This window comes from Pseudomonas sp. Pse79 (genome assembly GCF_024519615.1).
Taxonomy (GTDB): domain Bacteria; phylum Pseudomonadota; class Gammaproteobacteria; order Pseudomonadales; family Pseudomonadaceae; genus Aquipseudomonas; species Aquipseudomonas veronii.
Map to the genome: position 1 here is coordinate 56,965 of NZ_JALJRR010000001.1, position 57,671 is coordinate 114,635.

At 62.2% G+C, this 57,671-nt stretch carries 51 protein-coding genes and 1 pseudogene (2 of these 52 only partly in view); 35 read left to right on the forward strand and 17 right to left on the reverse strand.

The annotated features are described in order from the left end of the window. Window positions 1–415 carry the final stretch of a Gfo/Idh/MocA family protein gene (locus NR164_RS00255; protein WP_256822051.1) on the forward strand. Its footprint begins 566 nt before the window's first position, so 415 of the gene's 981 nt are visible here — the last part of the coding sequence; its start codon lies off the left edge, out of view; it ends in the stop codon at window positions 413–415. A 90-nt stretch (window positions 416–505) separates the two neighbouring features. Beyond that, entirely contained in the window at window positions 506–1,147 is a 642-nt protein-coding gene (locus NR164_RS00260; RefSeq protein ID WP_046383691.1) for a ribonuclease T2, read from the forward strand. Here NR164_RS00260 and NR164_RS00265 read toward each other — a convergent pair. Continuing rightward, a complete protein-coding gene (locus tag NR164_RS00265; protein ID WP_128192573.1) occupies window positions 1,138–2,007 on the reverse strand; it encodes a helix-turn-helix domain-containing protein in 870 nt (289 codons plus the stop codon). The genes NR164_RS00260 and NR164_RS00265 overlap by 10 nt on opposite strands. Before the next feature lie 109 nt (window positions 2,008–2,116). On the opposite strand from NR164_RS00265, the gene NR164_RS00270 reads away from it, so the two are divergent. Both NR164_RS00270 and glsB read left to right on the forward strand, forming a co-directional pair. Beyond that, complete coding sequence (locus tag NR164_RS00270; protein WP_017846536.1) at window positions 2,117–2,527, forward strand: hypothetical protein; 411 nt, start codon at window positions 2,117–2,119, stop codon at window positions 2,525–2,527. 98 nt (window positions 2,528–2,625) lie between these two features. Then, complete coding sequence (gene glsB / locus NR164_RS00275) at window positions 2,626–3,534, forward strand: glutaminase B (RefSeq protein ID WP_017846535.1); 909 nt, start codon at window positions 2,626–2,628, stop codon at window positions 3,532–3,534. A gap of 153 nt (window positions 3,535–3,687) precedes the next feature. Here glsB and NR164_RS00280 read toward each other — a convergent pair whose 3' ends face one another. Together NR164_RS00280 and NR164_RS00285 are read right to left on the reverse strand one after the other, a co-directional pair. Then, window positions 3,688–4,932 carry a saccharopine dehydrogenase family protein gene (locus NR164_RS00280; RefSeq protein ID WP_017846534.1) on the reverse strand — a complete coding sequence of 415 codons (1,245 nt, stop codon included), beginning with the start codon at window positions 4,930–4,932 and terminating at the stop codon, window positions 3,688–3,690. Window positions 4,933–4,960: 28 nt separating this feature from the next. Beyond that, a complete protein-coding gene (locus NR164_RS00285) occupies window positions 4,961–6,058 on the reverse strand; it encodes a carboxynorspermidine decarboxylase (protein ID WP_079444044.1) in 1,098 nt (365 codons plus the stop codon). A 264-nt stretch (window positions 6,059–6,322) separates the two neighbouring features. On the opposite strand from NR164_RS00285, the gene NR164_RS00290 reads away from it, so the two are divergent. The 8 genes from NR164_RS00290 (at window position 6,323) to metE (ending at window position 15,815) form a co-directional block, all read left to right on the forward strand. Then, entirely contained in the window at window positions 6,323–7,342 is a 1,020-nt protein-coding gene (locus NR164_RS00290; RefSeq protein ID WP_046383687.1) for a LacI family DNA-binding transcriptional regulator, read from the forward strand. Then, window positions 7,326–8,330, forward strand: a complete 1,005-nt coding sequence (locus NR164_RS00295; RefSeq protein ID WP_046484480.1) for an ABC transporter substrate-binding protein — start codon at window positions 7,326–7,328, stop codon at window positions 8,328–8,330. The genes NR164_RS00290 and NR164_RS00295 overlap by 17 nt, the downstream gene beginning before the upstream one ends. Beyond that, window positions 8,331–9,149, forward strand: coding sequence for an iron ABC transporter permease (locus NR164_RS00300; RefSeq protein ID WP_017846530.1), 819 nt, complete (start codon window positions 8,331–8,333; stop codon window positions 9,147–9,149). Then, window positions 9,146–9,940: an ABC transporter permease gene (locus tag NR164_RS00305; protein WP_017846529.1), complete on the forward strand. Its 795-nt coding sequence runs from the start codon at window positions 9,146–9,148 to the stop codon at window positions 9,938–9,940. The genes NR164_RS00300 and NR164_RS00305 overlap by 4 nt, the downstream gene beginning before the upstream one ends. Further along, entirely contained in the window at window positions 9,937–10,968 is a 1,032-nt protein-coding gene (locus NR164_RS00310) for an ABC transporter ATP-binding protein (protein ID WP_017846528.1), read from the forward strand. Before NR164_RS00305 ends, NR164_RS00310 begins: the two co-directional genes overlap by 4 nt. Before the next feature lie 10 nt (window positions 10,969–10,978). Beyond that, window positions 10,979–11,812: a phosphodiesterase gene (locus NR164_RS00315; protein ID WP_079444043.1), complete on the forward strand. Its 834-nt coding sequence runs from the start codon at window positions 10,979–10,981 to the stop codon at window positions 11,810–11,812. Window positions 11,813–11,950: 138 nt separating this feature from the next. Beyond that, window positions 11,951–13,270 carry an OprD family porin gene (locus NR164_RS00320; protein ID WP_046383684.1) on the forward strand — a complete coding sequence of 440 codons (1,320 nt, stop codon included), beginning with the start codon at window positions 11,951–11,953 and terminating at the stop codon, window positions 13,268–13,270. Between the two features lie 256 nt (window positions 13,271–13,526). Further along, complete coding sequence (gene metE / locus NR164_RS00325; RefSeq protein WP_108526542.1) at window positions 13,527–15,815, forward strand: 5-methyltetrahydropteroyltriglutamate--homocysteine S-methyltransferase; 2,289 nt, start codon at window positions 13,527–13,529, stop codon at window positions 15,813–15,815. A 58-nt stretch (window positions 15,816–15,873) separates the two neighbouring features. On the opposite strand, the gene NR164_RS00330 is transcribed toward metE, so the two are convergent. Continuing rightward, complete coding sequence (locus NR164_RS00330) at window positions 15,874–17,028, reverse strand: DUF1624 domain-containing protein (protein WP_256822053.1); 1,155 nt, start codon at window positions 17,026–17,028, stop codon at window positions 15,874–15,876. 120 nt (window positions 17,029–17,148) lie between these two features. Between NR164_RS00330 and NR164_RS00335 the strand changes: the two genes are divergently transcribed. Then, window positions 17,149–17,700, forward strand: a complete 552-nt coding sequence (locus NR164_RS00335) for a DUF924 family protein (RefSeq protein ID WP_057004705.1) — start codon at window positions 17,149–17,151, stop codon at window positions 17,698–17,700. Between the two features lie 96 nt (window positions 17,701–17,796). Beyond that, window positions 17,797–18,429, forward strand: coding sequence for a glutathione transferase (gene yfcF, locus NR164_RS00340; protein ID WP_256822054.1), 633 nt, complete (start codon window positions 17,797–17,799; stop codon window positions 18,427–18,429). On the opposite strand, the gene NR164_RS00345 is transcribed toward yfcF, so the two are convergent. Beyond that, window positions 18,404–18,670, reverse strand: coding sequence for a hypothetical protein (locus tag NR164_RS00345; protein ID WP_017846521.1), 267 nt, complete (start codon window positions 18,668–18,670; stop codon window positions 18,404–18,406). The genes yfcF and NR164_RS00345 overlap by 26 nt on opposite strands. 132 nt (window positions 18,671–18,802) lie before the next feature. Here NR164_RS00345 and NR164_RS00350 point away from each other — a divergent pair, with 132 nt between their 5' ends. Both NR164_RS00350 and NR164_RS00355 read left to right on the forward strand, forming a co-directional pair. Further along, a complete protein-coding gene (locus NR164_RS00350) occupies window positions 18,803–19,447 on the forward strand; it encodes a hypothetical protein (protein WP_046383681.1) in 645 nt (214 codons plus the stop codon). Window positions 19,448–19,481: 34 nt separating this feature from the next. Continuing rightward, window positions 19,482–19,823, forward strand: a complete 342-nt coding sequence (locus tag NR164_RS00355) for a hypothetical protein (RefSeq protein WP_046383680.1) — start codon at window positions 19,482–19,484, stop codon at window positions 19,821–19,823. 39 nt (window positions 19,824–19,862) lie between these two features. Here NR164_RS00355 and NR164_RS00360 read toward each other — a convergent pair whose 3' ends face one another. Together NR164_RS00360 and NR164_RS00365 are read right to left on the reverse strand one after the other, a co-directional pair. Beyond that, window positions 19,863–20,609, reverse strand: a complete 747-nt coding sequence (locus NR164_RS00360; protein WP_256822055.1) for a creatininase family protein — start codon at window positions 20,607–20,609, stop codon at window positions 19,863–19,865. A 29-nt stretch (window positions 20,610–20,638) separates the two neighbouring features. Next, the gene (locus NR164_RS00365; protein WP_017846517.1) at window positions 20,639–21,352 is read right to left on the reverse strand and encodes a murein L,D-transpeptidase catalytic domain family protein; all 714 of its coding nucleotides are present in this window, start codon (window positions 21,350–21,352) and stop codon (window positions 20,639–20,641) included. A 39-nt stretch (window positions 21,353–21,391) separates the two neighbouring features. On the opposite strand from NR164_RS00365, the gene NR164_RS00370 reads away from it, so the two are divergent. Together NR164_RS00370 and dapF are read left to right on the forward strand one after the other, a co-directional pair. Beyond that, window positions 21,392–22,975: a murein L,D-transpeptidase gene (locus tag NR164_RS00370; protein WP_256822056.1), complete on the forward strand. Its 1,584-nt coding sequence runs from the start codon at window positions 21,392–21,394 to the stop codon at window positions 22,973–22,975. Window positions 22,976–23,000: 25 nt separating this feature from the next. Continuing rightward, on the forward strand, window positions 23,001–23,810 hold the full coding sequence (dapF, locus tag NR164_RS00375) for a diaminopimelate epimerase (RefSeq protein ID WP_256822057.1): 810 nt from the start codon (window positions 23,001–23,003) through the stop codon (window positions 23,808–23,810). Window positions 23,811–23,876: 66 nt separating this feature from the next. On the opposite strand, the gene NR164_RS00380 is transcribed toward dapF, so the two are convergent. Then, on the reverse strand, window positions 23,877–24,371 hold the full coding sequence (locus NR164_RS00380; protein ID WP_046383677.1) for a DUF1543 domain-containing protein: 495 nt from the start codon (window positions 24,369–24,371) through the stop codon (window positions 23,877–23,879). 105 nt (window positions 24,372–24,476) lie between these two features. On the opposite strand from NR164_RS00380, the gene NR164_RS00385 reads away from it, so the two are divergent. Continuing rightward, window positions 24,477–25,298: an aldo/keto reductase gene (locus tag NR164_RS00385; protein WP_046383676.1), complete on the forward strand. Its 822-nt coding sequence runs from the start codon at window positions 24,477–24,479 to the stop codon at window positions 25,296–25,298. A gap of 30 nt (window positions 25,299–25,328) precedes the next feature. Here NR164_RS00385 and NR164_RS00390 read toward each other — a convergent pair whose 3' ends face one another. The 5 genes from NR164_RS00390 to NR164_RS00410 form a co-directional block, all read right to left on the reverse strand. After that, window positions 25,329–25,658, reverse strand: a complete 330-nt coding sequence (locus NR164_RS00390; protein ID WP_046383675.1) for a DUF6388 family protein — start codon at window positions 25,656–25,658, stop codon at window positions 25,329–25,331. A gap of 22 nt (window positions 25,659–25,680) precedes the next feature. Next, window positions 25,681–25,911 carry a hypothetical protein gene (locus NR164_RS00395; protein ID WP_226927611.1) on the reverse strand — a complete coding sequence of 77 codons (231 nt, stop codon included), beginning with the start codon at window positions 25,909–25,911 and terminating at the stop codon, window positions 25,681–25,683. Between the two features lie 430 nt (window positions 25,912–26,341). Continuing rightward, on the reverse strand, window positions 26,342–27,190 hold the full coding sequence (locus NR164_RS00400) for a metal-dependent hydrolase (protein WP_256822058.1): 849 nt from the start codon (window positions 27,188–27,190) through the stop codon (window positions 26,342–26,344). 15 nt (window positions 27,191–27,205) lie between these two features. Then, the gene (locus NR164_RS00405; protein ID WP_256822059.1) at window positions 27,206–28,096 is read right to left on the reverse strand and encodes an SDR family oxidoreductase; all 891 of its coding nucleotides are present in this window, start codon (window positions 28,094–28,096) and stop codon (window positions 27,206–27,208) included. After that, window positions 28,093–29,631 carry an NAD(P)/FAD-dependent oxidoreductase gene (locus NR164_RS00410; protein WP_256822060.1) on the reverse strand — a complete coding sequence of 513 codons (1,539 nt, stop codon included), beginning with the start codon at window positions 29,629–29,631 and terminating at the stop codon, window positions 28,093–28,095. Before NR164_RS00410 ends, NR164_RS00405 begins: the two co-directional genes overlap by 4 nt. 258 nt (window positions 29,632–29,889) lie before the next feature. On the opposite strand from NR164_RS00410, the gene NR164_RS00415 reads away from it, so the two are divergent. The 11 genes and pseudogenes from NR164_RS00415 to NR164_RS00465 form a co-directional block, all read left to right on the forward strand. Then, window positions 29,890–30,888, forward strand: coding sequence for an alpha/beta fold hydrolase (locus NR164_RS00415; RefSeq protein ID WP_256822061.1), 999 nt, complete (start codon window positions 29,890–29,892; stop codon window positions 30,886–30,888). A gap of 294 nt (window positions 30,889–31,182) precedes the next feature. Then, the gene (locus tag NR164_RS00420; protein ID WP_256822062.1) at window positions 31,183–32,463 is read left to right on the forward strand and encodes an alkane 1-monooxygenase; all 1,281 of its coding nucleotides are present in this window, start codon (window positions 31,183–31,185) and stop codon (window positions 32,461–32,463) included. Between the two features lie 135 nt (window positions 32,464–32,598). Then, window positions 32,599–33,093, forward strand: a complete 495-nt coding sequence (gene praA, locus NR164_RS00425; RefSeq protein ID WP_017846505.1) for an alkane oxidation protein activator PraA — start codon at window positions 32,599–32,601, stop codon at window positions 33,091–33,093. A gap of 133 nt (window positions 33,094–33,226) precedes the next feature. Beyond that, complete coding sequence (praB, locus tag NR164_RS00430; RefSeq protein ID WP_079444031.1) at window positions 33,227–33,748, forward strand: alkane oxidation protein activator PraB; 522 nt, start codon at window positions 33,227–33,229, stop codon at window positions 33,746–33,748. A 119-nt stretch (window positions 33,749–33,867) separates the two neighbouring features. Next, on the forward strand, window positions 33,868–35,325 hold the full coding sequence (locus tag NR164_RS00435; protein ID WP_169881974.1) for an outer membrane protein transport protein: 1,458 nt from the start codon (window positions 33,868–33,870) through the stop codon (window positions 35,323–35,325). Window positions 35,326–35,606: 281 nt separating this feature from the next. After that, entirely contained in the window at window positions 35,607–38,132 is a 2,526-nt protein-coding gene (locus NR164_RS00440) for an acyl-CoA dehydrogenase (protein WP_256822063.1), read from the forward strand. Between the two features lie 71 nt (window positions 38,133–38,203). Next, on the forward strand, window positions 38,204–39,547 hold the full coding sequence (locus NR164_RS00445; RefSeq protein ID WP_057004667.1) for a 3-oxoacyl-ACP reductase: 1,344 nt from the start codon (window positions 38,204–38,206) through the stop codon (window positions 39,545–39,547). Window positions 39,548–39,550: 3 nt separating this feature from the next. Next, window positions 39,551–40,441, forward strand: a complete 891-nt coding sequence (locus NR164_RS00450) for a MaoC/PaaZ C-terminal domain-containing protein (protein WP_169865757.1) — start codon at window positions 39,551–39,553, stop codon at window positions 40,439–40,441. Then, complete coding sequence (locus tag NR164_RS00455; RefSeq protein WP_256822064.1) at window positions 40,438–41,736, forward strand: acetyl-CoA C-acetyltransferase; 1,299 nt, start codon at window positions 40,438–40,440, stop codon at window positions 41,734–41,736. The genes NR164_RS00450 and NR164_RS00455 overlap by 4 nt, the downstream gene beginning before the upstream one ends. A gap of 31 nt (window positions 41,737–41,767) precedes the next feature. Further along, entirely contained in the window at window positions 41,768–43,471 is a 1,704-nt protein-coding gene (locus NR164_RS00460) for an AMP-binding protein (protein ID WP_256822065.1), read from the forward strand. A 480-nt stretch (window positions 43,472–43,951) separates the two neighbouring features. After that, window positions 43,952–44,167 (forward strand): annotated as a pseudogene (locus tag NR164_RS00465) (long-chain fatty acid--CoA ligase); the annotation flags it as partial. A gap of 115 nt (window positions 44,168–44,282) precedes the next feature. Here the strand turns inward: NR164_RS00465 and NR164_RS00470 are convergent. Beyond that, entirely contained in the window at window positions 44,283–45,398 is a 1,116-nt protein-coding gene (locus NR164_RS00470) for a Gfo/Idh/MocA family protein (protein WP_256822066.1), read from the reverse strand. Between the two features lie 310 nt (window positions 45,399–45,708). On the opposite strand from NR164_RS00470, the gene NR164_RS00475 reads away from it, so the two are divergent. Together NR164_RS00475 and NR164_RS00480 are read left to right on the forward strand one after the other, a co-directional pair. Continuing rightward, on the forward strand, window positions 45,709–46,749 hold the full coding sequence (locus tag NR164_RS00475; RefSeq protein WP_169865359.1) for a YCF48-related protein: 1,041 nt from the start codon (window positions 45,709–45,711) through the stop codon (window positions 46,747–46,749). A 15-nt stretch (window positions 46,750–46,764) separates the two neighbouring features. Beyond that, entirely contained in the window at window positions 46,765–49,140 is a 2,376-nt protein-coding gene (locus NR164_RS00480) for an RND family transporter (protein WP_017846495.1), read from the forward strand. Window positions 49,141–49,189: 49 nt separating this feature from the next. On the opposite strand, the gene NR164_RS00485 is transcribed toward NR164_RS00480, so the two are convergent. Next, window positions 49,190–54,082: a DUF6543 domain-containing protein gene (locus NR164_RS00485; protein ID WP_256822067.1), complete on the reverse strand. Its 4,893-nt coding sequence runs from the start codon at window positions 54,080–54,082 to the stop codon at window positions 49,190–49,192. A gap of 141 nt (window positions 54,083–54,223) precedes the next feature. Here NR164_RS00485 and NR164_RS00490 point away from each other — a divergent pair, with 141 nt between their 5' ends. The 3 genes from NR164_RS00490 (at window position 54,224) to NR164_RS00500 (ending at window position 56,008) form a co-directional block, all read left to right on the forward strand. Continuing rightward, window positions 54,224–54,511, forward strand: coding sequence for a DUF5629 family protein (locus NR164_RS00490; RefSeq protein WP_256822068.1), 288 nt, complete (start codon window positions 54,224–54,226; stop codon window positions 54,509–54,511). Beyond that, on the forward strand, window positions 54,498–55,673 hold the full coding sequence (locus NR164_RS00495) for a lactonase family protein (RefSeq protein ID WP_079444023.1): 1,176 nt from the start codon (window positions 54,498–54,500) through the stop codon (window positions 55,671–55,673). The genes NR164_RS00490 and NR164_RS00495 overlap by 14 nt, the downstream gene beginning before the upstream one ends. Window positions 55,674–55,828: 155 nt before the next feature. After that, window positions 55,829–56,008, forward strand: a complete 180-nt coding sequence (locus NR164_RS00500) for a hypothetical protein (RefSeq protein ID WP_046383659.1) — start codon at window positions 55,829–55,831, stop codon at window positions 56,006–56,008. 39 nt (window positions 56,009–56,047) lie between these two features. Here the strand turns inward: NR164_RS00500 and NR164_RS00505 are convergent, their stop codons facing one another. After that, window positions 56,048–56,650, reverse strand: a complete 603-nt coding sequence (locus tag NR164_RS00505) for a glutathione S-transferase (protein WP_126588553.1) — start codon at window positions 56,648–56,650, stop codon at window positions 56,048–56,050. Beyond that, window positions 56,647–57,671, reverse strand: partial view of an AAA family ATPase gene (locus NR164_RS00510; RefSeq protein ID WP_256822069.1) — the end only. 2,614 nt of this gene lie beyond the right edge of the window; 1,025 of the gene's 3,639 nt are visible here — the last part of the coding sequence; its start codon lies beyond the right edge, outside the window — the gene reads right to left on this strand; it ends in the stop codon at window positions 56,647–56,649. Before NR164_RS00510 ends, NR164_RS00505 begins: the two co-directional genes overlap by 4 nt.

Here is a 57,671-nt window from a genome sequence, read left to right on the forward strand (position 1 = left end):
TCTGTTCCAGTACCTGGCCGGCGACATTGTCGAGGTTGCCGGGTTTAGCGCGCGACAGGCCGGACAGTATGCGGCGGAAGACGCGGTGACCGCCTGCTGGACTTTCAGCTCCGGTGCGCTGGGCATGGGCTGCTGGAACTTTGTCGCGGACCGCCGTGAAGATCGCGTCGAGCTGATCGGCACTCTGGGGCGGATCACGTTTGCGGTGTTCGACGACCAGCCGTTGCGGCTTGAAGGGGCGGTCGACGAAGTGCTGGAGGTGCCTTGCCACACGCATATCCAGTGGCACCATGTGCTGGGCATGAACGCCCATATTCGCGGCGAAGCCGAGCACCCCTCACTGGCGATCGAGGCATTGAAGACCGACCGGATTCTGGACAAGGTGCTGCAACGCAATCCCTATCATCCTGAGTAGTTTTCCTGGCGCCGGCGTTGCATTCACCACTTTCGCCGGACCCTGGCCTGCACTCACAATGCGGGCTTATTTTTTTCAAGGAACAGACGGATGAAATACAAGGCAGCCTGGCTGGCCGTGGGGTGGGTACTGGCAAGCATGGCGACGCAGGCGGCGCCACGCGAGCAACGGCCGGCGGGGGACTTTGATTTTTATGTGCTGTCGCTGTCGTGGTCGCCGACGTTCTGCCTGGCGCACCCGAACAACGAGCAATGCAGCGGCAAAGGCTACGGGTTTGTATTGCATGGGCTATGGCCGCAATACGCGCGGGGTGGCTGGCCGGCGTCGTGCGATACGCAGTCGCGGCTGTCGGCGGATGAGCTGGCCAAAGGCGCGTTGATATTCCCGACGCAGGCATTGCTCAAGCATGAATGGTCCAAACATGGCACCTGCAGCGGCCTGGAAGCCACGCGTTACCTGCAGGCCACCGATGCGGCCTTGGCCACGGTGCAGATCCCACAGCAATTGCAGCCGTTCAACGTGCCGGGTTACCTGGAGGCACGGGAGATCGAGGCGCTCTTTCGCGAGAGTAACCCGGCCATGGGCAACCATGGCGTGGCGGTGATCTGCAAGGGCAAGGTGCTGTCCGAAGTGCGCGTGTGCCTGAGCAAGGAACTGCGTTTTGCCGGCTGCCCCAAGAGTGTGAAAACCCAGTGCCGGGACGGTGATATCCGCATTCCGGTTCAGCGCTGATCGGGCGCCTGGAGCGAGTGCAATGCGATGGCCGCCGGGGCCTCGGTTGACGTCGACACCCCGGCACGGCCCGCCAGGTAGCGCGCTGGCGGCTGGCCCACGGCCTTGCGGAACATGGTGATAAAACCGCTGGCATTTTCATAGCCCAAGTCCAGGGCGACGCGCTGCACACTTTCGCCCCTGGCCAGTCGTTGCAACGACAGGATCACATGCAACTGCCGACGCCAGCGGCCGAAGCTCAGGCCTGACTCCTCCAGCAACAAGCGCGTCATGCTGCGCTCGCTCATGCCGATGCGCGCCGCCCACTGGCCGAGCGTGGCCTTGTCGCCGGGGTTGGCCAGCAGGCTGTCGGCCAGGCGACGCAGCCTCGGGTCCTGGGGCATCGGCAGGTGCAGGCCTTCGATGGGCGCCTGGGCCAGCTCGTCCAAAAGCGTGTCGATCAAACGCCCCTGCGCACTGTTCACGTCGTACAACTGCGGGAAGCTCACCGCCTTGCTGATCAACTCATGCAACAGGCCGGATACCGACAGGGTGCAGCATTGCGAGGGCAGGGCGCCGGCAGCCTCCGGGTCGATCAGCAGGCAATACAACTCAGCTTCGCCGGCGCCACGCGCGGCGTGGGGCATGCCGCCGGGAATCCACAGCGCACACTGGCGCGGCACAATCCAGATGCCGGCCTCGATTTCGCAATGAATCACCCCACGCAGCGTGTACATCAACTGGCCTTTGCGGTGGGTGTGCTGAACGTGCTCCCAACGCTCGGACGTACTGGTCGCGCTCACGGCCACCACCGCACGCGGGACCAGATCGGCATCCTTGGCTAACAACGGATCATGCAGGTCCAGGCGATGGCGTTTCATGGTGAGCTCGCAGCTTGGCTGAATTGCGAAACATTCTGGCTATTCTGTGCAATGCCGTCCAGCTTCGCCAGCCTTATAGTGAGACTCCCTCTCATTAAGGAACTCTGCCATGCGACTCGACAGTTCAGCATTTCCCGTGGTGAAGATCGTTTTTGATGCGCCGAATGAAGGCGGGTCGCAGGACAGCTTCGTGATGTTCGAAGGCCTGCTGGCACGTCAGCAATCTTTTGTGTTGCTGTATGAAAAAGCCTTGGACGAACTGAATCACGCGCACTCCTACGAAGAGCGCGAGCACGCCTCGCACTGGATGAAGACACACCGGCAGGCCCTGCGTGCGTATGTCAAAGGCATGATCCAGGTGGAGCCCTGCGCGGCCAAGCGCCGGGCACTCAAGCCGTTCGCCGCGACGTTTGGCAATGCCTGGGGTTATCCGCTGCTGATGGTGGCGTCCAATGACCAGGCGTGGGCGCTGGCGCGGGATGTGCTGGATGAGCAGGTGTCGGATGTAACGTATTTCTAAGCCATGCACCGCCTCCCGCCAGTGGGACTGCCGAGCGCATTGAAGTATCCTCCGCGCCCCGCTTACCACTGATTCAAAGAACGATGACAGGACAAGACATGCAGGCGCTGTTGGAGTCGATTCTCGACGAAGTTCGTCCACTGATCGGCCTCGGCAACGTCGCCGACTACATTCCCGCGCTGGCCGACGTGCCCGCCGATCAACTGGGGATTGCCGTGTACGGCAACGACGGCGCAGCCTACTGCGCCGGAGATGCCGATACCCTGTTCTCGGTGCAGAGTATTTCCAAGGTGTTCAGCCTGGTGCAAGCCATCGACCACGGCGGCGAAACCATCTGGGAGCGCCTGGGCCACGAGCCCTCGGGGCAACCGTTCAACTCCCTGGTGCAGCTGGAATTCGAACGCGGCCGCCCGCGCAACCCCTTTATCAATGCCGGCGCGCTGGTGATCTGCGATATCAACCAGTCACGCTTTGCCGTGCCGATTCTGTCGATGCGCGACTTTGTGCGGCGCCTGTCGGGCAACCCGCAGATCCTGGTCAACAGCGTCGTCGCCGAATCGGAAGCGCAACACGGCGCGCGCAACGCGGCCATGGCCTACCTGATGAAGTCGTTCGGCAACTTCCATAACGACGTCGACGCGGTGCTCCACAGCTACTTCAACTACTGCGCGTTGCAGATGAGCTGCCTGGACCTGGCCAGGGCGTTCAGTTTCCTGGCCAACGAGGGGGTGAGTGCCCACAGCGGTGAGCAGATCCTGACTGCGCGCCAGACCAAGCAGGTCAACTCGATCATGGCCACCAGCGGGCTGTATGACGAGGCGGGGAACTTCGCCTATCGCGTGGGTTTGCCGGGCAAGAGCGGGGTCGGCGGCGGTATTGTCGCGGTGGTGCCGGGGCAGTTCACGGTGTGCGTGTGGTCGCCGGAGTTGAACGCGGCGGGGAATTCGCTGGCGGGGATCAAGGCGTTGGAACTGTTGAGTGAGCGGATTGGGTGGTCGGTGTTTTGAGGCCGCTCCCGTGTGTGCAGGAAGCATCACGAATCCAAATGTGGGAGGGGGCTTGCCCCCGATTACAGTGTGTCAGTCAATACAGCTGTGACTGATCTACCGCTATCGGGGGCAAGCCCCCTCCCGCATTTTGGTTCGGTCTGCTATCGCCTGTCAGGCAATCGCATCCCAGGCCCGATCGCCGTGCTCGTCTTTGATCCGAGTCGGCAAGCCCATCACGTCCAGCGCTTTCAGGAACGGCTCAGCCGGCAGTTCCTCGACGTTGGCCATGCGCTTCACATCCCACTCACCACGCGCTACCAGCAGCGCAGCGGCGACCGGCGGCACGCCGGCGGTGTAGGAGATGCCCTGGCTGTCGGTCTCGGCGTAGGCTTCTTCATGATCGGCCACGTTGTAGATGAACACCTCGCGCGGCTGGCCGTCCTTGGTGCCTTTGACCAGGTCGCCGATGCAGGTCTTGCCGGTGTAGCCGGGGGCGAGCGAAGACGGGTCGGGCAGCACGGCCTTGACCACTTTCAACGGCACCACTTGCAGGCCTTCGGCGGTGGTGACCGGCTTTTCGGAGAGCAGGCCGAGGCTGTTCAGCACGGTGAACACGTTGATGTAATGCTCGCCGAAGCTCATCCAGAAACGCACGTTGGGCACGTCGAGGTTTTTCGACAGCGAGTGAACTTCATCGTGGCCGGTCAGGTACAGGTTCTGCGAACCGACCACAGGTAGGTCGTCGGTACGTTTGACTTCGAACATGGTGTTGCTGGTCCACTGGCTGTTCTGCCAGCTCCACACCTGTCCGGTGAATTCGCGGAAGTTGATTTCCGGGTCGAAATTGGTGGCGAAGTATTTGCCATGGGAGCCGGCATTGACGTCGAGAATGTCGATCGAATCAATGCGGTCGAAATGCTGTTGCTGCGCCAGCGCGGCATACGCGTTGACGACACCCGGGTCGAAGCCCACGCCAAGGATGGCGGTGATGTTCTTCTGTTTGCACTCTTCCAGGTGGTTCCATTCGTAGTTGCCGTACCACGGCGGGGTCTCGCAGATCTTGCCCGGCTCTTCGTGGATGGCGGTGTCGAGGTAAGCCACGCCGGTATCGATGCAGGCACGCAGCACCGACATGTTGAGGAAGGCGGAGCCGACGTTGATGACGATCTGCGATTGTGTCTCGCGGATCAGGGCCTTGGTCGCTTCCACGTCCAGGGCGTTCAGCGCGAAGGCTTGGATGTCGGCGGGTACTTTGAGGCTACCCTTGGCCTTGACGCTGTCGATGATGGCCTGGCATTTGGAGATGTTGCGCGACGCAATAGCAATACGACCGAGTTCGTCGTTGTGCTGCGCACACTTGTGGGCCACCACCTTGGCGACACCTCCTGCACCAATGATAAGAACGTTCTTTTTCAATTGCTTTATCTCTCCTTTATCCGCCAGCTTACGAAAGGCTGGACAGGTAGTCGTCGTAACCAAATTCACGAACCACCTCGACTGTACCGTCGAGTTGTTTCACTACGATGGACGGCATTTTCAGGCCGTTGAACCAGTTTTTCTTGACCATGGTGTAGCCCGCGGTGTCGATGAACGACAGCCGATCGCCGATGGCCAACGGACGATCAAATTGATACTCGCCGAAAATGTCCCCGGCCAGGCAGGATTTGCCGCACACCATGTAGGTGTGTTCACCCGTGCTCGGCGCCAGCTTGGCATTGAGGCGGTAGATCAGCAGGTCCAGCAGGTGGGCTTCGATGGAACTGTCGACCACGGCCAGGTGTTTGCCGTTGTACAGCGTGTCGAGCACGGTGACTTCCAGCGAGGCGCTGTTGGTGATCGCCGCTTCGCCGGGTTCCAGGTACACCTGCACGCCGTACTTCTCGGAGAACGCCTTCAAGCGCGCACAGAATGCGTCCACGGCATAGTCTTCACCGGTGAAATGGATGCCGCCGCCGAGGCTGACCCACTCGACCTTGTGCAGCAGCGCGCCGAAGCGTTCTTCGATGGTGCCGAGCATCTTGTCGAACAGGCTGAAGTCGTCGTTTTCGCAGTTGTTGTGGAACATGAAACCGGAGATCTGCTCGATCACGCCTTCGATCTTCACCGGGTCCCATTCGCCCAAGCGGCTGAACGGACGCGCCGGGTCGGCCAGCAGGTAATCCGAACTGCTCACCTGCGGGTTGACGCGCAGGCCGCGGGTCTTGCCTTCGCTACGTTCGGCAAAACGCTGCAGTTGGCTGATGGAGTTGAAGATGATCTTGTCGCAGTTTTCCAGCATCTCTTCGATTTCATCGTCGGCCCAGGCCACGCTGTAGGCGTGCGCCTCGCCTTGGAATTTCTGGCGACCAAGCTTCAATTCATACAGCGACGACGACGTGGTGCCGTCCATGTATTGCTGCATCAGGTCAAACACCGACCAGGTGGCAAAGCACTTGAGCGCCAGCAACGCTTTGGCGCCGGACTGTTCGCGCACGTAAGCAATCTTCTGCATGTTGATCAGAAGTTTCTGTTTATCGATGAGGTAGTACGGCGTTTTGATCATTTTTGAGAGCCTGCGGCGGTGCCTGCCAAAAAAGGACACGCATTGTGCCCGCACTTGGAGCAGATCGAAAGGTTAGCGGGCGGATTTTGCGCGTCGGGTTTCCAAGCATAGCCCCGGAATATGACTCTCCAACGGCATGCATCGACCCAATGTGGGAGGGGTGTGTCCAGGGCGCTGACATCAAACCGTCATCTGTCCACCACGTTCCTGCCACATTGCGTCGCTAATGTCCTCGCCAATGAGATCGATCTCAAGCGAGTGACCATGACTGATTTGAAAGACGTTGCACGGCTGGCCGGGGTCTCCCGTGCGACCGCTGCCCGTACCTTTGCCTCTCCCGACCAGGTACGCCCGGCGACCCGCGAACAGGTGTTCGCCGCTGCCCGTGAACTGGGTTTTCGGCCTAACTTGCTCGGCCGCCAACTGCGCCTGCAAACCACCAACCTCATCGGCGTGGTGGTGCCCAATCTGCTCAACCCGGTCTTCGCCGAGCAATTGCAGGCCATGGAGCGAGCGGCCCGTTTACGCGGCTACAGCCTGTTGCTGGCAACCACCGACTACAGCAGTGAGCGCGAAAGCATTGTGGTGGAAGAGTTGCTGCGCCAGCGCGTCGACGGCCTGGTGCTGACGGTGACGGATGCCGAAAGCAACAGCGTGCTACACAGCCTGGCTACCGAGCAGACACCGTTCGTGCTCGCCTACCACCAACCCAGCAACCCCGACTACAGCGCGGTGTCCGTCGACAACCGCGCCGGTATGGCCCAGGCAACGCGCTATTTGCTCGAAGCGGGGCACCGGCGCATCAGCATGGTCGCCGGCCCCGCGTTGCAGTCCGACCGCGCACGTCTGCGTTACGCCGGTTATTGCGATGGGATGAAAGAGCATGGCCTCCAACCCCGCCCGGTGATCGAAATGCCGGCCCACACCCAGGCCGAGTTCGCCGCCATTGCACCGTTTCTCAACGGCCCTGATGCCCCGACCGCGCTGGTGTGTTCCAACGACTTCCTGGCGATCAGCCTGATCGCCGAGCTGCGCCGCAACGCCTGGAACGTACCCGAGCAACTGTCAGTGATGGGTTTCGACGGCATCGCCCTCGGCACCCAGATGCACCCGACGCTGTGCAGCGTGGTGCAGCCCATCGCCTTGCTTGCCAGCACCGTGATTGACCAGTTGCTGGCGCAGATCGCCGGCAACGCCCCGATTTCCCATTGCCTGCCTTGCCATATCCGGCCGGGTGAAAGCACTCAACCCCATGAGGAGACCCTTGATGCGCGTATTCAGTAAAACCCTGGCTGCCGTGCTGTTGTGCGGCATGGCCAGCCTGGCCCAGGCCGCCGACACGGCGATTTGCTACAACTGCCCGCCGGACTGGGCCGACTGGGGCACCCAGCTCAAGGCCATCGCCGCCAGCACTGGCGTGCAGGTGCCGCTGGACAACAAGAACTCCGGCCAGTCCCTGGCGCAGTTGGTGGCGGAGAAGGCCGCTCCGGTGGCCGACGTGGTGTATTACGGCGTGACCTTCGGCCTGCAGGCGCAAAAGGCCGAGGTGGTCGATGGCTACAAACCCAAAGGCTGGGAGCAGATTCCCGCCGGCTTGAAAGACCCGACCGGCCACTGGTTCGCGATCCACTCCGGCACCTTGGGCATCATGGTCAACGTCGATGCGCTGGGTGGCTTGCCGGTGCCGCAAAGCTGGGCCGACCTGCTCAAGCCTGAATACAAAGGCATGGTCGGCTACCTCGACCCGTCCAGCGCTTTTGTCGGCTACGTGTCGGCGGTGGCAATCAACCGCGCCCTGGGCGGCGACCTGGACAACTTCGCCCCGGCCATCGACTACTTCCAGAAACTGGCGAAAAACGCTCCCATCGTGCCCAAGCAAACCGCCTATGCGCGGGTGTTGTCCGGTGAGTTGCCGATCCTGGTGGACTACGACTTCAACGCCTACCGCGCACGCTACAAAGACAACGCCAACGTCGCGTTCGTGATTCCCCAGGAAGGCAGCATCAGCGTGCCCTACGTGATGAGCCTGGTGGCCAACGCACCGCACCGCGCCAATGGCGAAAAAGTGCTGGATTTCGTGCTGTCCGATGCCGGCCAGGCGCTGTGGGCGAAGGCTTACCTGCGCCCGATACGCCCGGTGCAGATGCCGACCGAAGTCGCCGCGCAGTTCCTGCCCGACAGCGATTACGCCCGCGCCGGCGTGGTGGACTACCAGAAAATGGCCGCCGTGCAGGAAGCCTTTGCCGCTCGTTACCTGAACGAGGTCAAGTAAGTGGCCGCATCGGCAAGACATACCGCCTGGGCCCTGGCCCCGGCCTTTGCGGTGCTGCTCGCGTTCTGGCTGTTGCCGCTGGCGCACCTGATGGTGCTCGGCGCCGAGAGCCGCGACAGCAACGGCAGCGGTTACTGGCAGGTCCTCAGCAGCGCGCAGTATCTAGGCAGTCTGGCGCAAACCTGTGCGCTTGCGGTGTTCGTCACACTCGTGGCGTTACTGATCGGCGGCATCAGCGGTGTATTCCTGGCGCGCCAGCAGTTCTTCGGGCGCTCGGCGCTGGTTGCGTTGCTGACGTTTCCGTTGGCATTCCCGGGTGTCGTGGTGGGCTTTTTGGTGATCCTGTTGGCCGGGCGCCAGGGTCTGCTGGCGTCACTGGGCCTGCAGTTGGCCGGTGAGCGCTGGATCTTCGCTTACTCGCTGGCCGGGTTGTTTATCGGCTATCTGTACTTCTCGATCCCGCGGGTGATCCTCACGGTGATGGCCGCGTGCGAAAGCCTCGACCGCAGCCTGGAAGAAGCCGCGCACTCGTTGGGCGCAGGGCATTGGCGCGTGGTGTGCGATGTGATCGTGCCGGGCCTGGCGCCGGCGTTGGCGTCCTGCGGGGCGATCTGCTTTGCCACGTCCATGGGCGCCTTCGGTACGGCGTTCACCTTGGGCACGCGGCTGAACGTGACCCCGGTGGCGATCTACAACGTGTTCACCAACTACGCCAACTTTGCCGTCGCCGCGGCGCTTTCCGTGGTGTTGGGCGCGCTGACCTGGGCAGTGTTGCTGCTCACCCGGCGCTGGGTGAAAAACGCGGGGACTGTCCTGTGAAGCGCTCATCGCTGTTCGTGATGCAACTGCTGTTTACCCTGCTGGTGTGCGCCTTCATGTTGGTGCCGGTGTTGATGTCGTTGCTGGCCGGGCTCACGCGCAATTTCTTTGTGGGCCTGTCCAGTGGCCTGACCTTCGATTGGTTGATTCAGGTCTGGCAGGCCTATTCGCCGACGGTGTGGTTGTCGCTGCAACTGGCCCTGGCCTGCGCGGTGTGCGTCTGCGTGATCGGCGTGCCGGCGGCCTACGCCCTGGTGTGCATGAACAATCGCTTCAGTCGCGCCTTCGAGGAACTGATGGTGCTGCCGGTGGCGATGCCGGGGCTGGCCAGCGCGTTGGCCTTACTCTTGACCTACGGCCAGTTCGGCGCGTTTCGCAGCAGTTGGCTGTTCATTTTGGTCGGCCATGTGCTGTTCACCTTGCCGTTCCTGGTGCGCCCGGTGATGGCGGTGATGCAACGCCAGCAACTGCCGGTGCTGGAGGAAGCGGCGGCGAGCCTGGGGGCAGGTCCCATCAAGCGCTTTTTCAGCGTGGTGGTGCCCAACTGCCGGGCAGGCATTCTCGCCGGTGTGCTGATGGTGGTCACCTTGTCGCTGGGTGAATTCAACCTGACCTGGATGCTGCATACGCCCATGACCAAGACCCTGCCGGTGGGCCTGGCCGACAGCTACGCCTCGGCGCGCCTGGAAATCGCCAGCGCCTACACCCTTATCTTTTTGCTGATGATCGTGCCGCTGCTGATTGCGTTGCAGGCCATCAGTGCCCGTTTGTCCCGTGGAGAGCGTCGATGACCGCTATCACTATCCGCCTGCAAGGTTGCCGCAAGGCGTTCGCCGACGGCACCGTCGCCGTGCATGACTTGGACCTGACCGTCGAAGGCGGCGAAACCCTGGCCATCCTCGGCCCGTCCGGTTGTGGCAAAACCACGACGTTGCGCTTGATCGCCGGCCTGGAGCGCCCGGATGTGGGCCAGGTGTTCTTCGGCGACCAGGACGTCACGCGCCTGCCCATCGAGCGCCGCGATGTGGGCATGGTGTTCCAGAACTATGCGCTGTTTCCCAACCTGGATGTGGCCGGGAACATCGTCTATGGCCTGAAGATTCGCGGCATGTCGCCAGCGGAGCGCAACAAGCGCTGCGAGGAACTGCTGGAACTGGTCGGTTTGCAACACCACGGCAAGCGCAGCATTCATGAACTGTCGGGTGGGCAACGCCAGCGCGTGGCCTTGGCCCGTGCGTTGGCGCCGCGCCCCAAGGTGCTGTTGCTGGACGAACCCCTGGCCGCCCTCGATGCGCAATTGCGTGAGCGCCTGCGCAGTGAGTTGAACCAACTGTTGCGCGGCCTCGGTATCACCTCGGTGTTTGTCACCCACGACCAGGGCGAAGCCATGGCCCTGGGGGATCGCATCCTGGTGATGGAACACGGCCGCGTCGCGCAACTGGCCAGCCCGCGGGACATCTACCAGAAGCCGGCCAACGCCTTCGTCGCAGGCTTTGTCGGCAACCTGAATGCCTTCCAGGTCATTGAGCCGTCGCCCCATGGTTTGAAAGTCTGCGGCGGCGAATTGCCGTGGCATGCAGCGCAGTTGCCCGGCACCGTGTACTGCCGCCCCGAACACTTGCGGGTGATGGAACACGAAGGGCATCTGCACGGCCATCTGCTGGCGCAGTTTTTCCAGGGCGCGCAAAGCCGCCTGCTGGTGGATGTGGGCGGCCCGCAACCGTTGCTGGTCGACAGCAGCGACAACCAGCTGTACGCCGTCGGCGCGCCAATTGCCTTGGCCATCGCGCCGCACATGTTGTTCACCCTGAATGCGTGAGAGTTGCCTTGTGAACCGTCCGTTTCTTGTTGCGCAGATCAGCGATCTGCACCTTAAAGCCGGCCAGCGCCTGACTTACGGCGTGGTCGACACCTTGGGCGCGCTGCGCCGTGCCGTCGACCATCTGAACGCCAGCCACCCACGCCCCGATATCGTGGTGATCAGCGGCGACTTGGTGGACTTCGGCCGCGCCGATGAATACGCCGTGCTGCACCCTGAACTGGCGCGCCTGCAGATGCCTTGCTACCTGGTGCCCGGCAACCATGACACGCGCGGGCCGTTGCTGGATGCGTTCCGCGATCACACCTACTTGCCGAGTTCGGCGGCGGGCCCGTTGGATTGGGTGGTCGACGCCCACCCCCTGCGCCTGATCGGCCTCGATTCCACCATCCCCGGCGGCCATGGCGGCCAACTGCTGGACAGCCAGTTGCAGTGGCTCGACCAACAGTTGGCACTGCGTCCGCAAGCGCCGACCGTGCTGATCCTGCATCACCCGCCGTTTATCAGCGGCATCGGCCATATGGACCGCGAGCACTTTATCAATGCCGCCGCCCTCGAAACCATCGTGGCGCGCCACCCGCAGGTGGAACGCTTGCTGTGCGGGCATTTGCACCGGTCGATGCAGCGGCGTTTCGGCGGCAGTTTGAGCTGTGTATGCCCTGGCACGTCCCATCAGATCGTGCTGGACCTGCAAGACGCCGCACCGGCGCATTTCAACCTGGAACCGGCGGGTTACTTGTTGCATCGCTGGGATGCGCAACAAGGGTTGGTCAGCCACAACGGCGTATTCGGGGACTACCCGGGGCCATATCCGTTTTATGACGCTCATGGATTGATTGACTGAGGTTTTACGGAGGTTCACTTCACCCAACCAAGTAACTGAACGTTAGTTAACGCAACGGCCAACTCACGTGTGGCCGTGTGCTTCCTGCTGTCCATTTTTAGCGCCCGGAACTTGGATTCCGCGCCGGAGTTCGTCCTGATGAAAGCTACTTTGAATGTATTAAGCCTATTGACCGGCAGCCTGGGCATCGCCCTGAGCCCCCTGGCGTCGGCCGATTTCTTGAGCGACAGCAAAGCCAACTTGAGCATGCGCAACTTCTACTTCAACAACGACAACCGTGACGGCAGCGCCGCACCGTCGAAGACTGAAGAGTGGGGCCAGGCGTTCATACTCAATTACCAATCGGGCTTCACCGACGGCACCGTTGGCTTTGGCCTGGACGCGGTCGGCATGCTTGGCATGACCCTCGACAGCAGCGCTGGGCGCCATGTGGGCAGCTCGATGATCCCTACCGACGACGGCAAGGCCGTGGACAACTGGGCTCGCGGCGGCGCCACCGCCAAGGCACGCTTCGCCAAGACAGAAGCGCGCTACGGCTACCTGCGCCCGAACCTGCCGATTCTGGTGAGCAACGATGGCCGCCTGTTGCCGCAATCGTTCGAAGGCGGGCAGGTCACCAGCAAAGACATCGACAACCTGACCCTGATCGGCGGTCAGCTTCAACACACCACCGGGCGCGGCTCCAGCGACCGCAGCGGCCTGGCGGCGGCGGGCGGCACCCAGGAAAGCAATAAATTCACCTACGCCGGTGCCGACTACCAACTGACCAAGGACCTGATGGTCCAGTACTACTACGCCAACCTCGAAGACTATTACCAACAACACTTTGCCGGCTTGATTCATGTATTGCCGCTGGGCGACTACGGTTCGTTGAAAACCGACCTGCGTTACTTCAAGACCACCTCCGACGGCAAAAACAGCAGCGCCGCCGGGCGCGCCGAAGGCTACAAGTTCAGCGGCTATACCAAAAACGGCAGCGGTGAAATCGACAACAACACCTGGAGTGCGGCCTTCATCTACTCCCTGGGGTCTCACGCGATTACTGCCGGTTACCAGCAAGTGTCCGATGACAGCAACTTTGCCCAACTCAACCAGGGCGGCCTGGTGAACAAAGGGGAGGGCGGCTCCAGCCTGTACCTCTACACCGACCGGACGGTGCAAACCTTTATCCAGGCCGGCGAACGCACGGCCTTTGCGCAGTACGCCTATGACTTCGCGGCGTTGGGCGTGCCGGGCTTGAAGGCGTCGATGATGTATTTGAAAGGCGACCATATCCTCACCGCCAGCGGGAACAACGCCAGCGAGTGGGAACGGGATATCTCGTTGGATTATGTGGTGCAGAGCGGCACCTTCAAGAACGTCGGGTTCGGCTGGCGCAACGGTATGTCGCGCAGTGAGGTCGCGCGGGACCAGGATCAGAATCGGCTGTTCGTGAGCTATTCGATTCCATTGATGTAACAGCCTGTAGGAGCGAGCTTGCTCGCGAAGAACGCCAACGATCATGCGGGCTGCCTGACGGTACGCGGCGCGGCGCACTTGGGTTCTTCGCGAGCAAGCTCGCTCCTACAAGGGTCAGGTGTTCAGGCGACGAGAGCGCGTCTGGCTTTATTAACATGAGTAGATCTTGTGATCATCAGGAATAAAATGAGTTTGTCTCACTATCGTCATCTGCCGACAATGGCTGCCATTACTACCTACAGTGGAGTTGTAAGTCATGGCAGTCGCTCATTCCCTCGGATTTCCGCGCATTGGACGCGATCGTGAACTGAAAAAAGCGCAGGAAGCGTTTTGGAAGGGCGAACTCGACGAAGCCGGCCTGCACGCTGTCGGCCGCGATTTACGCAAGGCGCATTGGGCCTTGCAAAAACAGGCTGGCATCGAGCTGTTGCCCGTCGGTGATTTTGCCTGGTACGACCAGGTACTCACCCATTCGCTGATGTTCGGTGTGATCCCTGAGCGTTTCCGCCCGGCCGATGGCAAAGCCACCTTGCAGACCCTGTTCGGCATGGCGCGTGGCGTCAGTGACAATTGCTGCGGCGGGGCGCACGCCCAGGAAATGACCAAATGGTTCGACACCAACTACCACTACCTGGTGCCTGAGTTCAGCGTCGACCAGCACTTCCACCTCGGCTGGGACCAGCTCTTCGACGAGGTCAAGGAGGCGCTTGACCTGGGGCACACCGTCAAACCCGTGGTGATCGGCCCGCTGACCTACCTGTGGCTGGGCAAGGCCAAGGGCGGCGATTTCGACAAACTCGAGCTGCTCGACCGCCTGCTGCCCCTGTACGGCCAGATCTTCCAGCGCCTGGCTGACCTGGGCGTGGAGTGGGTGCAGATCGACGAGCCGATTCTGGTACTCGACCTGCCGCAAGCCTGGAAAAACGCCTTCGAGCGTGCCTACAACCTGATCCAGCGTGACCCGCTGAAAAAGCTGGTCGCGACTTACTTCGGTGGCCTGGAAGAAAACCTCGGCCTGGCCGCCAACCTGCCGGTGGATGGCCTGCACATCGACCTGGTGCGCGCACCGGAGCAGTACCCGACCATTCTCGACCGCCTGCCGGCCTACAAGGTGTTGTCCCTTGGGGTCGTCAACGGGCGTAACGTCTGGCGTTGCGACCTGGACAATGCCCTGGCCACCTTGCGGCACGCCCATGAAAAATTGGGCGATCGCTTGTGGGTGGCGCCGTCCTGCTCGTTGTTGCACAGCCCGGTCGACCTGGGCCGTGAAGACCAGCTCGATAACGAGTTGAAAAGCTGGCTGGCGTTCGCCGTCCAGAAGTGCGCCGAAGTGGCCGTGCTGGCCCAGGCCGTCGACCAGCCCGACGCGCCGAACGTGCTCGCCGCGCTCGCCGAAAGCCGCGCCGTACAGGCGGCCCGTGCCGCATCGCCGCGCATTCATAAACCGGCGGTGCAAGCCCGCGTGGCGGCGATCACCGCTCAGGACAGCCAGCGCCAGTCGCCGTTTGCCCAGCGCATCGAGACACAACGCGCCGGTCTCAAGTTGCCGCTGTTTCCGACCACCACCATCGGTTCGTTCCCACAAACCGCGTCGATCCGCCTGGCGCGTCAGTCCTACAAACAAGGCAAGTTGAGCGAAGCCGAATACGTCGAGGCGATGCACAGCGAGATTCGTCACGCCGTTGAGGTGCAGGAAAACCTCGGCCTGGACGTGTTGGTGCATGGTGAAGCCGAGCGTAATGACATGGTCGAGTACTTCGCCGAGCAATTGGACGGCTACGCCTTCACCCGCTTCGGCTGGGTGCAGAGCTACGGTTCACGCTGTGTGAAACCGGCGGTGATTTTCGGCGACCTGAGCCGCCCGCAGGCGATGACCGTGGCGTGGATCCGCTACGCCCAAGGCCTCACCCGCAAGGTGATGAAAGGCATGCTGACCGGCCCGGTGACCATGCTGATGTGGTCCTTCCCGCGTGAAGACGTGAGCCGTGAAGTGCAGGCGCGTCAACTCGCCCTGGCGATCCGTGACGAAGTGGTCGACCTGGAAGCCGCCGGCATCCAGATCGTGCAGATCGATGAAGCCGCGTTCCGTGAAGGCTTGCCGTTGCGCCAGGCGCAGTGGCAGCACTACCTGGACTGGGCCACCGAAGTGTTCCGCCTGTGCGCCTGCGGCGTGCGTGACGAAACCCAGATCCATACGCACATGTGCTACAGCGAGTTCAACGATGTGATCGAGTCCATCGCGGCGATGGATGCCGACGTGATCACCATCGAAACCTCGCGCTCGGACATGGAACTGCTGGACGCGTTCGAAGCTTTCGCCTACCCGAACGACATCGGCCCGGGCGTCTATGACATCCACTCGCCGCGGGTGCCGGACGCCTCGGAAATGGCCAACCTGCTGCGCAAGGCCGCCAAACGCATTCCGGCAGAACGCTTGTGGGTGAACCCCGACTGCGGCTTGAAAACGCGCGGCTGGCCGGAGACGGAAGCGGCCCTGATCCATATGGTCGCGGCGGCGCGGCAACTGCGCGCCGAACTGGCGTAACACGGCCTGACAAGGTGGGAGGGCGCTTGCGCCCTTTCACCGCAGGCGCAGTGACAGGTCACAGGTATTTAAGCCACGCCACATCCCGCCGCCGCGCCTTCAGCCCGGCAAACCAGCGCACCGGCCAATACAGCGCCATCGGCAAGAGCAGCGCGACCAGCCATACCGCGCCAACACCGTCGAAGCCGAAGTAGGCGCCATGGTTGAGGCCCAACAGCGCCACGCACGCGACATAGAGCATCTTCAGCACATACAGGTGCAACAGATAAAAGAACATCGGGGCTGCGCCGAATACCGCGAGCACGCCGATCCAGCGCCGCTGCCCCACGCGTTCAAGCGCCAGCAGCAATAACAGGCCAATGCCCAGCGTCAACGCGAGGAACAGCAGCGACGGCGGATACTTGGTGACATTGAAAAAGCTCATCAACGTCAGCACGCCGCTGTCATACGCGTGCCACGGCTGCTCGCCATAGCCATTGGCCGCCCGCAACACCACGAATCCCAGCAACGCACCGAGCCCCGCCCGCAACAGGTAACGCTGGCGCAGGGCCGGCGCCATGGCCGTGGCAAACCATGGGCCCAGGCCGTAACCCAGCGCGATCACACCGATCCATGGCAACACCGGGTACGTGATGCGCAATCGCAGGTGATCGGACACCTCGATCCAACTACGCTCATGCAGGAGCGCCCACACAGTCTGCAGTGCTGTCCCTGGAGCGAAATGCAGTGGATCCAGCAGGTTATGCCCGGCCATGATCACCAGTGCCAAGCTGATCAGCAGCGGGCGCGGCAACCACAGCAGCGCGGCGAGGGCGATCATGCTCAGGCCAATCGCCCAGATCACCTGCAGGTAGATGACGCTGGGCGGCAGTTGGAAGGTCCAGGCAAAGTTGACCAGGCTGAACTCCAGCGCGATCAAGAACAGCCCGCGCTTGAACAGAAAGGCCGACACATCGCCACGGCCCTGGTATTTTTGCCCGTACAACCAGGCGGACAGCCCGGTGAGCAACATAAACACCGGCGCACACAGGTGGGCGAGGGTACGGCTGATAAACAGCGCGGGCTCGGTGCTATCGAGGCTCATCGGGTCGCTGACCTGACGGTGCAGCAGGAAGGTTTCGCGCACGTGGTCCAGCAGCATGAACAGGATCACCAGGCCGCGCAGGGCGTCGATGGAAAGCAGGCGTTGGCGCAGGGGAGCAGCGTCGGTCATGGGCGTGGATCACAAAGGGCAGGATGGAAAGCGAATGTTATCCTATAACGTATGCGCGCGCCGCTGCGCGAAGTCATCGAGAGCGAACAGGTTCGCGCCTGGCATCGGGAGAGGCTGATCATGAGCAAACCACACAACGACACCCCGCACACCGTCGTCGATTTCTGGACGCAGGCCGGCCCCAAGCGTTGGTTCGCCAAGGACGCCGCGTTCGACGCGGCGTTTCGCGACACCTTCAACGCAACTCATCTGCAAGCGGCGCGGCGTGAGCTGGAGGGCTGGCTGGACTCGGCGCAAGGTGCGCTGGCCTTGCTGATCCTGCTCGATCAGTACCCGCGCAACGCGTTTCGCGGCACGGCGCATATGTTTGCCACGGACCCGTTGGCGCGCCTGTATGCGCGGCGCATGGTGGATGCTGGGCTGGATCAATTGGTCGAACCGGCATTGCGTGCGTTTTGCTATCTGCCGTTTGAACATTCCGAAGACGCGCAAGACCAGCAACGCTCCCTGCTCCTCAACCAGCAGTTGGATGCCAACACTTACCGTTGGGCCAAGGAACACGCGCGGATCATCGAACGTTTCGGGCGCTTTCCCCACCGCAATGAGGTGCTGGCCAGGACGACCACGGAGGCGGAACGGGCCTTTCTGGAGCAGGGCGGGTTTGCCGGTTGAGGCGCTATTCCGCCGGGGAATGCCCCCATAAAAACTGCGCATTGTCTTTATTGCCGCCGATCTCGTAGCGTGGGGTTTCACTCAAGGAGATCCACCATGAACCAAGCTGCGCTGCGCCTCTACGTTGATTCGCTGTTCACCAGCCCCTACGCGATGTCGGTGTTCGTCACCCTGCGCGAAAAAGGCCTGGCGTTCGACACCGTGCCCCTCGACCTCGACGCCGCGCAACACCAGACGGCGGGCTTTGCCCAACTGTCCATGACCCAACGCGTGCCGACGCTGGTGGACGGTGATTTCTCCCTGTCGGAGTCCTCGGCGATCAGCGAATACCTCGACGAGGCCTACCCCGGAACGGCGGTGTACCCGGCCGATCCGAAGCAGCGGGCGCGGGCGCGGCAGGTCCAGGCGTGGTTGCGCAGCGATTTGCTGCCGATTCGCCAGGAGCGTTCGACGTTGGTGGTGTTCTATGGGCAGAAGATGCCGCCGTTGTCGCCATTGGCCGAAGCTGCCGCCCATCGCTTGATCGGTGCGGCGCAGGTGCTGTTGGCGGGGAATCCGGCGTACTTGTTCGGGGAGTGGTCAATTGCCGATGTGGACCTGGCGGTGATGCTCAACCGCCTGATCCTCAACGGCGACCCTGTGCCGGCCGACTTGCTGAGCTATGCACAGCGCCAATGGCAGCGGCCATCGGTGCAGGAATGGGTCAATCTGCCAAGGCCCGCGCTTTAGGCCATTCCTGCGCGACGCGTCGGTCCAGCTCTTCCCAGTCCGCCATGCCCAGCACGCGGGTGGTGTTCAAACCGCGCAGGTAACCGAGCAATTGCTGGGCGATGGCGTAGGCCTGGTCCGGGTCGGCGGCCTCGTCCAGCAGCACGTCTTCATAGACAACCAGGTAATCGGCGACCCGATCGCGAAAATCCGGCAATACGGCTTCGCGGATGCGGTCGAAGGTTTTCTGGTGGGGTTTCATAGCGTGGTCCTTATAGATTTTATGTAAGCACTATTGATTCAGATAATAGTCAGCATCAAAGATTGCAAGTTCTGTTTTTTCCACAAAGGCGGAAAATCTCCCCATCGAGACGCAGTTCAAGGAAATCGCGCGATGAGGACGTTTATTCAACTGGCTTTAATGACCCTGATGATGAGCACTGTGGTCATGATCAACCCGGTAATCGCCGATGAACTGCGTACAGGCCATTTGCTGTCACTCGGCGGTAGCGTAGACTCGCTGCGGCACGAGCAGTCAGTGGGGGTGCTGTACAGCGAAAATACGGTCGACAACCTCAGCTACCTTGAACGCTACCACGCCACAGCCTTGAATGGCGCCAGAGATGCCCTTGATGGGCGCATCCGTGCAGCGTTCGTCAACAGTTCCGACCCTGAGTTGGCGATTGACTGGTTGATGAATTCGTTGCAAGGCACGTTTTTGTCGGTGACCGTTTACGACACGCTGGATGCGCTCGTGCAGGCTCACCCCGATGTGGTGGTGATGCTCGACACCCATAACCAACTGTTGACCCCGCGTAACGACCTGGTCGAGGCGCATTTTATCGCGCGCTTCTATGACGCGGACCTGCAGTACATCGCCAAGGCCGAAGGCTCGGTGCATAAGCAAGTGCCGTCGGTGTGGACGCATGACAAGGCGGCCCCGGAGATTGCCGCGCAGATCGAGCAGCAGCGCGATGTACAGCTCGATGCCTTGAAACAATTTGATGCGTCGCTCAAGGCATTAGTCCGAGCGGGTTGATGTGAACTTTTCCTTTTATATATTCAGGATTTCTATGCGCTCTTTTTTTGCCCCGGCCCTGGCTGTCGCTTCTTTGTTACTGGCCGGTTGTGTTTCCGCTCCGAATGCTCCGACATTGACCCTGCATACCGCCAAGACCCCCGAAGGTTATATGCAATGCGTGTTGCCCAAGCTTGAAAAACACAACCTCACCTCGACCGTGACGCAGAATTCGCGCCACGCCAAGGTGGTGTTGACCAGCAAGGTTGCCGCCGATGATGTACTGGAGGCCTACAAGAGCCAGGACGGCACCAAGGTGTTCCTGTATGAGCGCAAGCCGCTCGCGTCGACCATCACGCCGTCGCGCCTGGAATTGACGGCGCAAGAGTGCAAGTAACCGCAGGCCACCCATAACTCGGTGGGCACGAGGGTTGGCTCAAGGGGTTGCTTCGTGGCTGAAGCTGTCGACAACCTTGACCAGCCCTTGAGCCGCCAACGCCACCAATTCAGCGCCTTTCTCCACGGTCGCCAGGGCCGGGTCCGAGCCCATGCGCCCGTCGGGGAAGCGCGCGCGGAAGTCCAACGCTTCACGGATCGGCCCGGTGTTGGCGATCTGCGGCGAATAATCGGCAGACTTGATCGACTCCGGATAAGCCCATTGCGTCACGGCAATTTCCGACGGCGTGGCATGGCTGCCGTGGCCGACCGGGAACTGCCGGTGAGCCAGCTCGTTGACGCCTTCCAGATCCCACCAGTTCACCAGTTTCAGCGCAAACCCGGCCGGTTGGCGGGCGAAGCTGGCGGCGGCATACAGCTCGGAAAACGCCGCTTCGATCGTGGCGATGTTGCCGCCATGGCCATTGAGAAACATGATCTTTTCGAAACCATGCCCGGCCAGCGAACGCACCCAGTCGCCAATCGCGGCAATAAAGGTGGAAGGGCGCAGTGAAATGGTGCCGGGAAAACCCAGGTGGTGCTGGGCCATGCCGATATTGAAGGTCGGGCCGATCAGGATGTCTGCGTGTAGCTGCGCTTGGTGGGCGATGATTTCCGGGCACATCCAGTCGGTGCCCAGCAGGCCGGTGGGGCCGTGTTGCTCATTCGAGCCGATCGGGATCACCACCGTGCGGCTGCGCTCCAGAAACTGCCCGATCTCGATCCAGGTGGACTTATGTAGAAGCATGCGACGCTCTCTTTATCGGTGGGGACAGGCTAACCGCCACGGATTGTACGACTACTCGCCACCTGTTGGGGTTTGCAGTTGAGGTAGGTCGAAGACTTCAGCCAGCGCTGGTCCGGGTACCACGAGAACATGAACTGCCCATCCTTGAGTTTGTCCACCACCTGGCGCGCCACCTGCGGGCGCACTGCCGGGCAGCCCTGGCTGCGGCCGATACGGCCTTCGCGCTTGCTCCACAATGGGTTGACGTAGTCGGCGGCGTGAATCACCAGGGCACGGTCGCGCGCCTGATCATTGAAGCCCGGCTCCAGGCCGTCCATGCGCAACGAATAGCCATGGGTGCCCAGGTAACTTTCCTGGGTACGGAACAGGCCCAGGCTGGACTGGTGGCTGCCTTCACGATTGGAGAACTGGGTGGCGAAGTTTTCCCCGGACTTCGCCCCGTGGGCCACCAGGTCGCGCAGCACCAGGGTCTTTTTGCGTAAATCGAAAATCCATAGCCGACGAGCGGTCGAAGGCTGGGAATAGTCAATCACGGCCAGGCGCTCGGAACGCTCTTCACCATTATTGACCGCGCACTGCACCGCGTTCAGCGCGCTTTTGAGTACAGTGGGATTGAGTTCTGGAGCCGAGCGCGCCAGGCTGCTATACAAGGAAACAGGGTTGCCGTCGGCGGCGAGCACAACGGTGCTCAGCGTAGCCACGGTCAAGGTCATCAGGCCGAGGCGGCACATAAAAGTCAGCATCTACAGTACATCCCCCCACTGTGGATTGGAGCAAAGCTATTGTTCAAAAAACACGCATGTTACTTGAGCATTTGCTTGCTCGTTGCACCGCTGGTCGCTACAGCCGACGAAGTACCGATGGGCACGTTACCGGTGATTCCAGCCAGCCCGGTCCAACAGGCCCTCGCGCAGTTGCCCAGCGTGTGCCCCAGCCTTGCGTCGCGCATCGACGCGGCGACATTGGCGCGTCTGCAGGCGTTCTATCGGCAGCAGGGCGATGTGCCGCTGTGGGTCGCCGAACGCCGCCAGGCACTGCAAGCGCAGTTGCTGATGCTGGCCGACGACGGCCTGGACCCCACCCACTATAGCCTGCCCCCGGCGAACGCCACGGACAACGTGCTGTGCAGCGATATCGGCAGCAGCGAACAGTACCTGCAAGCCCTGCAGGATTTGCATTACGGACGCCTGCAGCAATCGCGCTTCGAACCGCTGTGGCATTTCCAGCCGCCCACTCGCGACCTGGACACCGAGGTGCTGGCCTTCGCCGCCACCGGGCTGCACGACATGGCGCAAGCCTTCGACCAGGCCCGGCCCAGCACGGATTTATACCGCAGCCTGCGCAACGTCTATTCCACGCTGCGTAAGCAGCCATTACCGCATTGGGACGCGGTCGCCGGCGGGCCGCTGTTGCGCCCCGGCATGGAAGACCCGCGCGTGCCGGAACTGGCGCGGCGCCTCTACCGTGGTGGTTATCTCGCCAGCGAACCCAAGGACAACGGCAAGCTGTACCGCGACGAACTGGTCAAGGCGGTCAAGGCCTTCCAGGTCGGTCACTCATTGCAATCCGACGGCGTGATCGGCGCCGGCACCGTGGCCGAACTCAACATCAGCCCGGCGGTGCGCCGCGAGCAGTTGCGTATCAACCTGGAGCGCTTCCGCTGGCTGAGCCAGGACCTGGAGCCCGAAGGCGTGGTGGTCAACGTCGCCGCCGCGCAATTGAGTGTCTATCAGAGTGGCATCCCGGTGTGGCAAACCCGCTTGCAGGTCGGCCGCGCCGAACGCCAGACACCGCTGCTCAAATCACGCATCAACCGGTTGACCCTCAACCCGACCTGGACCGTGCCGCCCACCATCATGCGCGAGGACAAACTCCCGGCCATCCGCCTCAACCCCGAATACCTGCGCCAGCAGAACCTGCAAGTGCTCGACCCCGAGGGCCGCCCGCTGGCCCCCGAACACATCGACTGGGCCCGCCCCGGCAACATCCTGCTGCGCCAGGAAGCCGGCCCGCGCAACCCGCTGGGCAAGATCGTGCTGCGTTTTCCCAACCCGTACTCGGTGTACCTGCACGACACGCCCAGCCAACCGCTGTTCACCAAAGGCCCGCGTGCGTTCAGCTCGGGTTGTGTGCGGGTCGAACAACCGTTGCTGCTGCGCGACCTGCTGGTGAGCCCGGCGGAGCGCGTTCGCACCGATGAATTGCTGGCCACCGGCGTGACCCATGAATTCCGCCTGGCGACGCCGGTGCCGGTGTTGCTCGGGTACTGGACCGTGGAAGTGGATCGTCAGGGCGAGTTGGTGTATGCGCCCGATATCTACGGGCGTGACCCCGTGTTGATGAAAGCCATGGGGAGCGTGCTCTGATTTGTCACCGCTCACAGAACACGCCATGACGCTGTCTTTCGTGAAGATGCACGCCTATGGCGACGACTTCCTCATCATTGATCGCCGTGGTCTGGATGATCCGATCAGCGCGCAGGTCGCTCGCCGTCTCGGCAATCGTCACACCGGCATCGGCTTCAATCAGTTGGCGGTGGTGCTTGATTGCGCAGACGCTGCCGCACGGATCAAATTCTGGAACCCCAATGGCACGCCCCTGCAAACCTGCGGCAGCGCCACGCGCGGTGTGGCCGAGCGGCTGATGCATGAAGCCGGCACCGATTCCATCGTGCTGCGTACCGACCGCGGTTTGCTGACCTGTGTGCGTGAGTCGGGGCAGCGGGTGTCGGTGAATATGGGCGCGCCATCGCTGGGCTGGGCCGCGGTGCCGCTGGCCGAGTCGATGGACACACTGTACTTGCCCCTCGAAGGCGACCCGGCGGCGTGCAGCATGGGCAACCCCCATTGCACCTTCTTTGTCGCGGACCTCGGCGCTGTCGACGTGGCAACCCTGGGCCCGGCCCTGGAAACCCACGTGCTGTTCCCCGCCGGGACCAATGTGCATTTTGTCCAGGTCATCGATCGCGGGCATATTCGCCTGCGGATCTGGGAGCGCGGCGGCGGCGTGCCGCTCGGGTCCGGCTCGTGCTGCTGCGGCGCGGTGGTGAATGGGATTCGCCGTGGCTTGCTCGACGACCGCGTCGAGGTGCAATGCGACGGCGGCACAGTCACCGTGCAGTGGGACGGGCAGGGCGGCGTGGTGTTGACCGGGAGCGTGGAGCCGATCATGCAGGGCATCGTCTATGTGCCCATAGGGTAAATTGAGTTCCGGCAGCGGTTCATCCGGTGCCGGCGGTTGAGCGTCGGCGGAGCGGCTAAAGCCGGTTCACGCCAGCACAATGTAGTCGTTCTGCTGGAGCACCGGCCGGTGCGGGGCTTGGACGAGGTGAAGGTAACGGCCGTCGACCAGATCGATGGGCAGGCAGTCGTCGATGTCCAGCACGCCGTCGGTGTGGGCCTGTGACCAGTGACGCAGCAGCTGTTGCTTGCCTTTGCCCGTCGCTTCCTTTTTGTCGCGGGCAACCACCAGCAGGTAGTGATGCGCCTCGCCAAAGCGGTTGGTCTCATAGCCGCCCAGGTTGATGAAGTACAGGCGCTGCGCGCCGGCCTGGGGCGCCAGGTGGCTGAGTTCGACTTTCCAACCGTCGACGCCATCGACCGCCATCCACGAATCGATATGCACGCCCTTGGGGCTGCCAAACCAGGCATCGCGTAACTGTGGGTAGGTGGCTTCCAGCGTATCCGCCACGGCGAATACCACGTCATGGACTTCGATCCTGGCCCGTGGGTGCTTGCCCCCGAGCATCACGACAAACAGCATTGCAGGCCCTTCCGGCGATTTGGCAAAAGGCAACCATACTTCGATTGAACCCGTTTGTCCGGTGAATGCCACACTGTTAACCCGCGAACGCATCAGGAGATTGTCATGCGAACCATCGATCTGGCCGGTGTTCCGGTCCCTGTCATCGGCCAGGGTACCTGGCGCATGGGCGAAGACCCGGACCGGCGCCGCGCCGAAGTCGCGGCGTTGCAGTGCGGTATCGACGAGGGCATGACCTTGATCGACACCGCCGAAATGTACGGCGAAGGCGGCGCCGAAAGCGTGGTCGGCGAGGCCATTCGCGGCAAGCGCGAGCAGGTGTTCCTGGTGAGCAAGGTCTACCCCCGCAACGCCAGCCGCCGGGGCGTACCGCGCGCGTGCGATGCCAGCCTCCAGCGCCTGGGCACCGATTACATTGACCTGTACCTGCTGCACTGGCGCGGTCAGTACCCGCTGGCAGAAACCGTCGAAGCGTTCGAGCGCTTGCGCGAAGCCGGCAAGATCGGCCGCTGGGGTGTTTCCAACTTCGATGTGGCCGACCTGCAGGAACTTGCGTCACCGGCCTGCGCGACCAACCAGGTGCTCTACAACATCCAGGAGCGCGGCATCGAATTCGACCTGCTGCCGTGGTGGCAACAACATCACTTGCCGTTGATGGCTTACTGTCCGATCGCGCAAGGCGGCGAATTACTGTCCAGCCCGACCCTCCAGCAGATCGCCCATCGGCATCAGGCGACGCCCGCGCAGGTCGCGCTGGCCTGGGTAGTGCGTCAGGACGGGATGATCGCCATCCCCAAGGCCGTCACGCAAGAGCATGTGCGGCTCAACGCCGCCGCCGCTCAACTGGTGCTGGACGAACACGACCTCGACGCCATCGACCGGGTGTTCGGAGCGCCCAAGCGCAAGCATCCGTTGGCGATGGTGTGAGGCGATAAAACCAGCATGGGGCGTGCCGCGTCAGCCGCTCACGCCATGCAACTCGCAGTATTCGTCCCAGCTCATCCCCGCCATCTGCGCCACTTCCTTATGCACTTCGAGGCGTTGCGCTTCGAATGCCTGGGCGGATTCGGCCGTCAGCTTGAGGGTCAGCTCCCAGGCAAACAGCCCCAGGCGCTCGGCTTCGGCTTCGAACGCTTCATGCAGGCGTTCGGCGCGGTATTGCGCAAGGGTTTCGCCTTTGGCCTGGGCGGCCAGCGGGTTCAGAGTGTCCAGTTGGGTGAGGACATCCGGGTGTGCCTGCAGAAATCGGTCCAGCGCGAGTTGATGGGTATCGCCGGGTTGGGACACAGGTGGGTTCCTCGAAAAAAAGTCAGGCATCTGCGCCGGTGTCTTGGCAAGCCTGTCTACGCCGGGCGCGTTTGCGCATGCGGCGGTTTATCCGGGTGCGTATGGGGTCGAGGACGAAAAGTAACAGGTACGCGGTCAGCACCAGCGTCAGGTCGATCCAGGTTTCGCTGATCGGCCCTAAAAACAGCTCCATAACCGCCTTGGCCAGGTAGAGCAAGGCAACCCCACATAACCACAGCAGTGCGTTAAACATCAGTGGGTGCATAGTATTAGACCGTTTGTGTTGCATCTCAAGCCAAGCTCCTTGCTGCTGGCGATTTCAGCGTGTTCCCCTTGCTGCGCGATCCGGGAACCCTGAAAAAGTCGCAGATATTACATCTTGAAACAGGCTTAGGGGCTGCTTCTTATCAGAAAGTTCCGTGGCTAAAGCGCAAGCGCGCACATGAGCGTGCTGAGGAACCTGAAAAAATCAACTGGGCGACCGCAACGGCTTTTCGCGCCGCGCCTGGTCATGTGTGGCGTTGGCCGGTGTGTTCCCGGCCCTGTCTTCGAGGGGCTGCGCGCCGGCCGCGAGGGCGCGCTGTGTGTTATTCAGCGTCGGGGGGGGCGCCTCGACGCTGACCCGAGCACCCACGGCGATCACGGTGGTCGTGGTGCTGTACCAGGTTGCGTGCGCGGCGGGTCTAGGCCTGGGCCGATCGGTATTCGCGCTGGGTCTGTTCGATCTCTTCGACCAAGCCCTCGATCCTCGCCAGGCGCGCACGGTTGTCGTGGTCCCACGGATGAAAGCCCGGCTTGAAGTAGTGCAGCCACGGCCGCAGCATCCGCGGGAACACGCCCTTGGGTCCATACAAAAACTTGAGCATGCGCCAGAACCCTTGCACATGCCCGCCGGCCTTGCGGTCGGCAATCAGCAGGCGCAGGTGGAAGTCGAACACCACCAGCCAGAAGAGCAGCGTCGTGGTCAGCATGCTCCCGGTGCGCAGCAGGTAGCGCAGGGGGCCCGGCTTGATCACGCGGTTCCACACGTCAAACGCCACTGCCTTGTGCTCGGTTTCTTCGAGGGCATGCCAGTACCACATCTGCTGGTAACCCTTGAGTGAATCGCCGAAGCGCGAAGGGTCGCTCAGGAGGATTTCCGCGAGCATCGCGGTGTAATGCTCCAGGGCGATGGTCACCGCCAGGTTGAACGCCGGCGGCAGGTGTTTTTTCTGCAGGTCGAGGAAGAATTTCAGGCGCCGGTCCAGGCGATGTGCCGGCAGGCCTGCGGCTTGCAGCAAGTCGTTATAGGCGAGGTGTTCGCGGCTGTGCATGGCCTCCTGGCCGATAAAACCCTGGATCTCCTGTTTCAGCGCCGGGTCATCGATGCGTTGGCGGTAGTGGCGCACGCTGTCCATGAAAAACAGCTCGCCCTGGGGAAACAGCAGCGACAACGCATTGAAAAAATGCGTGATGATCGGACCTTGTTCGTGCCAGTCCTTGATGCGTTCGGCCGGCAAGGCAAAGCGGATATCGCGACGGATCGGTAGCATGGGGCTTGCTCCTGTTCAGAGACGGCTCTCGTCGTTGCTGTCAAACAGCGGCGTTGGGCGTTTGGGGGCCATGCGCTTGCTGGCGAACACCACCAGCGCTTGATAGGCCGCCGGCAGGCAGCGGGTGAGCAGGTCGAGAACATACGCATCGCGGCCGATGAGCACGCGGCGTTTATTCTTGCGCACGCCCTGCAGGATCACTTTGGCGGCCTGGTCGGCGTCGGTGATGAACAGCTTTTCGAAATCGGCGCGGGCCTGCTTTTCGCTGTGGATCAAAAAGCCGGTCATGTTGGCGTCGATGCGGCTGCTACGGCAGATATCGGTGCGGATGCCGCCGGGGTGGACACAACTGGCCGAGACGCCGCAACGTTGCAGGTCCAACTCCTGGCGCAGGGCTTCGGTAAAGCCGCGCACCGCGAATTTGCTGGCGTTGTAGCCGCTCATGCCGGGCTGGGCAAACAGCCCGAACACGCTGGACGTGTTGACCACATGGCCGTCGCCGCTGGCCTTGAGATACGGCAGGAAGGCCTTGGTCCCGTACACCACGCCCCAGAAGTTGATGCCGATGATCCATTCCAGATCGCTGTAGTCCACGCCTTCGACGGTGCTCGACAGCGCCACTCCGGCGTTGTTGAAGATCAGGTTGACCTGGCCGTGCTCGGCAGCGCAGCGCGCCGCCCAGTCTTGCATGGCGTGCCGGTCGGACACATCCAGCACCTGGGTGGTCACCCGCACCGGCGCCAGGGTGGCGGTTTGAATCAACGCCACGGTCTGGTCCAGGCCTTGGCTGTTCTTGTCCGCCAGCGCCAGGTGGCAACCTTCGCGCGCCAGGGCCAGGGCCAATGCGCGGCCCATGCCGGATGCCGCGCCGGTGATCGCCGCCACGCGGCCGTTGAATGACTTCATGACAGGCTCCCTTCTGCGGTGGAATGTGGCGCGGCCATTGCGCGGGGCGCCGCGTCAATCGGTGCCATGCTGGCGACATAATCCTTGAGTGCAAAATGCCGGGTGATCTGCTTGAAGCGCCAGGTCGAGCCGGGCCACAGGGTGGTGTTCTTGCCGGTGCGAGGGTCGAGGTACCAGCTCCGGCAGCCGCCGGTGTTCCAGATGGTGCGCGTGAGTTTGTCCTGCAATTGGTGGTTGTAGGCTTGTTCCACCGCGGGTTTGACCTCCACTGTGGCAATGCGGTGGCGCTGCATTTGTTGCAACGCATCGAGGATGTAAGCGACCTGGGCTTCGATCATCAGGATCATCGAGTTATGCCCCAGGCCGGTGTTGGGGCCGATGATCAGGAACAGGTTCGGGTAGCCCGGCACCGTGCTGCCTTTGTAGGCATGGGCGCCGTCGTGCCAGGCGTCCATCAGGTCGACGCCGTGACGCCCGATGATGCAGTCGCGGGGCAGCGGGTCGGTGGCCTGGAACCCGGTGCCGAAGATCAGGCAATCGGCCGGGTGCTTGACGCCGTCGGCGGTGATCACGCCATCGGCTTCGATGCGCAGCACGTCGTCGGTCACCACCTGCACATTGCTGCGCGACAACGCTGGGTAATAGTCGTTGGAGATCAGCACGCGCTTGCAACCGAGGGTGTAGTCCGGCGTCAGCGCCTTGCGCAGGGCAGGGCGGGTGACGTGTTTGTGCAAGTGGCGCAGGGCGACTTTCTGCACCATTTTCATCAGCCGTGGGTGCCGGGCAAAGCCCACCACGCGGCCTTCCAGCGCCCAATACAAGGCGCCGCGCACCAGCCGTTGGGTGAAGGGCAGGTACTTGAATGCCCAGCGCTCAACGCGGGAAATCGCTCGGTCGGGCTTGGGCATGATCCATGGCGGGGTGCGCTGGAACAGGTCCAAATGAGCGACCTGCGGCGCAATCTGCGGCACGAACTGAATGGCACTGGCGCCGGTGCCGATCACCGCCACGCGCTTGCCCTTCAGGGCATAGGCGTGGTCCCACTGCTGGGAGTGAAAGCGCTGGCCCTTGAAGCTGTCCAGCCCCGGGATATCCGGCAGCGCCGGGCGCGACAAGCCGCCCATGCCCGACACCAGCACCCGCGCGCTGACCTGGCGCCCATTGCTGAAGCTCAGTTGCCAGCGTTGTTGCTGCTCATCAAACACCGCACGTTGCAGGCCCATGCCGAAGCGCAGATACGGCGCCAGCGCGAAACGTCGGGCGCATTGCTCCAGGTAGGCGCGGATCTCCGCTTGCGCGGCGAATTGGCGGGTCCAGTCCGGGTTGGGCGCAAACGAAAACGAATAGACGTGGGACTGCACATCGCAGGCGCAGCCAGGGTAGTGGTTGTCGCGCCAGGTGCCGCCGAGTGTCTCGGCCTGTTCGGCGATAAAGAAGTCGCTAAAGCCGGCTTCCTTGAGCTTGATCGCCATGCACAGGCCGGCGAAGCCTGAACCGATGATGGCGATGTCGATGGAATCACTGTGGGCATTCATAGGCGGGCCTGCGTGGGCATCGGATGTGCTCCTGTTTTTGTTTTGTCTTTTTAGATAGAACACCATTGCAAAGGAAAATTGAATTACTTATTTTAAAAAAGATTTTAAATAATCTACCTGAAAATATCGCCTAGGCTAGTCCCTGGCTCCTCATGTGCGACGGTATGTACGAAGTTTAGGTCCAGGGTGTGGGCGATGGCTGAGGCCTTGATCAATTCCGGTCGGGCGGTCGGCAGCAGGGAAGCAGAGGACCGAGCTATGGCTGTCGAATGGGTTATCGCTGCGGGTGTGCTGGTCGGTGCGAGCGTGGTGGCATGGGGCTTCAGTGCCTGGATGACACGGCGCATCGAAGCGGCCGTTCCAAGTAACGGGCGCTTTGTGGACGTCGATGGCGAGCGCTTTCATTATCTCGACGAGGGCAAGGGCCCACCGCTGGTGATGATTCACGGGCTGATGGGCAGCAGTCGCAACCTGACCTACGCCTTGTCGGGGCAGTTGCGCGAGCATTTCCGGGTCATCACGCTTGACCGGCCTGGCTCGGGCTATTCGACCCGGCATCCCGGCACGGCGGCGGACCTGCCGGCCCAGGCCCGGCAAATCGCGGCTTTTATCCAGGCGCTGGGCCTGGATCGACCGCTGGTGCTGGGGCATTCCCTCGGCGGCGCGGTGGCCCTGGCGCTGGCCCTCGACCATCCCCACGCGGTCTCCGGGTTGATCCTGGTGGCACCGCTGACCCATCCCCAGCGCCTGTTGCCGCTGGTGTTCCTGTCATTGGCGGTGCGCCCGGCGTGGCTGCGTCGCTGGCTGTCGCACACGCTGACGATGCCGATCGGCCTGCTGACCAAAGGCTCGGTGGTCAAGGGCGTGTTCGCCCCCGATCCTGCACCAGCGGACTTCGCCACACGCGGCGGCGGGCTGCTCGGCATGCGCCCGGCCAACTTCTACGCGGCCTCCACCGAGATCAACCAGGTCAACGATCACCTGCCGGGCATGGTCAAGCGCTACCCGCAACTGACCCTGCCCATCGGCCTGATCTACGGCGCAAAGGACAAGGTGCTGGACTTTCAAAAACACGGCCAGGCCCTCGCGAGCCGGGTGCCCGGCCTCAAGTTGCAACTGGTGGAGGGGCGCGGCCATATGTTGCCGATCACCGCGACGGAGCGTGTTGTGGCGATGGTGGAACAGGTGGCCAAACGGGCCCGATCACCGCAAAACACCACCGTCCTGCATCCACCGTTGGCCCTGGCGAACAAATAATCGGGCCATCCGAGTCGCGGCACAACGGCGTCAATGCGCGCTCTAGACACCTGACCAGCCAGCTGAAAAAGAGACTGCTCGGTCACGCAAAAAAGGGCTCGATAAACTAGTTGACGACCTAACGATTCCGCGTTATTTATTTAAAAAAATATTTCAATGTTTGTTTTGAAATGATTTTTGAAATGCCTAAGAGCGAATAACAATGAAAAAAACGTCTTTTATCGCATGGTTGATTTCCCGGAGCCTTCCGCGCTCCTCGAACCTGTTTTGCACCTGCCTCGTCCGGAGGTTGCCATGAATCAGACCCTGGCCACCCCGCAGGTATGGGCCGACGGCAAACGCCACCTGTGGTGGCTCGGCATCCTGCCCCTGGCAACGCCTTTACTCGCCGGCACACTGGCAATCACCAGCGGCGTGCAACAACTGTGGTGGGTTGGCGTATTGGTGATCTTCGGCCTCATCCCGCTGATCGATGGCCTGTTGGGCGAAGACGTGAGTAACCCGCCCGAGTCCGCCGTCAACCACCTCGAATCGCAACGCTACTACCGCTGGATCATCTACACCGGCGTGCTGTTCGTCATCGCTTCGGTGGTGATCACCGGTTGGCTGGCTGCCGGCGGTATCGACTGGATCATCAACGGCGGGTTGGTCCAGGCCACCGCCGCGCTGGAACCTTCGAGCTGGCTGGCGAAAACGGCCGCCTATCTCACCTCGCGCACCCAACTGCACGGCCAGGTCAGTGCCTTCACGTACCTGGGCATGGCCATGTCCACGGGTGCGGCGACTGGCATCGCGATCAACACCGCCCACGAGCTGGGGCACAAACCCAAGCCGCTGGAAGTGTTCCTGGCCAAAGTCACTTTGGCGCCGACGTTCTACGGGCACTTCTATACCGAACACAACCGGGGCCATCACGTCCGTGTCGCCACCCCGGAAGATCCGGCCAGCTCGCGGCTAGGGGAAAGTTTCTGGGCTTTCCTGCCGCGCTCGGTGTGGTTCAGCGCACGCTCGGCGTGGAACCTGGAGCGCGAACGCCTGCGCAAACTCGGCCTGCCGGCCTGGCACTGGAAAAACGCCGTGCTCAGCGCCTGGCTGTACAGCGTGGTGTTGTGGGGCGCGATGATTGCCTGGTTGGGGGCGGCGGTGATTCCGTTCCTGATCATCCAGGGCATCTACGGCTTCTCGCTGCTGGAAGTGGTGAACTACGTCGAACACTACGGCCTTAAACGCCAGAAGTTGCCCAACGGTCGTTATGAGCGTTGCTCGCCGCGACACTCGTGGAACAGTAACCGGATCGTGACCAATATCTTTCTGTTCCAACTGCAACGGCACTCCGATCATCACGCCAATCCGACGCGCAGTTATCAATCGTTGCGTCACTTCGATGAATCGCCGCAACTTCCCTACGGTTATGCAAGCATGATTGTCTGGGCTTACGTGCCGTATTTGTGGCGACGACGGATGGACCATCGGGTGCTCAGGCATTATGCCGGGGATATCACCCTGACCAATCTTCAACCGTCCAAGCGTCTGCACTATCTGAAACAATACGGCGGCAATAGCAAAACGTTCTGAGATGAACTGAAAAAGTTACCTGGCGTGCTCGGGATCTTTGTCTCGCGCGGTTTCTTATCGCCCAGCGTTTATCGATTTCATTGCAAGAGAGTTGTTTGACCCCACAAAAATAAAAGCAAGGGAAGGACGTTCACCATGCAAACACCTGCCAAGTTCACCGCCCATATCTTATTGGCGGCATTGGGTCTGATTGTCTATCAGCAAGCCCAGGCTGCCCGTATTGAACCTGCCGGCAGTGCGTTTACTGCCCAAGGGCCCATCAGTTTTTCCAAAGGCAAGCTGATCAGTGCCGACTGCACCATCAAGGTGGCGGGCAAGGTTGCCGCCGACGGTTCGTCCGTCAATGTCGACAAGGTCGAATTCGACGGCGGCCTCAAGTGCAGCCGGGTCGAAGCGATCAACCTGCCGTGGATCTTGGTGGCCAAAGACACCCAAAGCGGCTCGATGTCGAAGATCAGCGTGGACGTCCACGCCTTCGGCCTGGGCGGCAAGTGCGGCCCCTCCACGGCCGACGGCACCTGGGATAACGCCACCGGCAAGTTGGAAGCCGTCAATGTACCGATTGGCGAAGACTGCAAGATCAAGACGGTGTCGATCAAGATGCCGGCCAACTTCAAAGTTGTCGAATAGATATATCCGATAGTTGCAGTGGTAATTGAATTGAAATTTGGCTGGAAAGGGAAGTTCTGCAGTTTCTCCGTGACCTCTCGTTCATGGCCATTACCCCTGGCGAATGACTCGCCATAACATGTGAGGAAAAATAATGAAAAGTTTGAAAACTCTCGTGTCGTTGTCTGCTTTGGCCGTGTGCATGGGTGCGGCCTCGATGGCTAATGCTGTCAGCATTAGCCCAGATGGAGCTTTCAGTACCTCCAGCGGTACTATTGTAGTGAAGTCGCCATCTTCATTTGGTGCTGCAGTGACTTGCGGTATTACCTTTAAAGGGAACGTTACATCTGGCGTGGCGACCATCAACGACGCGAAGCTCACCGGTGGGGGGCTTTGCGATTTGCCGGTACTGAAGAATATCCCCACCCCTGGCTGGGTATTGACTGCCACTAGTCTTTCGGGCGGCACAGTAACCAACGTTGGCTACACCATCACCAAGCCACTGATTCCGCTAACTGATTGCGGCCCTGACACTATCAACGTGACTTGGAACAACAGTACTCACGCATTGACCGCAAACAACCAGACGTTGACTGGCCACACATCCGGCACTAGTCCGAACTGCGTTGTGCAGTCTCTGACTGTGACGGCGCCAAGTCTGACCATTGTTCCTTGATGCAGTAACTCCATAAAGGGCTGATCACCCGTAGAAAGTGGGTGCCTTTTACCGGGCACCTACCGGGCGGTGACGCAAAGGCAACGCGTAGAGCGGCAGATAATAATAAGGATTGGAGCATGAATAATAAGAAACAACAGGTGCGGGTGACCGCTGGGTTTGCTCTTCTGAGCAGCTTGATCGTGGCCGGCTCTGTTCAGGCCGGTGGCTTTTCAACTCCAACTTATGGTGCTCCCGGCTGGGGGAGAGCGTTCGGGGGTGGTTCGTTGTTCAAAAATGACCCCAGTTCGGCGTACAACAACCCCGCCGCGATGGCGTTTGTGGACCAGAACGTCGCACAAATGACGGTCGACTACGCGCGTATCAAAATCAAGTATAAGGGCGCGGCTAATGATTATCTGGGTAACCCTGTCTCGAACAGTCCAATAGGTGCGGATGGTTTCCCTGACCTTTCATCGCCAACGGTCAACAACAATGATGGTGGCGAGGGTGGTTTCACTGCCTGGTTGCCGACCGGGTTCATGGTGATGCCCCTGGGGGACCGATTCGCTTTTGGCTTGAGCCAAGTGGTGCCACAAGGGATGCGCTCAACTTGGGACGAAGACTCCAAACTTCGCGATTTTGCTGTGGACACCAGGATCGAAACCGTGGGATTGACCGGTTCGCTTTCGTTCAAAGTCAATGATCAGTTCGCCATCGGCGGTGGGCTTATTGTTCAACACAGTAAAGGGTTTGTGAGTCAGAACATCGATTTGTTGGCGGCGGCTGCCAACTCCCAGGACCCATTACTGGGCAGTATTGACTTGCCGGCAGGTGTCGGAGGCGCGCTGATACGGGTCAAGGTCGACAATATCTCCACCGGCTGGTTTACCGGTATTACCTGGAAACCCACTGACCAAGACACCTTGGGCCTGAACTATCACGCCAAGATCAAGAACAAGATGACGGGCAAGTACAACATTCGTTCAGACTCGTACAGCTATGCCCTGATGACTCAACCGAACCCGTTCACTGGCACTGGCACGCTGGTTGGGTCGGCTTATCCTGGGCTGGCGTTGTACCCGGATGGCGCACATGCCAGTACCCAACTGGATATTCCCGCGACTGCGGGCTTTGACTGGGTGCATCAGTTCAATGACCGATTCACCTTGGGCGCAAGTGTGAACTGGACGCAGTGGTCGTCGTTCAAGGACCTCACGCTCAAGTCCGGCGATATCACCATCGTCTCAATCCCCTACAACTACAAGGACTCCTGGATGTACTCCCTCGGCGGCGACTTCCGTGCCACCGATGAACTGACGCTGCGTGCCGGTGTGGCCCTTGACCAGACACCAACCCGCAACTCGACCCGTGACCCCCGTATCCCGGATGGTGATCGTACGTTCTTGTCGTTCGGCGCGGGTTACGAGGTAAAGGCTGTGAAGGGCTTGAGTCTTGACTTGGCGTATTCCCATCAGTTCGTGCAGGAAGTGAAGCTGAAAACCAAAAACGTTGACCGCTTGGGTGGCGCCAGCCTGGACGGCAAGGCTGAGTCGTCAGGCGATGTGGTCAGCGTATCGGCCACCTACAAGTTTTAACAGATATCGAGGGCTATGGAGGAAGGCACTAAGCGCATCTGAATGCCTTCTTCCTGCTGTTTGCCCTCATTTACGGGTCGCCATGTGACCTATTCCGATTTTCGTATTCGTGACCCCGGCTGACGTGCTCAGCCCAGTATTTTTTTTGCCCAGGAGTTAAATAAAAATTTCAAAACATAATTTGAATCTGGCTTTCCAAATTTGTAGTGTTGCCCTACGCCGCAGTTCATATCGATCTGCGCCAGCGTTTGCTACGCCCTGAATCGAGTAGAGGTATCCCCATGGTGATCTGGTTATTGGTGGGTTTCGCAGCCGCGATTGCCCTGGCGTATCGACAAGCCGCCGCTGTCCACTGGCTGGGCGCCGGCCTGGCCTGGCTGGCGGCCGGCTACCTGTTCAACGTGGTCGCCGTTTTCGGCACCACCGTCGTGGCGCTGCTGGTGGTGTTGCCGGCGTTGCTGATGACAATCAAACCGCTGCGTCGCCGCCTGTTGACCAGCAAGGCTCTGAGCCTATTTCGTACAGTTATGCCGGCAATGTCCGACACCGAGCGCGCGGCCATCGAGTCCGGCACCGTGTGGTGGGATGCCGAACTGTTCAGCGGCCGACCCGACTGGCAGCGCCTGCTGCAAGCCGCGCCGGCCAGCCTGAGCGCCGAGGAGCAAGCCTTCCTCGACAACGAAGTCGAAACCCTGTGCGACATCGCCAACGACTGGGAAACCACCCAGGTCTGGCAAGACATGTCCCCCGAGGGCTGGCAGTACACCAAGGACGCCGGTTTCCTTGGCATGATCATTCCCAAGCAGTACGGCGGCAAAGGCTTCTCCCACTACGCGCATTCGCAAGTGGTGATGAAGCTGTCGACACGCTGCTCGGCGGCGGCGATTTCGGTGATGGTGCCCAACTCCCTGGGCCCGGCGGAATTGCTGCTGCATTACGGCACCGATGCCCAGCGTAATTACTACCTGCCGCGCCTGGCGCGTGGCGAAGACATCCCGTGTTTCGCGCTGACCAGCCCGTATGCTGGTTCCGACGCTGGGGCGATTCCGGACCTGGGCATCGTCTGCAAAGGCCTGCACGAAGGCGAGGAAGTGCTGGGTTTCAACGTGACCTGGGACAAGCGCTACATCACCCTTGGCCCGATTGCCACAGTGCTTGGCCTGGCGTTTCGTGCGCAAGACCCGGAAGGTCTACTCGGCCAGCCGGGTTCGCTGGGCATCACTTGCGCGTTGATCCCAACCTCCCATCCGGGCGTGAACAGCGGTCGTCGGCACTGGCCGCTCAACGCGGTGTTTCAGAACGGTCCTACCACCGGCAAGGATGTGTTCATTCCCCTGGAGTGGGTCATCGGCGGGCGCGAACAGGTCGGCAACGGCTGGCGCATGCTGATGGAATGCCTGGCGGCCGGTCGGGCGATTTCCTTGCCGTCGGCCAACGTCGGCCTGGGCAAGGTCGCAGTACGCGGCACCAGCGCGTATGCGGCGATGCGCAAACAGTTCGGCCTGCCCATCGGCAAGTTCGAAGGCGTGCAAGCCCCGTTGGCGCGCATGGCCGGGCATTTGTATGCCTGCGACGCGGTGCGCAAGGTGTCGGTGGCATCGCTGGATGCCGGCGAGAAACCTTCGGTGATCTCCGCCATCGCCAAATACCACGTCACCGAGCGCGCGCGGATGATCGTCAACGACGGCATGGACATCGTCGCCGGCAAGGGCATCTGCATGGGCCCCAACAACTTCCTGGCCCGCGCTTATCAACAAAGCCCGATTGCGATCACGGTAGAAGGCGCGAACATCATGACCCGCTGCCTGATCATCTTTGGCCAGGGCCTGATCCGTTGCCATCCCTATGTGTTGCGCGAGATGGAAGCGGCGCGCAACCCCGATCGGCGCAAGGCGCTTGAAGCGTTTGACAGCGCAATGTTCGGCCATGTGAGCTTTGTGCTGGCCAATACGGTGCGGGCCGTAGTGCATTCGCTCACTGGCGGGCGCCTGATTTCCGCACCCGCCAAGACCGAGCCGGCGTTGGCGTCCTACTACCGTCAGGCCAATCGGCTGTCGGTGGTGTTGGCTTTGATCTCGGACGTTTCCATGGGCGTGCTCGGCGGTGCGCTCAAGCGCAAGGAAAGTATCACCGGGCGCCTGGGCGATATTCTTTCGCAGTTGTACATCTTGTCCTGCGTGCTCAAGCGCTTTGAAGACGACGGTCGGCCCCAGGCGGATTTGCCGCTGGTGCATTGGTCGGCCCAGGACGCGTTGTTGCGGGCCCATGAAGCGCTCGCCGAAACACTCGATAACTATCCGTCGAAAGCCGCTGCGGCGGTGGTGCGCGGCTTGAGTTTTCCGTTCGGTATTCCCCTGCGTAAACCCTCGGACCGGCTGTTGGCCCAGGTGGCGGATGTGGTGCAGACCCCCGGCGAAACCCGTGAGCGCTTGCTGGCCAATTCCTATATCCCACGTCCGGAAATCGACAAGCTGGCTTACGGCGAATTGGCTTTCCGCCTGTTGCCGCAGGTGGAGCTGATCGAAGCACGGCTCAAGCCTGCGATCAAACAGGGCTTGCTCGAACCGATGCCGATCGCCGCCACGGCCTTTGCCGCCTGGCGCGTCAAGGCGCGGGCGCTGGAGTTGATCAGCAGCGATGAAGACGCCTTGCTCGCGCGCTATGTGGAATATGCCGACCACGGTATCCAGGTCGACGACTTCCCGCAGGACTTCGGTCTGCTCGAGGCGTTGCAGCAGCGTAAGCACGTGCTGCAACCGTCTACCCAGCGTCGTACCAGCCAGGGCGAGAATGCTTCGGTCAATTGAGTGGCACTGAATGAACGCGCCTACATGGCTCGGGCGTTCATACCGATACCGTATCGTGAGTGGATGTTTATATGAGTGACAGCTACCTATCGTTCGTCAATTCCCCCTGGGGCCGACGCCTGGCCCAGGCCATCGGCCTGCCGCAACCGTTGCTGCTGCAACGTCATCGCCGTGGCCAGCAAGGCCTGGCCAACCCGGTGATCGTCGCCGGGGCAGGGCGCCTGGCTGTGCAAGTGCAACAGATTTTCAGCGCCACCGACACGGTCGCCGCCACTGCAGCGACCCTCAAGGCGCCGTCTACGGTCAAGGTGCAGGGCGCGGTGTTCGATGCCACTGGCGTCGTCGACCTGCAGCAGCTCGATGAGCTCTACGTATTTTTCCACGCCAACGCCAAGCGCCTCGCCCAGCATGGCCGCGTGGTGGTGCTCGGCACTGCTCCCGAAGACTGTCGGGATTTGCCCCAGGCCATCGCCCAGCGCGCCCTCGAAGGGTTGGTGCGTTCGCTGGCCAAGGAACTGCGCCGGGCGATCACCGTGCAATTGATCTACGTCGCGCCGGGGGCCGAAGACGCCCTGGACAGCAGCCTGCGCTTCTTTCTGTCGCGTCGTTCGGCCTATGTGTCGGGGCAAGTGGTGCGCCTGGAAAAACCGCTGGACGGCCCTGTCACGGTCAACTGGGACACCCCCTTCGCCGGCCGCCGCGCACTGGTCACCGGTGCCTCCCGTGGCATCGGCTTGGCGATTGCCCAGGTATTGGCCCGCGACGGCGCCCATGTGGTGTGCGTGGATGTGCCCCAAGCCGAGGACGCGCTGCAACACGCCGCCGCCAGCGTCGGTGGCTCGGCGTTGCCACTGGACATTACCGCAGCAGATGCGGCCTCGCTGTTGCAGGCCCATGTCAGCCAATCCGGCGCCTTTGACGTGGTGGTGCATAACGCCGGGATCACCCGCGACAAGACCATCACCAAGATGACCGAAGCGGCGTGGCGCAATGTGCTGGCGGTCAACCTGCAAGCGCCGTTGCAACTGAGCCATGCGCTGCTGGAATGCCAGGGCCTGAACCCGGGCGGGCGTATCGTCTGTGTGTCGTCGATTTCCGGCATCGCCGGCAACCTCGGGCAAAGCAACTACGCCACTTCCAAAGCCGGGGTGATCGGCCTGGTCCACGGTCTGGCACCGCTGGCGGCGGCGCAGCAGGTCACGGTGAACGCGGTGGCGCCGGGGTTCATCGAAACCCAGATGACCGCGAAGATCCCGCTGCTGATCCGCGAAGCCGGGCGGCGCATGAATTCGCTGTCCCAGGGCGGCCAGCCGATCGACGTGGCCGAGACCATCGCCTGGCTGGCCCACCCGGCGTCCGGCGGCGTCAACGGCCAAGTCGTGCGCGTGTGCGGCCAAAGCCTGCTGGGAGCTTGAGCCATGGACTACGTGACGCAGATCATCGATCCGCCGCCGTCGCAGCCCCAGTTGTTGCTGGACGGCCTGCGCGCCTTGCGCAAACCCAAGCTCGACGGCGCGCCTGAGTTGCCCAAGGCGCGCCTGGTGCGTTCGGCGGTGGAATTGTCGGCCACCGGCATCGCCGCGTATGGCCGCGCCTGTGGTTTCCGGCATGAGCAGGGCGTGCCGCTGGCCTACCCGCAGGTGCTGGCGTTCCCGTTGCACCTGATGCTGCTGACCCGGCCGAGTTTCCCGTACCCGGCCAGCGGCATGGTCCACCTGGCCAATCGCATTCGTCAGCACCAGCGCTTGCACGCGGGCCAGGCCCTGCGCCTGGAGGTGTATTGCGAGCGTTGGGTGGCGCACCCCAAGGGCCAGGCGCTGAGCATCGCCACCCGGGCCTACGGTGCGGACACGCTGCTGTGGGAAAGCGACAGCCTGTACCTGCGGCGCGACGTGAATAACCCGGTGGGTGAGCCGTGGGCGGACGTGCTGCCCTTGCAGGAAGAAGGCCTGTTGCGCACCCAGCGCTGGGTGCTGCCCGCCGATCTGGGCCGGCGGTTTGCCAAGGTCTCGGGGGATTTCAACCCGATTCATACCTCGCTGATCGGCGCAAAACTCTTTGGCTTTCGCCGCGCCATCGCCCACGGCATGTGGACATTGGGCCGCGCATTGGCCGCCGAGCAACCGCCGGGTGGCCTGGATCAGGCGCAAGCGCACTGCGACTTCAAGCTGCCGATCTTCCTGCCCGGCCAGGTCGCGCTGTGGCGCCGCCCCGTGAGCGGCCCGCGGCGTGAGTTCGAAGTGCGCAATTTCGCCGGTGACAAACCGCACATGCGCGGGCTTTTTATCTGGAACGAGCGTCTTAAATGAATGACTACAGCTTCAACCCGGCCCCGACCCGCCGCGTGGCGATCATCGGCGGCAACCGCATTCCGTTTGCCCGCTCCAACACGGTGTACGCCCACGACAGTAACCAGGATTTGCTGGTGGCCGCGCTGCAAGGCCTGGTCGACCGCTACAACCTGCATGGCCAGCGCCTGGGCGAGTTCGCCGCGGGCGCGGTGATCAAGCACTCGCGGGATTTCAACCTGGCGCGTGAGTCGCTGTTATCGACCACGCTGTCTGCGCAAACCCCGGCCTACGACCTGCAACAAGCCTGCGGCACGGGCCTGGAAGCGGCCTTGCTGGTGGCGAACAAGATCGCCCTCGGCCAGATCGACGTGGGCATCGCCGGTGGCGCCGACACCACGTCCGACGCGCCCATCGGCCTCAATGAAGCGCTGCGCCACACCTTGCTTGCGGCCAATCGCGCCAAGGCCATGGGCGACAAGGTGAAGGCGCTGCTGAAGGTGCGTCCGTCGATGTTCTTCAAGCCGCTGCTGCCGCGCAATGGCGAACCGCGCACCGGCCTGTCGATGGGCGAGCACTGCGAAGAAATGGCCAAGCGCTGGCAGATCAAGCGGCTGGCCCAGGATGAATTGACCCTCAGCAGCCACCAGCGCCTGGATGCCGCCTATCAACGCGGTTTCTTCGACGACCTGATCAGCCCCTATCGCGGCCTGGCACGGGACAACAACCTGCGCGCCGACACCAGCCTGGAGAAGCTCGCCAGCCTGTCCCCGGCCTATGACCGCCAGAACGGCACGCTCACGGCGGGCAACTCCACACCGCTGACCGACGGCGCCTCGGTGGTGCTGTTGGCCAGTGAAGCGTGGGCCGCCGAACACGGCTGGCCGGTATTGGCCTACCTGCGCACCGGCGAGACCGCGGCGGTGAATTTTGTCGACGGCAGCGAAGGCCTGCTGATGGCGCCGGCCTATGCCGTGCCGCGCATGCTCAAGCGTGAGGGCCTGGGCTTTGCCGACTTCGATTTCTTCGAGATCCACGAAGCGTTCGCCGCCCAGGTGCTCTGCACGCTCAAGGCCTGGGAAGACGCCGACTACTGTCGCCAACGGCTGGGGCTGGACGCACCGCTGGGCACCATCGACCGCGCCAAGATGAACGTCAACGGCGGCTCCCTGGGCTGCGGGCATCCCTTCGCCGCCACCGGGGGCCGGCAATTGGCGGCGTTGGCCAAGGCGATCCACGAGCGTGGCGGCGGGCGCGGCCTGATTTCGATCTGCGCGGCGGGCGGGCTGGGCATTACCGCCATCGTCGAAAAGTAGCGCTATCCAAAACAACAACAAGGAAACTGCCATGAACGCTATCAGCCTGGAACACACCGAACGCATCTGGTTGAACGCCTACCTGCCCGGCGTCCCGGCGGACATCGATGCCGGTATCGAGGACTACCCGTCGCTGCGCGAGGTGTTCCTGGAGCACCTGGAAAAATTCCGCGAACGGGTGGCCTACGTCAGCATCGGCAGCGAAATGACCTATGCCGACTGGCACATGCAGGGCATCGCGTTTGCCGCCTGGTTGCAAGGCCAGGGTGTGAAGACCGGCGACCGCGTGGCGCTGATGATGCCCAACTGCTTGCAGTACCCGATCTGCCTACTGGGGACGATCCTGGCCGGTGCGGTGGTGGTCAACGTCAACCCGCTGTACACCGCCCATGAACTCAAGCACTTGCTCAAGGACAGCGGCGCCGAGACAGTGGTGATCTTCGAGAACTTCGCCCACACCCTGGAAAAAGCCATGCCCGGCAGCAGCGTCAAGCGCGTGGTGGTGGCGGCCATCGGCGACTTGCTCGGCACCTTCAAGGGCGCGGCGATGAACTTCATCCTGCGCCGCGTGCAGAAACAGGTGCCGAGGTTCAACCTGCGCGGTTCGGTACGCTTCAATCAGGCGCTCAAGCAAGGAAGGGCGCTGACCCATTTCCCGGTGGACATGCACCTCGACGACCTGGCCTTCCTGCAATACACCGGCGGCACCACGGGTGACGCCAAGGGCGTGATGCTCAGCCATCGCAACATCATCGCCAACCTGCTGCAAGCCAAGGCCTGGGTCGGCAACCAATTGGACCAGGACAAGCAGGAAACCAACGTCACCTTGTTGCCGCTGTATCACATCTTTTCCCTGACGGTGAACTGCCTGATGTTCATGTGCCTGGGCGGGCGCAACATCCTGATCGCCAACCCACGGGACGTGAAGCGCGTGCAGATGATCCTGCGCAAGGAGCGCTTCAACGGGATTGCCGGGGTCAACACGTTGTTTAACGGCTTGCTGGAGAACCAGGAGTTCTGTGCGCGGGACTTTTCCGACCTGCGCATGGTGATCGCCGGTGGCATGGCCACGCACACGGCGGTGGCCAAGCGCTGGAAGGACGTCACCGGGCTGCCGATCATCGAAGGCTACGGGCTGACCGAATGCTCGCCGGTGGTGAGCATCAGCCCCATCGACATTTCCCGCATGCGCGAGATGGAGTTCACCGGCAGCATCGGCGTGCCCTTGCCGTCGACCTGGGTGCGTTTCATGCGCGAAGACGGCGAATTGGCCGACCTCGGTGAGCAGGGCGAATTGCAAGTGCGCGGCCCGCAGGTGATGCAGGGCTACTGGAAGCGGCCCAAGGAAACCGCCGAGGTGCTGGATGCCGAGGGCTGGCTGTCGACCGGCGATATCGGGGTGATGGATACGCGCGGCTATATCCGCCTGGTCGACCGCAAGAAGGACCTGATCCTGGTCTCGGGCTTCAACGTGTACCCCAATGAAATCGAAGACGTGGTGGCGCTGCACCCCGGCGTTGCTGAAGTGGCGGCAATCGGTGTGGAAGATGGCGTGACCGGCGAGAGGGTGAAGATCATCGTGGTGCGCAAGGACCCGAACCTGACCCAGGAACAGATCCTGGCCCATTGCCGGGAATACCTGACGGGGTACAAAGTGCCCAGGTACGTGGAGTTTCGCAGCACCGAGCTGCCCAAGACCACGGTGGGCAAGGTGCTGCGCCGCGCGCTGCGCTAACTTGAATTCTAGGTGATCTAAATGTGGGAGGGGGCTTGCCCCCGATAGCGGAGTTGAAGTCACCGAGCCTATCGACTGATCCACCGCCATCGGGGGCAAGCCCCCTCCCACATTTCAGAGCGAGTTCACATTGACCCAGCGCTGTTCGCGAGCCGCCACCCGAATCGCCGTCGCCAGCCGCTCGACCGCCCACGCGGCCCAAGGAAACCGCCGAGCTGCCCAAGACCACGGTGGGCAAGGTGCTGCGCCGCGCGCTGCGTTAACTTGAATTCTAGGTGATCTAAATGTGGGAGGGGGCTTGCCCCCGATAGCGGAGTTGAAGTCACCGAGCCTATCGACTGATCCACCGCCATCGGGGGCAAGCCCCCTCCCACATTTCAGAGCGAGTTCACATTGACCCAGCGCTGTTCGCGAGCCGCCACCCGAATCGCCGTCGCCAGCCGCTCGACCGCCCACGCCGCCCAAGGAAACCGCCGAGGTGCTGAAGTGGCGGCAATCGGTGTGGAAGATGGCGTGACCGGCGAGAGGGTGAAGATCATCGTGGTGCGCAAAGACCCGAACCTGACTCAGGCACAGATCCTGGCCCATTGCCGGGAATACCTGACGGGGTACAAAGTGCCCAGGTACGTGGAGTTTCGCAGCACCGAGCTGCCCAAGACCACAGTGGGCAAGGTGCTGCGCCGCGCGCTGCGCTAACTTGAATCTCTAGGTGATCTAAATGTGGGAGGGGGCTTGCCCCCGATAGCGGAGTTGAAGTCACCGAGCCTATCGACTGATCCACCGCCATCGGGGGCAAGCCCCCTCCCACATTTCAGACCGAGTTCACATTGACCCAGCGTTGTTCTCGAGCCGCCACGCGAATCGCCGTCGCCAGCCGCTCGACCGCCCACGCCGCGTCGAAGTCGCTGCCGTCCGCGCCCTGGCCGGCCACGGCCAGAATCAACTCGTGCACTTCCAGCGTCTTCAATTCGTTGTAGCCCAACTGATGGCCGGCGGCCGGGCTGAACGCCGCGTAGCCGGGCAGGGCGGGGCCGGCCAGCAGGCGTTGGAAGCCGTCCTGGCCCTTGCGGCACAGGCGCAGTTCGTTCAAGCGCTCCTGATCGAAGGCCAACGTGCCTTGCGTCCCGCTGATCTCAAACGCCAGGTGGTTCTTGTAACCGTGCTTGAGCCAACTGCTGCTCACCGTGCCGCGCGCGCCGTTGGCGAAACGCAGCAGGGCGTGTACCTGATCGTCCACGGCAATCGACTTGAGTGTGTCGCCGCCTTTGACGGCGGGGCGCTGTGCATGCACGGTCTGCGTATCGGCGCACACGCTGACCACATCGCCCACCAGATAGCGTGCCATCGACAGCAAGTGGCTGCCCAGGTCTGCCAGGGCGCCACCGGCATGTTCCACCTCACAGCGCCACGACCAGGGTGACGCCGGGTCGGCCATGAAGTCTTCGCTGAACTCACCCTGGAAACTGATGATTTCGCCCAATTCGCCGTTGGCGATGATCTGCTTTGCCCACCCGATCATCGGGTTGTGCTGGTAGTTGTAGCCGACCCGCGTCACCACGCCCGCCGCACTCGCGGCGTGGCGCATGGCGTCGGCCTGCGCCAGGCTGACCGCCAGCGGTTTTTCGCAGTACACCGCCTTGCCCGCGGCGAGCGCGGCCATGGCCATGGGGTAGTGCAAATGGTTCGGTGTGGTGATCGCCACCACATCGACCGTGGGGTCGTTGACCAGCGCTTGCCAGTCGCCATGGGCCTGGGCAAATCCCCAGGCCTCGGCGCAGCGCTGGGCGCGTTCGGTGTCGGCATCGGCCAGGGCGGCCAGCTTGAGGCTGACCGGCAGCTCGAATACCGTGCGGGCGTTATTGAACGCCAGGGCATGGGCGCGGCCCATGAAGCCTGTGCCGATCAGGCCGATTCCGAGTTTGCGCATAGCCGTGGTCCTTTGGATTATTGTTTTCAGGGAGGCTATTAATGGAATATAAATTCTCATAATTCAATATGTGGAAAAAATAATTCATTTCTGCGGCGATATCATTGCAGTTGATGTGGTTATATTCAGCGCAGGGTTAAAAGCCGCCAGTTAACAAAAGATAACGTAGCGCCGATTGTCAGACGATTCGAAAGCCCGATAGGATGGCCCCTACTTCCTCCAGGCGCTCTAGATTGCAGGTTTCAGAGCCCGGGAAGGTAAGACGACCTAACAATAATAAATGGGAGAAAGGTCTATGAGTGAGCCTGTCATGGGTTGGGTTGTTTGCCGCCCACGCGCCGCACGCAGGGTTGCGTTGCTGGCCACAGCGCTCTCGTTGCTGGCCGGTGCCGCGTTGTCGCCACCGCTGTTGGCAGCCAGCGATACCGCCGCACAGCCGGTGTTTGCAATTGAATCCCCCAAGGCCGCCAAGGGCCTGATGATCGACGTGGTCCACGCGGGCTCGCGCCTGGTGGCGGTCGGTGATCGCGGGCACATCCTCTATTCCGATGACCAGGGCAGCACCTGGACCCAAGCCAAAGTCCCCACCCGCCAACTGCTCACGGCGGTGTTTTTTGTCGATGACAAACACGGCTGGGCCGTCGGCCACGATGCGCAGATCCTCGCCAGCGTCGACGGCGGCGCCACCTGGGCCCAGCAATACCAGGACCTCAAGCGCGAAGCGCCGTTGCTCGACGTCTGGTTCAACGACGCCAACCACGGCCTGGCCGTCGGCGCCTACGGGGCGCTGATCGAAACCACCGACGGTGGCAAAACCTGGGAAGACGTCAGCGAGCGCCTCGACAACGAAGACCAGTTCCACCTCAACGCCATCGCCCAGATCAAGGACGCCGGCCTGTTTATCGTCGGCGAGCAGGGCAGCATGTTCCGCTCCAGCGACGACGGCCAGACCTGGGAAAAACTCGAAGGCCCCTACGAGGGTTCACTGTTCGGCGTGATCGGCACCGCCCAGCCGCACACCCTGTTGGCCTACGGCTTGCGTGGCAACCTGTACCGCTCCACGGATTTCGGCAGCACCTGGGAGCAGGTCGAACTGAATGCGGCGCGCGGCGCCCTGGAGTTCGGCTTGTCCGGGGCGACCTTGCTCGATGACGGCGCGCTGGTGGTGGTCGGTAACGGCGGCAGCGTGGTGGTCAGCCATGACGACGGCCAGACCTTCAGCGTATTCAATCGCCCGGACCGTATTTCACTCTCGGCAGTGACGGCGGCGGGCAATGGCAACTTGATTCTGGTCGGGCAGGGGGGTGTTCGTGTTGCTACGCCAACCGGCGCCGAACCCACAAAACAATAAGAAGGCGGGGAAAGAATGAGCAGTCATCACAACGATAAAGCGACCTTTCTTGAGCGCCTGATCTTCAACAACCGCCCGGCAGTGATCGTCATCTGCCTGCTGGTGAGTATTTTCCTGTTCTGGCAGGCGACGTTGATTCGCCCCTCCACCAGCTTCGAAAAGATGATCCCGCTCAAGCACCCCTTCATCGAAAAGATGATGGAACACCGCAACGACCTGGCCAACCTGGGCAACACGGTGCGTATCTCGGTAGAGGCCAAGGACGGTGACATCTTCACCAAGGACTACATGGAGACCCTGCGGCAGATCAACGACGAGGTGTTCTACATCTCTGGCGTCGACCGCTCGGGCCTCAAGTCGCTGTGGAGCCCCAGCGTGCGCTGGACCGAAGTCACCGAGGAAGGCTTTGCCGGCGGTGAAGTGATCCCGCAGAGCTACAACGGCTCGCCGCAGAGCCTCGATCAACTGCGCAACAACGTGCTCAAGTCCGGCCAGGTCGGGCGCCTGGTGTCCAACGACTTCAAGTCGAGCATTGTCGACATCCCGCTGCTGGAGTCCTACCCGGACCCGCAGGACCAGGGCAAGTTGCTGGCGCTGGACTATCGGCAGTTCTCCCATGAACTGGAAGACAAGATCCGCACCAAGTTCGAAGCGCAGAACCCCAACGTCAAGATCCACATCGTCGGTTTCGCCAAGAAGGTCGGCGACCTGATCGACGGGCTGGTGATGGTCGTGTTGTTCTTCGGCGTTGCCTTCGTCATCACGCTGGTGCTGTTGCTGTGGTTCACCAACTGCCTGCGCAGCACCGTCGCGGTGTTGAGCACGACGCTGGTGGCGGTGGTCTGGCAACTCGGCCTGATGCACTTCTTCGGCTTCGGGCTCGATCCGTATTCGATGCTGGTGCCGTTCCTGATCTTCGCCATCGGTATTTCCCACGGCGTGCAGAAGATCAACGGTATCGCCCTGCAATCGAGCGACGCGGACAATGCGCTGACTGCCGCACGGCGTACCTTCCGGCAACTGTTCCTGCCGGGGATGATCGCGATTCTGGCGGATGCGGTGGGTTTCATTACCCTGCTGATCATCGACATCGGGGTGATCCGGGAACTGGCCATCGGCGCGTCCATCGGCGTGGCGGTGATCGTGTTTACCAACCTGATCCTGCTGCCGGTGGCGATTTCCTACGCGGGCATCAGCAAGCGCGCCGTGGCCAGGAGCAAGAAAGACGCGAATCGCGAACACCCGTTCTGGCGCCTGCTGTCGAATTTCGCCAACCCGAAGGTCGCGCCGATTTCCGTCGCCCTGGCGCTGGTCGCGTTCAGCGGCGGCCTTTGGTACAGCCAGCACCTCAAGATCGGCGACTTGGACCAGGGCGCGCCGGAGCTACGCCCGGACTCGCGCTACAACAAGGACAACAACTTCATCATCAGCAACTACTCCACCAGTTCCGACGTGCTGGTGGTGATGGTCAAGACCAAGGCCGAAGGCTGCTCGCGCTATGAAGCCATGGCGCCCATCGACCAGTTGATGTGGAAGATGCAGAACACCGAGGGCGTGCAGTCGGCGATCTCGCTGGTGACCGTGTCCAAGCAGATGATCAAGGGCATGAACGAGGGCAACCTGAAATGGGAAACCCTGTCGCGCAACCCGGATGTGCTGAACAACTCCATCGCCCGCGCCGATGGCCTGTACAACAACAACTGCTCCCTGGCGCCGGTGCTGGTGTTCCTCAACGATCACAAGGCCGAAACCCTCGACCGCGCCGTGCATGCGGTGCAGGACTTCGCCAAGGAAAACAACAAGGACGGCCTGGAGTTCATCCTCGCCGCCGGTAACGCCGGGATCGAGGCCGCTACCAACGAGGTGATCAAGGAGTCGGAGCTGACCATCCTGATCCTGGTGTACCTGTGCGTGGCGACCATGTGCATGATCACCTTCCGCTCCTGGGCGGCGACCCTGTGCATCGTGCTGCCGCTGGTGCTGACCTCGGTGCTGGGCAACGCGCTGATGGCGTTCATGGGCATCGGCGTCAAGGTCGCGACCTTGCCGGTGGTGGCCCTTGGCGTGGGCATCGGCGTTGACTACGGCATTTACATCTACAGCCGTCTGGAAAGTTTCCTGCGCGCTGGCCTGCCGTTGCAAGAGGCGTACTACCAGACGCTCAAGTCCACAGGCAAGGCGGTGCTGTTCACCGGGTTGTGCCTGGCGATCGGCGTGTGTACCTGGATCTTCTCGGCGATCAAGTTCCAGGCCGACATGGGCCTGATGCTGACCTTCATGCTGCTGTGGAACATGTTCGGTGCGCTGTGGCTGCTGCCGGCGCTGGCGCGGTTCCTGATCAAACCGGAGAAGTTGGCCGGGCAGAAAGGCAACTCGCTGTTCGCCCACTGAGTGCGGCGGTGGGGGCGGTTGCGCCCCCACCGGCAACGTCACGCTGCGCTCACCGGCTTGCGCGCGGTATGGGCGCGATCGCCAGGAACAACTGATCCACCGGCGGCGTGATCAATACGTAGACAATCCGCCTGATCGGCTCGGCGCCCGGCTCCTGGGGGTTGCGCAAGCTGCTCTGGACGTGTTGCTTGAGCAAATCCTTCTGCGTGTATTTGCGCTGCTCCGCCAGTTTCAGATGGGCGCGGGTATAGCGTGCGGGCGGGGCGTCGGCGCTGGCGTAATGGAAGTGGGCATACCACAGCACCGTCGGCGGTTTTTTCGCTTTGTCATACACCGCGTATTCGGTGAAGAAATCGCCACTGAGGGTCGGCCGTTGCGGGTCGGCCAGGCTGGTCAGGTTGATATCGATCTGCTGGTGTTGCCACAGATACTCGAGGCTCTCCTGGGTCGGCCATTGACGCTTGTAGCCCTCGCTGCACACCCGTTCCGCCAGCCGCAGCATATCGCGGGCCTGGGCCTGGTACTCATCGATCAGGTCCTGGGCCGAGGGTTTGTCGAGGTGGTCGCGCTGGATTTCCTCGGCCAGCGCGGTGAGCTTGTCCGCGTGCCCGCTGAGCAGCTCATCCCAGTCGCCCGGGTTGACCTGTTGGCGTGTGCGCGGCGAGTCGAGTTTTTGCCGGTCGGCGGTAATGACGCGTTCAATGTCGCGGCGCTGTTCGATCAGCGTCTGGGCCAAACCTTTGAGGGTCGCCAGCGTGCGGCCTCGCGGGGGCTGCGTGGGGGCTTGGGAAGGCGGTTCGGCGGTGGTCGCCCAGCCGTCCGCGTGCTTGTTGAAAGAGGCAACGGCTTCACCGGTCAGCGTATCGGTGAGGGTGAAGTGCTCCTCGGCGTTCTGCGCATCGGCCGGCTTGAGTTCGCCGATCAAATACTCTTTTTTGCGGGTCTTGAACACGCGCTTTGTCGGCGCCTTGGCGCGCAGGGTTTTCGACAGCGGCAGCACCACCTCCAACGCTTCCTGCTTGCGCACCACCGATTCCAGCTCGCTGTTCGCCAGCGCCTGGGCGTATTCGAGGCCCGCCAGCAGACGTTCGGCCTGCAGGCGCAGGCGGCTCGGGTTGAGCGCCTTGAGTACGCGGATCGCCTCTTCATAACGGCGGTACTTTTTCAGCACGCTCTCGTACACCTGCCGTTGTTCGACCAGGGTGTATTCGGTGCTGCTGCGCACTTCGACGTGAGACAGCAGCGCCGCGCTCAGGTCGGTTTGCTCCAGGCGTTTGACGTACAGCTCTTCCTGCGGCGGCAGGCGTACATCGGTCATCTCCACGCTGCTGACGGCCAGGTAGTCGAGGGCATTGAGCCGCAGGTTGTCGGGGAAAAAGTTCTGCGGGTATTCGATCTGTGCCAGCAACTCCTGGCGTATCGTGCGTCCCGCCAGCGAATCGTTTTCCAGCTGTTCCAGGGTGGTTTCCATGGCAACGGAAACCTCGGCCATGTGCTGGCGGATGTTTGCTGACTCGGTGGCGTTGCGCACGTATTCGTCGTAGACCGTCGAGTCGCCGAGCAAGTTATTCACGAACATGCGGCGCGCCATTCGCGCCATGGGTTCGCCCGCGCCGGAAAAGCGCATGGCGTTCAACCGGCCCAGGAGCATCTCGTGGATAAACAGTTGTTGGTCCCAGACCGTCTTGAGGATTTTCGCGCGGTCATGCACATGCACGCCGGCGCCGCCGACTTTTTCCAGTTCTACGCCGAGCTTGACCATCTCCAGGCGCGGGGCGAGTGATTGGGCAAACAGCAATTCCAGGTTCTCCAGCAGAATCTGGAATTCGGTGCGCAATTGCTGATGCTTGAGGGTTTCGCGCTGATGCCGTGTTTCCAGGGCGGGCCTTTGCTGGTCGCTGGCTTTTTGCAGCAGGTTCCACACCAACTGCGCGGTTTTGCGTTGTTTGACCAAGGCGTCCAGGGCGGGTGATATCTGCGTGCTCGCTGCCTGGAATGGCGCCATCAGGTGCTGCATGTCTTCACTGAGCACTTGCACCCGGGCGAGCACTTCTTGTTTCTTGCGCAGGTTTTCTTCGCGCAAGGCGGCCAGGCGCTTGGGCCCGCCACCCAGCAGTTTGAGCCCGCGGTCCAGCGACCAATGGCCGTTGCCTTCGGTTCTCAGCAAAATCCCGGGATGTTCGGGTTTTTGCGGATGAACGATGAACACGTCAGCAAAACCCGGGACGATGCTGACCCTGAATAACAGCCCGGCCACCGAGGCATGCCACAGGCCGTTGATGCGGTACAAGCCTTGGTGAGGCCCGGTGTCGAGTGGCGCGGGAGCGGGCACGGGCCACGGCACGTTGACGGCGCGCAGTTTCTCCAGCAGCGCGGCCGCGGCGGTGTCGCCGGCCAACGAATGGTCGAAGTCCAACGGCGTGCGGCCACCGCCGGGTGGTTCGCTGGGCAGGCCGATGACGCCGCGTTCGACCGCCGCTGCATGGCGGGTCGCCAGGCCGGGCGGGCGTCGGAAGGGCGTGCGCGTGATGGGCTGTTCGTCGAGCGGCGGGCTGGCACTGTGCGCGCTGAGGGGGCCTTGATGCACCAGCAGCATGCCGATGTTGAGCAGCAGGTCGACCCACGCCAGCTCTTTCGCCGTAGGGTCAGGGCTCTCCAGCGCCGGCAGGTCCTGGGTCAGGCTTTGCGTCGCCTGGATCAGCCAGCCGATCGTCGCCAGGGGCCCGCGCACGGCCATCAACAAGGTGTTGAAGCCCAATTGCATGCCTTCGAGGATCAACGCCCAGCGGCTTTGCGCATTCGAGGTCGATTCGCGCTCGGCCTGGTCCAGCAACTGGTGGGTTTCGCAGCCGAACAGATAGTCCATCAGGCTGCCGTGGTTGAGCGCTTGCAGGATTTCGTCGCCGCTCGCATCGCCGGCCGGCGCCAATTCGGCGGGTTTGGGCACCTCGGGCAGCCGGTCGAACTCCGAGCCGATGCCGATGCGCAGGATGTGCGGCTGGCTGAACCCGCCGTTGCTGTAGATCGCCCTGGCCGGGTCGGGCAGCCAGGTCAGCACGCTGTCCTGTAGCGCACCGGGTTGCACAATGGTCGCCAGCAGGTGTTCGCGGCTGCTGAACTCGAGCAGCGCGTCGCGATAGGCCGGACGGTACAGCAGGTGCGGCCCCAGCCGGGTGTCGAGCGGTTCGATGATGAACATGTTCTGCGCCACGTCCGCCGTGGCTGCCGGCGTGCGCAGAAAGGCCAGGGGGCGGATGACCATTTCGTCGCCATCGACCCGGCGTGCCAACGGGTTGGTTGCGAGCAGTGCCCGCACACAGCGCGCGCCGCGCGCGGTCAGGCCGGCTTCGCCGCGGAGCGCGTGCTCCAGCGCCTGGGTTTTCAGGTGCAGGGGCCGCTGTTGGTTGAACAGCCGCTGGCGTTTGCGCGCGGCGGCGGTGTCGCCCATCAGTTCCCGGCGCAGGTAGGCGGGATAGTTGTTGCCGATGTCCACACGCTGGACCAGTTGCAGCACGTAGGCGGGCGTCAACCACGCTTCGAGCGCCCGGCCGCTGCGATGGCTGAGCGTCATGCGGCCTCTGGGGCTTCCCGACAGGTTCTTCAGCGCCAGGTCCACCAGGCTCATGGATACCGGCGCGAGGTAACCACCTGCAAGGCTGCCCACCGCGACATGAAAGGTCAGGGTCAACTCGTCGGCCCGGTAGCCGGCAGCGCGTGCCGCGTCGTTGCAGGTACGCTGGCCGCCCAGGGCGACAGCGCGATCCAGGCACAGTTGATGGTTCAAGTGCTCGGCGGCATAGCTATGCAGGGTTTCCAGGCCATCGAAGTCGGAATCGCCGAGGGTCTGGCGCTTGATCCCGGCCTGTTCAAGCAGGCATTCGCGGTAAGCCAGGCGGTCGGCGGCGCTGGCGCGTTGCAGCCAGTCGGGCAGGGCGGCCTGGAGAGACGCCAGGGTGGCCAGCGCCGTGCCGCGGGCGCGGGCGAAAAACCGCGCCGGTTGGGTGATGGCGGCAAACTGTTGTTCCAAGGCCTGCACCGTGCTGTTGGCCGGGAGTTGCAGGGCGGCCAGGTCCTCCAATTGCTGGTTGAGGATCAGCGCGGCCTGGACCTCGAAAATATTGCCGTCGGGTTCGTACTGCTGCCAGGTGATGCTGTCGACGCTGAAGCGCTGTTGCAGGTGGTCGGCCCAGGCCTGGCCGAAGGCGTCCAGGTCAGGGTAGGTCTCGATTGCGCCGGATAGACGGCACAGCAACACCTGCTCGCGGCACACCACCAGCAGGTCGCTCGCTTGCAGCGTGAGCAGGCTGCCTGCGCGCGTCAGGTGCGCCTCTAGCGTATAGGCATGAATCGCGTTGTCGGGGGCCGGGCGGCGTGCGCGGGTGGCACGGTCTGGGTAGCGCGCCAGCGTATTGAGGATGCCCAGCGGTTGGGCGTGGCGTGCGGCGGCGTCAAGCAGCGTGCCTTGCAGCACGTCGGCCAGCCATTTCCAGCGGCTGCCGCCGGCGTCGCTGTCTTCGCCCCAATAGGTGGCCATGGCGTCTTGGAAGCCGATAAACAGCAGCGACGGCAGTTCGCGAATGACGGCTTCGATGACGTCAAGATCATAGGCGTGGGCGCCATTGGCCGGATAACCGAGCCGCGTGCCGCTGGCATCGCTCAAGTAGCTATCCAGGCCGTGGCGCGTCGACACATCGGGAAAGCTGCCGTCGGCGAGATGGTTCAGCGCGACCTCCAGCAACGGCAGCAACGCCCGCCCGCCACCGTCACGGGGTACGGCCAGTCGCAGGTCGGCGAGGGGGTGTGTCAACGGCGGATATTTCTCCGCCAGGTTGCGCGCCAGCATCTGCGCGGTGACTGAGCGCAGTGTCGGACGCTTGAGAAACTGGGCTTCAAGCGCTTCCCGCAGCGGGTCGGCGGCGAGGGGGGGATTGCGGTCTGGCATGGGTATTCCTTTACGTTGAATAAAGACGTGCCCTTGCACGGTAATCCGCGGTGTGGCGCCGATGCGGTAGCCGGTTATGGTTTTAGGTCCTGGCGGCAAAGTGGCCTATCATTAGCCCTTTGAACCTGATGAAAGACTGTGATGACTACTACTTTGACGGCCGTCCTTGCCACCAGCGACATGCTTGAAATCGACGGGCTGCATGCCTTCGAGTTCGCACTGGATGAAAAAAAGCTGCTGATCATCGCCATGGATGGCCGTGCGCAAAAACGCTGGAGTTTCAGTCTGGAACAGCTGCAGGCCGCGGTCTTCGATGAGACTCTGCAAAGCTGGACGCTGACCGGTGATGTGGGCGAGCACCGCCTGGTCTGCGTGAATGCCTTCACCGGCAATAACAATGACGAGGATGAAGCGGATGCTGATGCGTAAATTCTGGCCCTTGTTGATCGCGGGCAGCGTCGGGGCGATGTCGGCACAGGCCGCACCGGCCGACACCCATGAACTGTTGGTCGGCAGCTACACCGCCGGCAGCAGCGAAGGGATCTATCGCCTGCAATTCGACAGCCGCACCGGGCGGTTCCAGGGCCAGCCGGTATTGGCGGCAAAAACGGCCAACCCGTCCTGGCTGACCGTCTCCAAGGATCAGCAGCATCTGTTTGTCGTCAATGAAAACGGCCCCGGCCAACAGGACGCGGTCGGTCGCGTCAGCAGCTACCGCATCGACCCGCAGAACCATCAGCTCACGCTGATCAACCAGGTACAAAGCCTGGGCAGCGAGCCGACGCATTCCAGCGTGGCCGCCGATGGCCGCTACCTGTTCGTCGCCAACTATTCGGTGCTTGAAGACCCGGGCGGCAGCCTGGCGATTCTGCCGCTGGACGCCCAAGGCAAACTGGCGGCGCCCGTGCAGTTGAGCGGGCACCCGGCGAGCCGGGTCAACCCGCAACGCCAGGCGTCCAACCATGTGCATTCGGTGGTGCCGGCGCCGGATGGCAAGTATGTGTTTGTGCAGGACCTCGGCGCGGACAAGGTGTTTGCCTACCGCTACGATCCCAAGGCCAACCCTGAGCAGCCCCTGACCCCGGCCAACCCGGCATCGGTGCCCTTGCCGCCGGGCAGCGGCCCGCGGCATTTGCTGTTCAGCGCGGACGGCAAGCATGCCTGGCTGACCACCGAGATGAGCGCTCAGGTCGCGGTGTTCGATTACCACGACGGCACGCTCAGCCAAACCCAACTGGTGGACTTCGCCGCCGGGCAACCGGTGTCCGACAAGGCCGGCGCGGCGCTGCATGCTTCCAGCGATGGCAAGTTCCTGTACGTGAGCAATCGCGGCACGGCCAATCAGTTGCTGGTATTCAGCATCGATCCGGCGACCGCGCATCTCAAGGAACTGCAGCGCCGTTCCGTGGACGGCGACCACCCGCGCGAGTTCAGCCTGGACCCGAGCGGCAAGTTCCTGCTGATCGCCAACCAGAAAAGCAATGAAATCGTGGTGGTCGAACGCGACCCACACACCGGCCTGCTCGGCAAAACCGTGCAAAAACTACCGATCGATGCGCCCAGCGACCTCAAGTTCCTGGTGCGTCAATAAGCCACAGGCCCCGCACGTCGGGGCCTGATCCTCTTTATTAATTCGATTAATAACAGCTACTGTTTCAAAGCATTTCTAAGGCCCAACCCTCGGGCGTAAGTTGAGTTCCAAGGCCTCCCCGGCCACTCAACCAAACGAACACAAGGGTTACCGACATGAACTTCAATCTCTTCTCGATCATCGCCGCCTCCGCTGTTTCCGCCACTGTTGCACTGCCGGCTGCGGCCAGCGTGAACATCATCGGCAAACAATCCAGCACCAGCGCCTACACCCAGAAATACCTGCAACAGAGTGCCAACTTCTACGCCGCACTGGATCACAAAACCCAGTACTGAGCGCCCTGTGGGAGCCGGCGCGCCTGCTCCCACATCGATTCAGGCAGATTCAGGCTTGGCCATCACCGCGATAAACAGCGGCGAGTCCAGAAACCACTGCAACCACGCCTGCACCCGTCGATATGAGGTGCGCGCAAACCACTCCCGATCGACATGGGCAAACTGCCGCACAAACGGCGCCACAGCCATATCCGCAAGGCTTGGATGATCGGCGAGCAAATACGCACGGTCAGCCAGCAACGCCTCCAGCTTCTGCAAAAACACCTCACCGTCGGCCCGATACGCTTCCATCGGCCGCTCCGGGTAGCGCTCGGCATACTTGTAGCGATTCAAGTGATGTTTGAAGCCCAGGTCATTCTCGGCAATCAGCGCCTGCACCGCGGGATCACCCTGCAGTAACCAGTCTTGCGGATCGTTTTGCGCCAGGGCCCAGCGCATGATGTCCAGGCTTTCGTCGATCACCCGACCGTCGACGCTCAACACCGGCACCGTGCCTTTGGGCGACAGCGCGAGCATCTCGGCCGGCTTGGCCTTGAGGCTGACTTCGACAATCCGCAGCGGCACGCCGCAATAGCGCAGGGCCAGGCGGGCGCGCATCGCGTAGGGGCAACGGCGAAACGAGTACAGCAGCGCCTCGCTCACTTCACCTCCACGGTGCTCAAACCATTGCCCTGACGCTTGACCTGGATCTGCACCGGAATGCGCTCGTGCATTTCCTGTACGTGGGAAATCACCGCCACCTTGCGGCCCTGGGCTTGCAGGCCGTCCAGCGCGTCCATGGCCAATTGCAGGGATTCCGGGTCGAGGCTGCCGAAACCTTCGTCGATAAACAGCGACTCGATCTTCAAGGTACTCGAGGCCATCGATGCCAGGCCCAGCGCTAGCGCCAGGGAGACGAGGAACGTCTCGCCGCCGGACAACGAATGCACTGAGCGCAGTTCGTCGCCCATTTCCGTGTCCATCACCAGCAGGCCGAGCATGCTGCCGCCGCGTTTGAGGCGGTAGCGGCGCACCAGTTGGCGCAGTTGCACGTTGGCGTGGTGTACCAGCAAATCGAGGTTGTAGGCCTGGGCGATCTTGCGGAAGGTGTCGCCGGTGGCCGAGCCGATCAGCGCGTTGAGGCGCGCCCAGCGTTGCCATTCTTCATAAGCCTTGGTGATCTGTTCGGCCAGGGCGTGGTTGGCGTCCTGGCGGCGCTGGTCTTCGGATTGCCGCGCGCGCAGTTCGGCGCAGTGTTTTTCGCCCTCGGCCAGTTGCTGGTTGAGCGTGGCCAGTTGGGCGTCCAGTTGTTCGGCGTCGAGGTTGCCGTTGTGCAACGCCTGGTGCTCGGCCAGGCGTTGTTCGCGCTCTTGCAGCAGAACCCGGGCTTGCTCGACGGCTTTTTCGCTGTTGTGCAGTTGCTGGCGCAGTGCGCTGGCATGGGCCTCGTCCAAGGCCAGCAGGCGCTTGAGCCCGGCGTCGTCCAGGTCGGGGTGCAGGGCGCGCCACTCGCCCAAGCGTGTCGCGAGCGCGTGTTGTTCGGCGTGCAGCGTGTGCTGGCGGTCTTGCTGGGCCTTGAGGTCGGCGGCCAGTTGGATCAAGGCGTTGCGGATGTCCTGCAACTGTTGATTGGCGTCGGCTTCGCTTTGGCGAGACTGCGCCACGGCCTGTTCGAGTTGCTGTT

Bases quoted from the DNA above. Each gene is read 5' to 3' on its own strand.
- NR164_RS00260 (WP_046383691.1), top strand. From the start codon at position 506: ATGAAATACAAGGCAGCCTGGCTGGCCGTGGGGTGGGTACTGGCAAGC.
- NR164_RS00265 (WP_128192573.1), bottom strand. From the start codon at position 2,007: ATGAAACGCCATCGCCTGGACCTGCATGATCCGTTGTTAGCCAAGGAT.
- NR164_RS00270 (WP_017846536.1), top strand. From the start codon at position 2,117: ATGCGACTCGACAGTTCAGCATTTCCCGTGGTGAAGATCGTTTTTGAT.
- glsB (WP_017846535.1), top strand. From the start codon at position 2,626: ATGCAGGCGCTGTTGGAGTCGATTCTCGACGAAGTTCGTCCACTGATC.
- NR164_RS00285 (WP_079444044.1), bottom strand. From the start codon at position 6,058: ATGATCAAAACGCCGTACTACCTCATCGATAAACAGAAACTTCTGATC.
- NR164_RS00290 (WP_046383687.1), top strand. From the start codon at position 6,323: ATGACTGATTTGAAAGACGTTGCACGGCTGGCCGGGGTCTCCCGTGCG.
- NR164_RS00295 (WP_046484480.1), top strand. From the start codon at position 7,326: ATGCGCGTATTCAGTAAAACCCTGGCTGCCGTGCTGTTGTGCGGCATG.
- NR164_RS00310 (WP_017846528.1), top strand. From the start codon at position 9,937: ATGACCGCTATCACTATCCGCCTGCAAGGTTGCCGCAAGGCGTTCGCC.
- NR164_RS00320 (WP_046383684.1), top strand. From the start codon at position 11,951: ATGAAAGCTACTTTGAATGTATTAAGCCTATTGACCGGCAGCCTGGGC.
- metE (WP_108526542.1), top strand. From the start codon at position 13,527: ATGGCAGTCGCTCATTCCCTCGGATTTCCGCGCATTGGACGCGATCGT.
- NR164_RS00330 (WP_256822053.1), bottom strand. From the start codon at position 17,028: ATGACCGACGCTGCTCCCCTGCGCCAACGCCTGCTTTCCATCGACGCC.
- NR164_RS00335 (WP_057004705.1), top strand. From the start codon at position 17,149: ATGAGCAAACCACACAACGACACCCCGCACACCGTCGTCGATTTCTGG.
- yfcF (WP_256822054.1), top strand. From the start codon at position 17,797: ATGAACCAAGCTGCGCTGCGCCTCTACGTTGATTCGCTGTTCACCAGC.
- NR164_RS00345 (WP_017846521.1), bottom strand. From the start codon at position 18,670: ATGAAACCCCACCAGAAAACCTTCGACCGCATCCGCGAAGCCGTATTG.
- NR164_RS00350 (WP_046383681.1), top strand. From the start codon at position 18,803: ATGAGGACGTTTATTCAACTGGCTTTAATGACCCTGATGATGAGCACT.
- NR164_RS00355 (WP_046383680.1), top strand. From the start codon at position 19,482: ATGCGCTCTTTTTTTGCCCCGGCCCTGGCTGTCGCTTCTTTGTTACTG.
- NR164_RS00360 (WP_256822055.1), bottom strand. From the start codon at position 20,609: ATGCTTCTACATAAGTCCACCTGGATCGAGATCGGGCAGTTTCTGGAG.
- NR164_RS00365 (WP_017846517.1), bottom strand. From the start codon at position 21,352: ATGCTGACTTTTATGTGCCGCCTCGGCCTGATGACCTTGACCGTGGCT.
- dapF (WP_256822057.1), top strand. From the start codon at position 23,001: ATGACGCTGTCTTTCGTGAAGATGCACGCCTATGGCGACGACTTCCTC.
- NR164_RS00380 (WP_046383677.1), bottom strand. From the start codon at position 24,371: ATGCTGTTTGTCGTGATGCTCGGGGGCAAGCACCCACGGGCCAGGATC.
- NR164_RS00385 (WP_046383676.1), top strand. From the start codon at position 24,477: ATGCGAACCATCGATCTGGCCGGTGTTCCGGTCCCTGTCATCGGCCAG.
- NR164_RS00395 (WP_226927611.1), bottom strand. From the start codon at position 25,911: ATGTTTAACGCACTGCTGTGGTTATGTGGGGTTGCCTTGCTCTACCTG.
- NR164_RS00400 (WP_256822058.1), bottom strand. From the start codon at position 27,190: ATGCTACCGATCCGTCGCGATATCCGCTTTGCCTTGCCGGCCGAACGC.
- NR164_RS00405 (WP_256822059.1), bottom strand. From the start codon at position 28,096: ATGAAGTCATTCAACGGCCGCGTGGCGGCGATCACCGGCGCGGCATCC.
- NR164_RS00410 (WP_256822060.1), bottom strand. From the start codon at position 29,631: ATGAATGCCCACAGTGATTCCATCGACATCGCCATCATCGGTTCAGGC.
- NR164_RS00415 (WP_256822061.1), top strand. From the start codon at position 29,890: ATGGCTGTCGAATGGGTTATCGCTGCGGGTGTGCTGGTCGGTGCGAGC.
- NR164_RS00420 (WP_256822062.1), top strand. From the start codon at position 31,183: ATGAATCAGACCCTGGCCACCCCGCAGGTATGGGCCGACGGCAAACGC.
- praA (WP_017846505.1), top strand. From the start codon at position 32,599: ATGCAAACACCTGCCAAGTTCACCGCCCATATCTTATTGGCGGCATTG.
- praB (WP_079444031.1), top strand. From the start codon at position 33,227: ATGAAAAGTTTGAAAACTCTCGTGTCGTTGTCTGCTTTGGCCGTGTGC.
- NR164_RS00435 (WP_169881974.1), top strand. From the start codon at position 33,868: ATGAATAATAAGAAACAACAGGTGCGGGTGACCGCTGGGTTTGCTCTT.
- NR164_RS00440 (WP_256822063.1), top strand. From the start codon at position 35,607: ATGGTGATCTGGTTATTGGTGGGTTTCGCAGCCGCGATTGCCCTGGCG.
- NR164_RS00445 (WP_057004667.1), top strand. From the start codon at position 38,204: ATGAGTGACAGCTACCTATCGTTCGTCAATTCCCCCTGGGGCCGACGC.
- NR164_RS00450 (WP_169865757.1), top strand. From the start codon at position 39,551: ATGGACTACGTGACGCAGATCATCGATCCGCCGCCGTCGCAGCCCCAG.
- NR164_RS00455 (WP_256822064.1), top strand. From the start codon at position 40,438: ATGAATGACTACAGCTTCAACCCGGCCCCGACCCGCCGCGTGGCGATC.
- NR164_RS00460 (WP_256822065.1), top strand. From the start codon at position 41,768: ATGAACGCTATCAGCCTGGAACACACCGAACGCATCTGGTTGAACGCC.
- NR164_RS00470 (WP_256822066.1), bottom strand. From the start codon at position 45,398: ATGCGCAAACTCGGAATCGGCCTGATCGGCACAGGCTTCATGGGCCGC.
- NR164_RS00475 (WP_169865359.1), top strand. From the start codon at position 45,709: ATGGGTTGGGTTGTTTGCCGCCCACGCGCCGCACGCAGGGTTGCGTTG.
- NR164_RS00480 (WP_017846495.1), top strand. From the start codon at position 46,765: ATGAGCAGTCATCACAACGATAAAGCGACCTTTCTTGAGCGCCTGATC.
- NR164_RS00485 (WP_256822067.1), bottom strand. From the start codon at position 54,082: ATGCCAGACCGCAATCCCCCCCTCGCCGCCGACCCGCTGCGGGAAGCG.
- NR164_RS00490 (WP_256822068.1), top strand. From the start codon at position 54,224: ATGACTACTACTTTGACGGCCGTCCTTGCCACCAGCGACATGCTTGAA.
- NR164_RS00495 (WP_079444023.1), top strand. From the start codon at position 54,498: ATGCTGATGCGTAAATTCTGGCCCTTGTTGATCGCGGGCAGCGTCGGG.
- NR164_RS00500 (WP_046383659.1), top strand. From the start codon at position 55,829: ATGAACTTCAATCTCTTCTCGATCATCGCCGCCTCCGCTGTTTCCGCC.